Below are 57,671 nucleotides of genomic sequence, written 5' to 3'. Positions count from 1 at the left end.
ATTTAAATACAATATTGTTGTTGACCCCATTATTAATCTAAATGCGCCAATGGGTGGATTTCTTTTCCCAAGCTTCACAGATAACGCAGCAGATGTTAATCATATTCTCTATGCTGCTGGCAAGATCCATGAGCCAGATTACCAATTTATTGAAGAAGTTCTCAACGGCGAGGAAATGATGACTGCTCAAGATGATAAAATTGTGTTTGAGGAAATCATTAAAGATGTGACTGGCGATCAATTGAGCACCTCTACTCTTTCCAATGTTTATGAGGAAATTAACCGAATGATTGTCGAAAATGAAGAAGAAGAGGTTCCAAAATTAGACTCCAAAGACGTGGAACAAGTCTTAAAGATGAGCGGCGTAGAGGACATTAGTCCAGAAAAAGTCGAGTTTGCCTTCAAAAAAATTATTGATGATGATAAATATGAATTAAAAGCAAGTAATATCTTGCCAAAATTCACGTCAAAATCGATTAAGATCAGCACCAAGATTGCTAACATTGCCATCAGCCCTCCTGACTTAAGATACGTGAAGCAAATCGAATTTAGCGGCAAACGCTACTTGATGATTGAAGTCGAAGAAGACACCGTAATCGAAGGATTTACAATGATTCCCGAAGCCTTCGGCGGAAGTCCAGAAGAAGACTAAGATTCAAAGAGGCTTCTTCTTTATAAAGAAGAAGCCTCTTTGAATCTATTTTGAACTTACTGCTCTAGTCGCCACTAACGCCTTTATTGACTAGCTTGTTTACTTTTATGGTTTTCGCGAATAATCCTGTATAAATAAGAATAGTCCCCACCATTACAATGAAGCCGATGTAGACAGACATCATTGTTGGAATTAAGAATGCCCCGATAATAATACTAGCTCTTGCAATTAAATCTGCTCCACTAAATGATAGGTTGGAAAAAGCAGAGTATGATCCACGTTTATCGCTTGGAATCATATTCGCCTGCTCTGCATTTCGAATCGGTGAATAAATTAATTCGCCCATCGTTGCTATCAAATTAAATAAAACGAGCATGTACCACGTATTTGCCGAAGTAACAGTCACATATCCAATTCCATATATAATAAGACCTGTTATTAAAGCATTCTTTTTATTCATCTTATCTGTGAACCGATTAATAATAAAAGTAAAGCAGACTACGAGCAGCATATTTTCTATATTTAATATACTTAGCATTCGTACCCCAACAATTTCAAAGCTCCCAATACGAACTGCTTCAAAAGTTTCAGCAAGGCGAATCCCAATATAACTATTTAATGAAAATTCAGCTGCAAAAATAAAGGTGGAGCCTGTAACCACTTTTACAAAGGCTGTATCTTTAAATGCCACTTTGTAATTGCTGATTAAGTCAACCAAGACATTCTTGTGCTTTTTCTGTAACTGATCTGTGAACTTGTCCTGCAGCCAAACCCCGTAGGCAATTGGAATCAATGTAGATGTGCAAGTCAGCATGATGAATAATTCTTTCTGATGATTCAAATATAAAAGTCCTCCAAGTGCTGCCCCAATAGCCATCGATAAATTAATCAGCCAGTAATCGAGCGCATAAATAGCTTTTCGATTTTCTGGTGTTGTGGAATCAATAATAATCGCATGCATTGCTGGTCGCCCTAGACTGCTTGTGATAATAAATCCAACGTATGCCAAAGCAAACAATACAATTATTTTATTGGTCGGAAATAGACTGATCGTCATGATTAAAAAGAAGAATGCATTCAGCCAGGATGTTATCATTAAAACCTTTTTTCTCGGAAAGCGATCAGAAATATATCCTCCAACTAAATTGATCAAAAATCCGATAACCACAGTAGTGATCAAAATTAAGCCCGCCCAAATTTTGTTTAATTCCTGCGCAAAGAATAAAGCCATAAATGGCATAACTGCTGATGATACCGCCCGATTAAAGAAAGAGGTAATCATCCTAACTTTGATATTTCGCGGTAATTCCTTCCATTTCATGTTGTCTCCCCCTTGTTATTACTGTATATTAAACTAGACGAATAATTCTAAAAATAGACAATTAACAAAACAATGTCCCCTTTTAGGAGGAAAAAGAATGGATAACAAATTACTTACACTTTGGAGATATTATCCTTCTGGCAGTATTCGAATGGAGGAAATTTCTGAAACCTTGCAATTGAGCTCGAAACAAACAACACGTTATTTAAAAAAATGGATGGAGGAAGGCTGGCTATCATTTACACCCGGACGAGGACGCGGAAACATCTCAACTTTGTTATGGAAAAAAGAGGTAGAAACTTCTTACGAGGAAGAAGTTTTAAAGCGATTTGATCTGGAACCAGTAGAACAAACAAGCAAATACTTAATGTATGATTGGTCCACAAACAGTAAAATGAGATTAATGAATAAATTTCACACAAAACTTGGCTTTGTCCAAGAGTCAAATGATAAATTAATCGTACCAAAAAGATATCCTTTCCATTCCGTCCATCCGCTTGAGGCTGGAGATGTCTTCAGTGCGCATTTAGTGGCAAATGTGTTTAATCGGCTTGTCACTCATACAGAAGATGGGAAAGTATTACCTGAAATTGCCCATAGTTGGGATAGCACCCCTTCTAAATTAAGACTCTATCTAAAAAAAGACATTAAATTTCATGACGGTTCTGTTCTGACAGCAAATGATGTGGCCGAATGTCTTGACAAGCTTCGGGCACATGCTTATTACAAAGATTTATGGACACCTGTCGAAAGAATTGAAGTAAAGTCTCCACTTATACTCGATATTCTCCATCCCAATGGATGCAGCTATATCCTTCCTATGCTTAGTATGATGTGTGCAAGCATCTATAGAGAGACGAATGAAAAACTATTGGGCACTGGTTACTTTATCCTGCAACAAAACAGTGATAAGCAGACAACTTTAACTGCTTTTCAAGATCATTTTCGAGAAAGACCATTAATTGATGTAGTAGAATTCATTCAAGTGCCTGAGGATTTTAAAGGAATCTATCATTCTCCTATGGAGGAGAATACCTCTTCCTCCTTCGAAGTAGAAAGCGACTCGGGGTTTGGTATTATCGTAATGAACTCCTGTAGAGATTCTGCTATTAGACAGAAGAAAGTAAGAGATTACCTTCATTGGATTATCGCTAAAAACCGTCATACTATTGGTAACCTAAGTCCAAGACTAATACCGAATGATAAGAGTATAATAGTCGGCCAAAATCAACAGCTGACTATTTCTGAAGTAGAACGGCCAATATTTTCTAAACCAATTGTGATAAGAGGTGCCAGACATACTGCTAATACTACACAATGGCTTGCAGAAATATTCGCAAAAGAAAATATCCCTACAGATATTCAATGGTTTTCCTTTGCTGATATATTAACAAAGCATCCCGAGACATTAAACGTAGATCTTTTCGTACATGGAGAAGTTTTTGAATTCAATCAAGATTTTTCCTTTTACCACTTTTTAATGAATGGGTTTTCCCCACTTTCCCAAATGATAGCAAATAATGAAACACTTACAAACTTAATGGGTAAATATAAGGAAACACCATTTGAACAATGGACAGCTTTAAATCTAGAAATCGAAAAAGAATTGGTTAATCAATCGATTATGATTCCCCTTTATTATCAAAAGCGATATATTCCATTTTCAACCGATATAAGCAATATTAAAATTAGCCATTTTGGCTATGTAGATTTTTCAAAAGTGTGGGTTCGGCCGAAGGAATGAGTGGTATAGGAAAGAGACATTCTCAGGATTTTTTTATGCATCGTTTTATTAACTAAGCAAAAACAGCACATAGAGTTCCAGGAGATAAGGCAATATAAAAAGAGAAACTACTGGACTCTATGGAAAGGAACTAAACAGATGAAGATTCGCTTTGGCTATGTGGCTAATGCACTAGGATTATGGGATGCAAGTCCTTCAAAGGCTTTAACCTTCTCCCGATATTCAGCACTCCCTAAACAGGAAGCTACAGAAAAGCTATTAGCTGTTACAGCTCAAAATTTAAAAAATACGAAAAGAATTCTCTATTATAATGCTGCCAATGAAATTCCATTGTATCGCTTATCCAGTTCGTTAGTCCCCTTAGCAACGCATCCAGATGTACACTGGGATTTCATAGCTCCTTTTCAGGAACAGTGGAGAGAACTTGGCCAATTAGTTAAACAATTTAAGCTGCGGGTTAGTTTTCACCCCAACCAATTTACGCTTTTTACTAGTCCTAGGGAAGAAGTAACCATAAATGCAATAAAAGATATGACCTTCCATTATAAAATGCTAGAAGCTATGGATGCCCTTGATAATAGCCTTATTAATATTCATATTGGTGGAGCCTATGGTGATAAAGAGACTTCTTTACAGAGATTCCAGCAAAATATCCAGCAACTTCCTATGGCAATTAAGAACCAGATGACCCTTGAAAATGATGATAAAACATATAATGTGAGAGAAACACTGATAACCTGTGAGCAGGAAAACATTCCCATGATCCTTGATTATCATCACCATATGGCCAATAAAGAAGATATTGACTTAGCCCTTTATTTGGAGCGAATTTTTAGAACGTGGGAAAATCATAGAATGGTTCCTAAAGTCCATATTTCCTCCCCGAAATCCACTCTGGCCTTCCGTTCTCATGCTGACTTTGTCTCATTTGATTTTGTACAGCCCTTTTTTAAAATGGCTAAAAATCTTAATCAAGATTTCGACGTTATGATAGAAGCAAAACAAAAAAATCTGGCTATGTTTAAGCTTATCGAGGACATTGCCTCTATTAGAGGAGTAAAGAGAGTTTCCGGTGGAACAATAGAATGGTAGGAATGTTTCTCTACATTTGAATACTAACAACGAGGTGTAATGGATGACTATTGTTCGACTTGGATATGTCGCAATGAGCATGATGGTAAAAAATGCATCCCCTTCAAGGACGATGACATTTAAACAGTTTCAAAAAATAGATGACCGGGAAGCAGGCCTTCGTAAGCTGGAACGAATCGCCTTGCAAAATCTCCATAATACGCTTCGGCTCCTAAAACATACTGCTGCTTCCGATATCCATTTTTACCGCCTTACCTCCAGGCTGATTCCATTAGCCAATCACGAAGAGCTTCTTGATTGGGATTATATGAAACCTTTAACAGAGCCTTTAAAGGAAATAGGTGAATTTGCCAGAAAGCATCAGATTAGGATTGATTTTCATCCTGATCACTTCGTTCTCCTTAATTCCAATCAAAAACATATATGGAAGAACTCAATTAAAACTTTAAGATTACACTATTTATTATTAAAGGGAATGGGGATTGATACAACTCATCGCTGTGTTATGCATGTGGGAGGAAATTATAAAGATACCGAAAAATCATTAGAAAAATTTATTGATAATTGGATGCTAGTCCCAAACTCTATTCAAAATATGATAATGCTTGAAAATGATGATACCTCTTTCACATTGGAAGATACTCTTTACTTATGCGAGAAATTAGGGATTCCGCTTGTGTTTGATTATCATCACCATCTCGCCCATCATCATAATCCCAATTGGGAAGATAACTGGAGTCGCATTCTTCAAACATGGAGTACATCTCCATTACCAATTAAAATGCATATTTCGAGTCCCAAAGATGAAAAGCATTTCCGTCATCATGCCGATTATATTGATATAGGTATGTTTTTCAATTTCCTAAACCGTATAAAAGGAAGCATCCCTGTTATCGATTGCATGATAGAAGCTAAAAAGAAGGATGAGGCACTTTTTAAACTAATAGAGGAAGTAACCCACAGAAAGGATGTTGATATAATTGATGGCTCCTCTTTCCGTCTAAAGTAAAGGAAAGAGGAGCCTATTTAGTTCATTAATCGTCTAATGATAACTCTTGTGCAGGTTTGCCATTCCTATTTAAAATTCGAATAACATCAGGCTGGACTTGAAGAAATGCATAATTCGGATCCCTTGGACCTTCGAACCATTGCTGAAACGACTCATCCCAAAACCGCTTTTTCATTTCTTCAGAATTATTAATAGAGCATGTTCCTGATATTTCAACATAAGAATCGCTTTGTCCCTTTTCTTCATAGCCTAACAACACAGAAACATAAGGATTTTTCTCTATCTCTTCCACCTTTTCTGTATCCATTTGAGTAGGCGAGTATAAGGTTAAATCTTCATGGTAAAACGTCATATACCGTGAATGGGGTTTATTATTTTCAACGGATGAAAGTACTCCTGTTCGATGACCTGAAATAATGTTAATAACTTGATTCTTTAAATTTTGATTTGTCATATTCTGTTTTGCTCCTATAATTACGTTATTTTATTATGCGCTATTAATGTTCTAAACGATTCAATTCCTGAATACATTCTTGCACCAAGGTAACTCCTTGGCTCATGGTCGCTCCTCCGCCAAATGCAGCGGTTACGCCTACTGCTTCTAAAATTTCCTGTTCGGAACACCCTTGATCCAAGCAGCCCTTTGTATGATAGATAATACAATACTCATCCTGAGCATGAAGGCTAATTCCTAAAGCAATTAATTGCTTTTGCCTTTGAGTTAATGCACCTTCTTCAAAGCAGGCTTCTGTAAAAGCATTATATCTACTTGCAAACTCAGGCATTTTTTGTGTAAAATCACCTATTCCCTTTTTAAACGACAACAAGGTAGATTCTATTGAATTGCTAGCTTCCATTTCCAAACACTCCTTTTTTTGATTAAGCTGTACATCAAACTTATTATAAGTAAACTTCAAACGAATTAATTATCCCTTATTCATTTCCCATAACTTCCATAAAAAGTGATACATAACTGGTGATTGGGAAGGGAAAAATGGCATTATATTCAATGTAGAAAGTGAGTGAATGGAACTGTATAATGAAAATCATGCCTATCAAGCTGGAGACATCGTCTATGTTTTTTACCGAAACCCGCATACCCAAGATGTAGCGAATATCCAAGCAGCCGCTGTTGTAAAAAATCCAAACAATTCTAATGAACTATCTTTATTTCTATACGAAAATTACTACCCTCTCTCAAACGAAGTTGCTGTATATGCTACAGAAGCAGAAGCTCAAGAAGCCTACTATTATTACTATGGAGATGTTTCAGAAGGGAGATTGGAATGATTAAACCCTTCACTCCAAAGCTTGTCTATTTTGAACCGGAAGCATTAGAGTATCCATTAGGGAAAGAACTGCTGGAGAAATTCAAGAAGATGGATATAGAGATTCGCTATACCACTTCCCATAATCAAGTTAGAAATCTTCCTGGCGACAATGATTTTCAACGTTACCGAGTGGCAAAGTCAACGCTGGTTGTCGGCATTCGCAAAACACTCAAATTTGATACATCTAAGCCCTCTGCCGAATATGCCATACCTTTTGCTACCGGCTGTATGGGACATTGTCATTATTGCTATTTGCAAACTACAATGGGAAGCAAGCCATACATCCGCACCTATGTAAATGTCGAGGAAATTTTAGAAGCTGCCGATAACTATATGAAAGAACGTGCTCCAGAATTTACACGTTTCGAAGCATCCTGTACATCTGATATCGTTGGAATCGATCATTTAACCCATACGCTTAAACGTGCCATTGAACACTTCGGGGAATCAGAGTACGGCAAACTGCGATTTGTCACAAAATTTCATCATGTTGATCACCTACTTGATGCGAAGCACAATGGAAAAACCCGCTTTCGCTTTAGTGTCAATGCAGATTACGTCATCAAAAACTTCGAGCCCGGGACTTCTCCTTTGGAAAAGAGAATAGAGGCTGCTGGAAAAGTCGCAAGAGCCGGATATCCCCTAGGATTTATCGTGGCACCCATTTACCTCCATGAAGGATGGGAAGAAGGCTATCTGCATATGTTTGAACGCCTAGATGCTGAGCTGCCCCCAGAAGCAAAGAAGGATTTAACATTTGAGTTTATCCAGCACCGCTTTACAAAGCCTGCTAAAAGGGTAATCCAAAAAAATTATCCAATGACTAAATTAGAGCTAGATGAAGAAAAACGCAGGTATAAATGGGGGAAATATGGAATAGGAAAATATATTTATCAAAAAGAAGAAGAAGAAGACATAAAGGATCACCTGCATTCTTATATGAAAAAATTTTTCCCTGATGCTAAACTAGAATATTTTACGTAAAAAAAAGAAAAAGGTCTTTTATGTATGAGACCTTTTTCTCCATTGATTATTATTTTTCCGTTAAACTTCTGGTACCGCCTAACAATGGTAGTCTTTGAGTATGCGGTATCTCTACACTTCCAATCGGAAAAGGATTCCGCGATTCTGGACCATGAAAGTCACTACCTCCAGATACAAGAAGATTAAATGCTTCTGCCATTCTCCCCCAATAGTTTTGTTCCTTATCGGAATGTTTGGAATGATATACTTCGATACCATCTAACCCATAATCAATTAACTGTTGAAGCTGAAATTCATGCTTATAGATACCTGGATGAGCTAGAAATGCAAGACCGCCAGCTTTGTGGATTAGTTTAATGGCATCCTCTGCGGAAAAACTGCCTCTTTCTTCAAAAGCAGCCTTTCCTTTTTTTAAAAGCTGTTCATATGCATCCTTACTGTTCTGAAAATAACCTGCTGATACTAGTTCATCTGCAATATGGGTTCGAACAAGTACGCCCTTTCCAACACGAGCAAGGCAATTTTGAAAAGAAATGTCATAGCCAAGATTTCTTAATTTCTCCACTATTCTTTTTCCCCATTGAACTCTATCCTCCACTCTCCAAGAGACATGATCTTTTAATTTAGGATGCTGCGGATCAAATTGATAGCCTAATATATGCAATTCACCTTGAGGACCATCTGTATTAAGTTCAATCCCAGGGATAACCTTTAATGCATCCTTGCTATAAGATAAAGCTTCTTCATACCCAGTTAATACATCATGATCCGTTATCGCAATAATTTCCAACCCTTTTTTGATACTATCCTCTACTATTTCTCGTGGTGTCCAGAAACCATCAGAATAGATGGAATGTATATGCAAATCCATCATGCTTTTCCCTCCTAGTCTACCTGCTCCCTGCCACCACAGCTCTTTCCTCTACTCCACTATATACCCTCAAGGAAACAGCGTCTCCTGGCAGAAATCGGTTTTCAAAAACAGATCCATACACATTAATTGTCTCTTCCCCCACTTGAACGCTATAATGAATTTCATTCCCTTGAAACTGGGCAAACTGGACGATTCCTGTCATCTCGTCTTGCTCTGCCTGGCCAAGCTTCCATTGTTCAGGACGAACAGGGTAAAGATTTTGGGATTTGATCTCCTTTGAAATTCCGATGTCTTTCCAAGAAACATTAGGAAACTCTGCGGGAATAAACCGATCCTCTCCAATCCACTCTCCTTTGATCAGATTGCTCTTTCCAACAAATGTTGCAACAAATACCGACTGGGGATTATTATAGATACTTTCCGGAGTACCAATCTGCTCGATTCTTCCATTATTCATTACAACAATTCTATCAGCCATCGCCAAAGCTTCTCCTTGATCATGGGTAACATAAATAATGGTCGTTCCCAGCTTCCGGTGAATCCTACTAATCTCTCTTCTCATCTCCATACGGAGTTCCGCATCAAGTGCACTTAATGGTTCATCCATCAAAAGAAGAGACGGCTTTGGAACGATAGCACGAGCAAGAGCAACTCGCTGTTTTTGACCTCCAGAAAGTTCAGCCGGATAGCGTGTTTTCAATTGGGTAAGGCCCACCATTCCTAATGCTTCTCCAACTCTAATCTCCTGCTCCTCTTTGCCATTTGTTCTGCCAAACCGATGATGCTTAAGAGGAAAGCGAATATGGTCTTCTACTGTCATATGCGGCCATAACGCAAAGGATTGAAAAACCATACTTATATTCCTTTTCTCAGGTGGAACGAGTTTACTAGAGCTTGCTGCTAACTCATTATCTATCGTAATCGTTCCTTCTGTCGGTTTCATGAACCCTGCCAAAAGCCGTAATAACGTCGTCTTTCCACATCCAGAAGGACCTAGAATAGCGATAAATTCACCATTTAGCAATTCTAAGTTAATATTATTTAAGGCTGTAAAGCTTCCATAGTTCTTTTTTAACCCATCAATACTAATCACTCTTCATCACCTTCTTCTTCCAGATTCTTTCTAATAAAACAAATAGAATGCCCATGATCAATACAGATCCCACAATTAAAGTGGAAAATGCCGTTGAGTAAGTGGTGTATCCAGCTTGCTCAAAACTAAAGATAACAACACCTACCGTTTCAGAACCGCTAGACCATAATAAACTGGACACAGTCAGCTCTGTGAGAGCAGTCAGAAACACAAGAGCAGCGCCGCTTAATATACCAGGCATTAGCAAGGGAAAAAGGATGCTTCTCCATTTTGCTAATGCTTTTGCCCCTGAAATTCTTGCTGCTTCCTCCATAGAAGAATCAATTTGCGAAAAGGCAGTCAGGCTTCCCCGCATCTGTAATACCGTAAAGCGAGTGATATAAGCAATAAGCAAAATCCATATTGTTCCATAAACTCCTGGCTGAAAGCCTGGCACCGGCTGTAGCCACATTAAGATAATCGCTAATGCAAATACCGTTCCTGGCAAAGCATAAGGAATAGTTACAATAATTTCTGAGACCCTCACCAAAACAGATGGCTTTTTAAAACGAAGATAGGCAATAACGGTTCCAATTACCATACAAATCAGCATGGTTACCAAGGCAAGCGTTACGCTATTTCCTATCGCAGCTCCCGTTTTAGCATCCTCAAATAATAGATACGAATAATTTTTTAAGGTAAGATTTTCCCATGAAAGGGATAATCCATATGCCTTGATAAAGGATGTAGAAGCCATAACGACTAATGGTAAAAGTGTCGTGAGCAACAGGAACATCCAGAGCACTATTTCCACTGCATTTCGCCAGCCCCTTGGGAGAAAATACCTTGGCTCTATATCTCGTGCTGCTGTTTCACTTACATTGCTTTTTCTTATAATTGCCCATTGGAGGACTGTCCCAAGTAAAGCAATTACACCAAGAATAACGGAAAGAACAGCAGCTCTTGCAAAGGCAGATGGTCCATATCCAATAATCTGTTCGTAAATATACGTACTCAAAACGCGGATATTTGCTGGTATACCAAGAAAAGCCGGAATGCCAAAATTATCAATATTAGATAAAAAAGCAAGAATACCACCACTCGCAATTCCCGGAAGCGCCATTGGAAAAATTACCTTTCGAAAGACAACTCCCCCAGATGCCCCAGAAGTATTGGCGGCATATTTCAGTTCCCTTGGTATCCTGCGAAATACTTCCACACTCATCAAATAAACAAGGGGATAATGGGAAAGCCCAAGAACAAAAATGATTCCTCCCATACTGTACAAATTAACTGATTGATGGAAAAGAAATTGGATAGGGCCGTTTCCTCCAAAAAACTGTACCCACGCAAGGGTTGAGATATACGATGGTATCAAAAAAGGTAAAAAGATGAATAATTGCAGCCACTTTTTTGTCCTGATATTCAAGTATGCCATGATAAATGCAAGACCTACTCCTAAAATAAGGGAGAGCAATGTGCTTGCGACCGTAATAATAACAGTGTTTTGAATCGTCTTCCACGTTGCCTTTTCTATCATTACTTCCTGATAAAGTTCCAGACTAATTCCTTCTCCAGAGGAAATGCTCAGCCAGACAAGACGCCAAACAGGAAGTAAAAAGATAAAGACAAGCAGCAGAAATCCAGGAATCCCCCACCACTTACGGGAAAAATAAGAAAAGGAGAGCGGAAATAATGCTTCCTTCTTCCTTTCAGAGCTCTGAATAGATGAGTTCATTATGTCCACTCCTTCATAAAAAGTGTTCTATTCACTAATTACTGTTTCAAATTCTTTCTTATCACCATCTCTGGCACGATATAATTCTTGCACATCAGTAGAAAGGACTTTCATTTCATCAATCGTTTTAAGTCCCTCAGGAGCTTCAATTCCTTTGCGAATTGATGTATATCCAAGCTCGGCAGCAAGCTTTTGTCCTTGCTCGGATAGAACGAAATCAACAAAGGCCTTTGCTGCCCCTAAATTCTCGGCGTCTTTCATAATTCCTATTGGTTCAGTGATAACTGGCACCCCTTCTTCAGGATAAATTAGCTCCACTGGAGATCCTTCTGCTTTCGCGCGTGTAACTAGATAATCTACAACCATCCCATAGTCTTTTTCTCCACCAGCAACACCCTTAAGTACATCGCCATTCCCTTTTGTAACCGTTACATCATTTGCAGCAATATTTTTGTAAAAGTCCCATCCTAAGTTATCTTGACGAGTGAACACTCCTAAATTATAGGCAGCAGCACCGGAATATAATGGACTTGGCATAATAATTTTTCCTTTTGCTTCTTTAGAAGTAAGGACATTCCAGCTTGTTGGCATTTCTTTTACTTTTTGCGTGTTTACAACTAATCCAGTTGCCATGACCTTCGTTCCATAGTAAGTATGATCTGGATCCACAAGCTCAGCAGGAATTTCAGCAGCTTCTTTTGATTCATATGCTTTGAGCATATCCTCTTCTTTTAAACTTTCAAATGTTACTGCATCTGCTACCAATAGAACATCTGCTTGAATCTTGCCAGCCATTTTTTCCGCTTTAATTTTTGAAATGACTTCCTCTGTTCCGGAACGGAATGTTTCTACCTTTACATCAGGATATTTAGTTTGAAATCCTTCTACTAATTTAGCAGCATCTGCATCGGGCTGTGAGGTATAAAAATGAAGGGATCCCTCTAGCTTCGATTCTGATGAACCTGTATCTTTAGATGCATTACCGGGCTCACTGTTTTCCTTACTGCCACAGCCTGCTGCAAAAACCATCAATATTCCAAACATTAATACAAGCATCCACTTACGCATAATCTATTTCCTCCTCATCTGTACCAGCAATATTTAAATGAGCAAACCAACGTTCAATTTGTTCTTTTTTTCTTCTATGAAATGTTCTAAACTCAATCGGTGATATGGTCACAAAGCCTGTTCTCAACGAGGTGTAATCACTATCTGCATTAAGGTCCTTCATATTGTGAAGCTGATCCTTCAGCCAGTAGTACACTTGTCCATGTGGATCATTCAGTCCAACATATGAATATCTGGCAACATCCATATCCAGAGGGACAATACGTACTCCCTTATAAACTTCCCTTGAAAGGTATGGTAAGTTCACATTAAGAAAAACTCCTTTTGGAATCTTGTTTTGCAGAAGTACTTCCACAATAGGATAAAGCAGCTTTTTTACTTTCTCATAATTGATATCCATATCAGAAAAGGCATTTAATGATACTGCTACAGCTGGAATTCCATAAAGCAGCCCTTCCACCGCTCCAGCCATGGTGCCTGAATAATAAAGATCACGCCCTAAATTTGGTCCAAGATTTATTCCTGAAACAACAAAGTCTGGCGACTCTTTCATCAGCACTTCTATTCCAAGCTTGACGCAATCTGCCGGAGTTCCATTAACAGCCCAGCACCCTTTTACACCAGGAAAAAGCGGTAGTGGTTTTGCTTTTAAAGGAACTCTTAATGTTATCGAATGACTGACAGCACTTCTTTCCTGATCTGGGCAGGACACATAAACATCTGCAAAATGCTGAAGCACTTCAACTAGAGCCTGAAGACCTGGAGCGAAAATACCATCATCGTTTGTTACGAGCACTTTCATTGCGGTACCCCCTTCATCATTTCCAGGCTTTTTAAATAATGAAGATTATGATTCCACCAGTTTAAACTTTCTGATGCATCAAAGCCCTCTACTACAACAGGAAGATCATTTATCGATATGAATTCATTCAGCATATTTCTATCCAGAATACCCATACCAAGAGGAACATGCAGCTGCGCTCGTGAATTGTCACTAATATGAACTTTGTCCACATTTATTAACTGAGCAAAGGCTTGCTGTGGAGTTCCTTCTGAAATATGAGCAACGTCAAAGGTTGTTTTCAGTTCCGGTAAGAAGCTCGCGATTAATCGATTCATTATTTCCGGAGCTGTCACGAATTCCTTTGTCTTTACCTCCATCAATTCTATGCTTAAGGTTTTCTTGTACCGCTTTGCTGTTTCGATTAATGTAAAAATGGATTCCATCATGAAAGCTTCGTATATTTCCTGTTTTATCTGCGGAAGTGTCAACCTCCCCGGATGAAACGTTATCGAGTCTGCCCCTATCTCATCTGCTAACTTAATAGAATTCCGTATCTGCTTTACAGATCCTTCTCTTATTTCTTTTTCTAAAGAACTAATATTTAAGTCCCAACTCGCCGCATGCATAGTTAGGTTGATAGACTGATCCCGATTCGCTTCACGAATTTTGTTTGGATCTGTACCGTGAAACCACACATGTTCTGCCCAAATTTCTAATCCTGATAACCCGCTCTGCTTAGCAAGCTGGACCACTTGATCTACCGGATAAGCCCAAGCTAGTGTGGACGCAAAATGCATAAAAGTACCTCACTCCTTTTGATTACATTAATTTCTCTATTAATTTAAATTTTAGAAAACAAATATAAAGCTACATTAGGGAGTAGTGTAAAGAAATCATTAAATAAAATTCTGTTTATTTAAGATGAAGGGATTGTTTTTACAGAAAAAAAGCGAGCTTTTGTAAAAGAAGCGTAAATTATTTACATTCGATTAAAATACACAGCAATTTATGTAGGAGAAACTAACATAGGTTTGAAAAGACCTAGGAAGATTTCTAATAGCTAAGTAAAAGCAAAATTATTCTAAAGAAAAAATGCCTCTCCGAATAGGAGTTGCTTCAGCTTGTTTGTTTTTCTCTGTTCCCTTTTTCCTTTCCTCCTCTTCCTTTAGGGCATAGAGGACGCTTTTCTGCTTGCATTAATATTGAAAAATAAATAAGACAGAAATTGTGCTTGTAAATGCGGATTTTGTTCGAGGTTAACGAAACTTATTGATTTCGTTATTCGTATAGGATAGTAAAAATAGCGAATGGTGTTGATAACGATGTTTAAATCTGAATTAGTCAATTTAGTTTTGAAATTTGTTTGTTATGCTCTATTTATGCTTTTTATTCTCTTTAGTGTTGTTGATTATTGGTTAAAAATTGCTTTTGTCGTTCTTATTATCCCTCTATGGGTAATTACGGATGTTATAAAATATAGAAAAAAGAAAGAAAACCATGAATTTTAAAAATAAAAATGCCTGCTACCACTGGCTAATCGAACAATCCGATTCTACCAGGAGTAGAGGCATTTTTTCTAATTTATAATTTCATTAAACATTGGCCCAAATTCCAACACTCTTAATTTTCTTATATTCAGGCTGCCAAACTGCATCAACCACAGCCTTTGTTACATCCGTAATCTCGGCTCTTGCAATTCCTTCCTCTATAGCCGCTTTTGCGACTTCAACTGCCACATAGATAGATACATCATGTAATTTCTCAATCGAAGGAAGTAACGATGCCCCTGGTTGGTTCGTTTCGCACATCTCGGCTACCGCATTGGCGGCTGCGGCAAACATTCCTTTGGAAATAATTTGCGCTTTTGCAACAATTGCTCCAAGCCCTAAACCCGGGAAGACAAATGCATTATTCGACTGCCCGATTTCATAAGAAACACCATTATATTCTACATCAGCAAACGGACTTCCAGTCGCAATTAGTGCTTTTCCGCCCGTCCATTTAATTAAGTTTTCCGGCATTGCCTCAGCAAGATTAGTAGGATTGGACATCGGCATAATGATAGGACGTTCTACATGCTTTGCCATTTCTTTCACGATTTCTTCCGTAAAAGCACCGGCTTGGCCAGAAGTACCAATTAGGATGGTTGGCTTCACCTTTTTAACTACTTCCATTAAAGAAATGATCCCATCCTCATTTCGATTCCATTGCTTGACTTCTTCTGCTCTTCTTACATAAGGCATTTGAAATTTCAAAACATCTGGTGTTTCATCTGTCAGTAATCCTCGATAGTCAATCGCCCAGAAACGCTCATATGCTTCTTCTTTAGTAAGTCCTTCCAGAGCCATTGTATCAACCATTTGGTCTGCATTGCCGATTCCTGCAGCCCCTGGGCCAAAGACAACGATGCGCTGATCTTTCAATGCACCGCCTGTTACTTTTAATGCAGACATAATCGCTGCAAGCGTTACAGCACCTGTTCCTTGAATGTCATCATTAAAAGTAAGAATTTTGTCCCCATATTTATCCAAAATATTGCGGGCGTTCACATTGCCAAGATCCTCCCAATGAAGTAGTACTTCTGGGAAAAACTTTCTTGCGGTATGAATGAATAAATCAATAAATTGATCATAACGTTCTCCACGAACACGGGCAAACTTATTACCAATATAAATAGGGTCATCAATTAAGGACTGATTATTCGTACCAACATCTAGTACAACCGGCAGAACTCGGCTAGGATCAATACCAGCAGCAGCTGTATATACCGCTAGTTTTCCTATTGCAATATTAATACCACCTACTCCTTGATCTCCAATACCAAGGATACTTTCCGAATCAGTGACAACAATTAAATCTATATCATTTTTGGCTTTTCCTAGATTACGAAACGCCTTTTCCACCCCTTCCAAATGATCAATGGAAAGATATAATCCTTCTGGACGATGGTAGCTATGAGAGTAAGACTGGATAGCATCACCGACAGTCGGTGTATAAACAATCGGCAGCATTTCTGCAAGATGTTCCTTTAAAAGTCGGTAATATAGAACGACATTTCGGTTATATAAGTCATTCAGTAAGCCATTTTTGAAAAGGTTGGTGGTCCGCATTAAATATTGCTCATAGACTCTATTTACTTGTTCATCAAGCGTAAGTACTTGGGGCGGTAACAGACCGTCTAGACCAAGGTCTTCCCTTTCCTCTTTTGTAAAAGCTACTCCTTTATTTAAAAAGGGATTAGAGAGAATTTCTTTTCCTTTTAATGTTGTGATAATTACATTATCTGACACAGTCATTGTGGGTGATCCTTCTTTCTATTTAAAATGATGATCAAAAGATCGCTTTCTTTTGTTCCTATGTTATTACTGTTTGTACTTTCTCACTAGTTTATTTAACTTAAATTCATTATTTTGTAACTAAATAATGCAGTACTCCTTTTTACCTGTCATGCTGCACTCGCCATCGATTTTTTAGTCTTCTTTCTTTGCGACCTTTTAAATACATAGCTAACAATAATCGGACAGATAATGGCAGATACAACACATGCTGCTGCAACTTGAGCAGTAGCTGCTGGGGCTATAGAAGATAAGGTCGGATCTGCGGCTGCAACCACAGCTGGTGTAGCGACAGCATTCCCAGCAGTAGAGCCTGTTGCTAAGCCAACAATTGGATTTTCTTTAAATAATTTCAAAAGAAGATAAGCTCCAATTCCTGTAAATGCGGCTATTAATCCTAGTAATAATCCAGGTCCTCCTGCTTCTACAATGGTTCTAAGATCCATTCCTGCTCCTAATGGGAAAGAAAAGAATGGAATTAATAATAATTTACTGCTACCAAGAAACTTTCTCATGTCCGGATCAATATTTCCCAAAATCATTCCAATCAAAATTGGGATTAAGACACCTACAAGTGCCTGGAAAGGAATGGCTGCAAGTCCGGATGCTCCTAGTGCAACTAGCGTGAAAAATGGTCCGTCTTTTAAAGAAAATAATGCATATGCTCCTACATCTGTTTCATCACCATAGGAAGAAGCAAGCGATGCATATAATCCTCCATTCGCATTTAATAGGGCTGCAAGAATTGCCAATGGTGATAACCCTAATATTCCAGCAGGTCCAAAAAACATGGCGACTGCAATCCCTATCCCTGCCCCTACTATAAATTTACCTGTTAGTAAGATGGCACCCTTTTTGATTGCCTTTGGGGCAAGTTTGAAATTAATTTGTGAACCAATCAGAAACATAAATAAAGCAAGAATGGTGGATGATGCTTCCTTGCTGAATAAAGCTGTTGTAAAATGGCCAATTTCTAAAAATTGCGGAAAAAATGTGTTAGTTAATACCCCTAAAAATAACGGTACAACCATCATACCACCTGGAATTTTATCAAGTGTCTTCTTAATTGGAATATGCATTTTAATCCTCCTAACAAAGTTTTTACTCCCTATCGACTTCCTTTGAGCCTTTATCAATACGTTTGAGATTGTTATGCTCAAACTACTTTTGTTTTTTACAAGTTCATCTTACTCCCCTGTTAAACGCTTTCATAGTTTATGAAAGTTTAATAATTCTTTTTGTAAATAAAAAAAGTAAGCAGCCTTCATACTGCTTACAAAAAGTTTTTTATTCTGTGTTCTTTTAATCGATTATATTCATGTTGATAAACAGGTCTTCCAATCGTGCCATAGATTACCTTAACTTCCAGTATTCCTAAATCTTTTAAGAAATTTAAATACTTTCTAGCAGATACTCTTGATATACCTACTAAGTTCGCAGCATCATCGGTTGAAAAGGGTTCCTCTTTTAATTTTTGAACTGCTTCCCATACTTGTTTTAACGTATCCTTTGTTAATCCCTTCGGCAATTCTTCCACTGTCACAGTTTCTTCTCGATGCAAAAGAAGCGCATCCAACTCTTGTTGACTAATGGAAGCTTGCTTATTGGTAATCCTAGTTTGTTCTAGATAAGTTGTCAGCGCTGTGTTAAATCTTTCAAACTCAAATGGCTTTATTAAATAATCGACTACACCATGTCTTAAAGCCTTCTTAATGCGCTCAAGATCAGAAGCAGCTGAAATCACGATAACATCAATAGCAAGATCATTTTTTCGTAGATAAGCTAATAGCTCTAGTCCAATCTTACCAGGCATAAAAATATCTAAAAGGATAAGCTCTATTTTTTCTTTTTTTAATAAAGAAATCGCATCATCTACTGAATTGGCGGTTGCAGTTAAATGAAACCCATTGATTTGAGAAAGGTATCGTTTATTAATTTCTGCTACCATCGGATCATCTTCCACAATCATTACATTAATCATTTTATTCATCCTCTGCTTTATATGGTATATATACGGCAAAAGTGGTGCCCTTTCCAGGCTTGGACGAAATAATAAGTTCCCCCTCTAGCCTTTCAATCGCCATTGCCAATAAATACAATCCAAATCCCCGATTATTTCCTTTAGTAGAGAAGCCTTTATCTAGCACTTTATTTTGAAGGGCATTCGTCATTCCTATTCCAGTATCTTTCACTTCGATGGTTAAAATTTCTTCTGCATAATCCAAGGTAAGATCTACCTTTTTGTTTATGCTGTCTACCATTGCCTCTATTGCATTATCAAAGATATTTCCGATAATCGTAATTAGTTCATTTGTAATCTCCGGGTCTGCTGGTTTTGGAAGGATATTTTCACAAGCAAAGGAAAGGGAAACGCCTGATTCTCTAGCAAAACTTAGCTTACCAATCAAAAACCCAGCAAGTACAGGATCTTGAACCTTCTTCGTAACAAAGCCTACCTCTGTTTCCCGGTGATTAACCGTTTCACTTACATAATTAGCAAGGGTTTCATATTGTTCCGTACGAACTAAACCAAGGATAACATGGAGTTTATTCATAAACTCATGCGCCTGAGCACGGAGCGCATCCGCATAATTGCGCACCCCTGTCAGCTGCTCAGCTAATTGCTGAACCTCTGTTTTATCACGGAATGTGGCAATAGCCCCAACTACTTGATTTTCTACCACTACAGGCACTCTATTTACCAAAATGGTTACCCCATGCAAGTTCTGCTCTTGATCCAAATCCATTTCACCGGATTTTATAATGCGTGTTAACCGAGTTTCTGGTAAATAATCTTCAATATTCCTTCCAATAGCATCCTCCCCAATGCCCGCTTTTTGAAAAAGCTTACTAGCTGCCTTGTTCACAAGCGTGATTTTTCCCTCTTGATCAATGGCTATAATGCCTTCACGCACAGACTGCAGCATCGAGCTTCGTTCTTCCAGAAGCTTGGCAATAGCAAAGGGTTCGAGCCCTAACAGAATTTTTTTGAAATATCTCGCCAGCACCACAGCCCCAATTATGCCAATGAGAATTCCTATTAATGTCCCTATTCCAATCCCCATCCGTCCTTTGTGGACAGCTTCTGTTACACTCTTTAAAGAAATTCCTACTGCCACTGCACCAATTTGCTCTTCCTCAGCGTTTTTTATTGGCGTAAATGCCCGCATCGATTTTCCAAGCGTTCCTTTGGAAATAGAAACATATTCCTTTCCATTAAGTACTGGTCCTTCATCCCCTCCACTGAAATGCTTTCCAACTTTACTAGATTCCGGATGGGATAGACGGTTTCCGTTCATATCCATCACCACAACAAAGTTCACATTCGTTTGTGCTTTAATTTTATTGGCAAACACCTGTACATCTTCTGTATTTTCTCTGCCTTCAAGAACTTCTATTACTTGCGGAGTTATCGCCATCATCCTCGCAACATTCAGTGCCTTCTCTTTCTGTGTTTCTTCCACACTGGAGGTAATACTATTACTGATAATCAAATCCGTAATGCCAAGAGACAATGCAACAACTATACATACAAAAATAATAATGCTAGCTTGTAAACTGAATTTGCCTTTTTTCATATTCTCCTCCAAAGTGTTATAGGGTTAATTGTTTTAGTCATACGTAAATAAAAAACTGCTGCGCTCAAAAAGGGATAGAAGCAGACTCCATTCTCTATCATAAAGGCTATCATTTAATAAAAGAGTTTCTATCTGTTGATATATATGGCCATGAAAACTAAAAAACCTTCCCCTGTTAAGAGAAAGTTTTTTTAATTTATTATATACTTAAATAAGCTATGGGGCCTTTTTGTAATTAAAAAAAGTCCTTCCTTACAACAAAGAAATGCTGTCATAGGTTGGTTTTGTTTTCATAAAAAATGATAAGTGTTCTTTTAAAAATGCCACATAACGGTCAATCTCTTCTACTGTAGAGTATGGCGAAATAGTGAAAAATTTATGCGCATATACAGGGATTTGCTTGTTTGAATTTGCTGCTTTTACTAGGCACTGCTTTTTTGTATTTCCAAAGAAGATCGTATCTCTTTCAGCACCGATTATTTCTGCAAACGCATCATTAAATTGATTAATTTCAATCATTTCCTCAGCAGTTAAAAGACCGTTCCTTTCTTCTATCCATTTTGGCTCTTCTGGATAAAAACGGAAAGTGGTAATCGGTGAAACCTCATTCGTAATGGCAGCATTCGGGATTTCTTTTGTCAGCGTCTCTCTAAATTTACTATTCACACGAATATAGTTAGCTAGCAGCTTTTGATAGCCCTCCACACCAAATGCTAATAACGATGCATAAATTGCTAACGCACTTCCCATTCTCGAACATTCTAATGTATAGCCTGTATGATAGCTGCCGTAACCACGATTGCCAACATAAGGAGTTTCCTCTTCGTCTAAATCAACATACTTAAGACTCTCTCTGTTTTTAACCAAAAATAAACTCGTAATATACGGTGTTTGTCCTAGCTTATGGAAATCAAATACCATACTATCAGCAAGTTTGATTTGTGTAAACTTCTGTTGATAGGATTGCAAAACTTCCTTAACATCTTCTGCCAATTGAAGAGGATTTCTCTCAAAATCATAATTATTAAAAAAGGTATACATTCCTCCCATCGCTGAGTCTGCATGAATATAGAGCGGGCTTAAACAATGTCTGCGTTCTAACTCCTCCGCAAGCTGCTTAATTCCCTTTATGTCATCGATTCCAAAGGTATCTGTTGTACCCATTGTTGCCAGAATATAAAGAGGCACCCCACCTTTTGCAATAACCTGTTCTATTTTCTCCTTTAAATCTTCAAGATTCATAGAATGATCTTGGTTCACCTTGACTCGAACCATATTTTCTACCCCAATTCCGGCAGCTTCTACCGATTTATATAAGCTGTAGTGAGATAGCTCCGAACAGAAGCAATAAAGATTTTTCGGAATGCCTATTAGGTTAGAGGAAGGAGCATAACGAGCAATAGCGAGGCGTAAAGAATTGAAAACAGCCCCTTGTCCTCCCCATGTTGTATAGCCCGCACTTAAATTTTCGTCATATCCGATTAATTTAGAAAGCATACTTGTGATTTCCACCTCAGCTGTAGCTGCGGCTGGACCTTCTACATCCCAAAGGTTATTGCCATTTACAAGCACCATGACTAAATTACCTATGATACTAGCAATATTCGGCAAAGGTGCTGCATTTGCCACATAATTACGATTGACATAGCGATGACCTTCTACCAATTTTAGAAGCTCTTTGATTACTTCATTGATCGACACACCTGCTTGAGGAACATTCGCATTTTGAATCACACGATTATAATAATCCTCTGTGTACTCTGGCATTTCTCCAAGTGTTAATTTGTCAGGATCCTTTAATTCATCTATTTTTGTTAAAATTGTCTTAAAGTAGGACAGCAATTCCTCTCGTTGAAAGTCATTTCCGTCCATGCTAGGAAACAATTCTTGTATTTCCTTCATTATTTGACCTCCTGAATGCTTCTTATTATTTAACAAAGTAATAATCAACCTGATAGGCCTGCTGCGTCTAAGATAACGATAATTATGACAATAGGAACAATGTATTTCAACAGGACGTAAAAAATACATATTCTTACCCTGCCAATCCTACTTTTGCTCTCCATTGCTCTTGTTGTGACATAATTACTCCCTTTCCACTTTTGCAGCATATACTCCCTTCTGCTAGAGACAAAAGTCCAAATAAAAAAGTCCACACGAAAAAGGACATAAAAAAGCAATATATTGCTTATTAGCAAATATCCAGCCTTTTTTGGCAACCCGGCTGCCATGGAAATTGGCCCGCAGCTTTGCGTCCTCATGTTTCAATGAGTTTGCTATTTTCAAAGGAATATAACAAAATACTGTTATTTACGTTAAAAGTGGAATGAAAGTAAAAGCTTCTCACAAGTTTGATTACCGATGAGAAGCTTTTTTTCTAGCTTAAACCGCTACACTAACATCACCTTCAGCATGTGGGTTTTGTGCTGATTCTTGATTCCACGTAGATAATAGTTTATCCACATCATTTTTCAATTCTAAAAGATTTTCGGCTTCTTGTACTAAATTTTGAATTGTTTGTAATTCATCATCGCTGATTTCGATTAATTCCTCAAACATTTCAACCGATTCCCGTGAGATAGAAGCTATCTGTACAATTGTTGCCATGATTTGTTGAGAAGCTGACGATAATTCTTCTGTACTTGCAGAAGAATTTTCATTATTTTCCGCAATAACCTTTGTCGTAGACAAAATCTGTTCAAACATTGTTCCAACCTCTAGAATGTTCGTATTTGTCTCTTTGAATTCTTCTGTGCCCTGCTGCATTGATTTGACAACTATATTCGTTTCTTCTTGAATATTTTTCACAATATTGGATACTTCTGAAGAGGACTGACGGGACTGTTCAGCCAATTTTCGTACTTCGTCTGCTACAACAGCGAATCCCTTACCGTGTTCACCAGCCCGAGCTGCTTCTATTGCTGCGTTCAATGCCAATAGATTAATTTGTTCAGAAATCCCTGTAATTACTTTTACGATTGTACCAATTTCTTTAGACTTTTCACCAAGATTATTTATCGCATGAAAAGTCGTATTGATTGTTTGGTTAAATTGCTTCATTTTCACTAAAGAGTCCTTTAACTTTTCGTCTCCCTCTTGCGTTAATTCTAACGTAGTATTGGACTGTTCAGAAATTTGATTGGATCTTATGGACAAATCTTCAATCGCCTGAGCCATTTCCTCCATTGAAAGGGCGCTTTCCTCTGTAGCGACTAATTGTTTCTGCAAACCTCTGCCAACCTCATCAATTGCAGCTCTTACAATGTCCGCCTTTTCCATCGCGTATTCACCGATCTCCGTTAAACTTTCTCCCTTTTTATGTACGTTTTTGGAAAAAGAAAAGAACTTTCCCCTCACATGCTCTAAAAATTCAATTACTTGATTAAAGGTAGCATGATAAGAACTTGCTCCTTCTACTTTGCTGCTCATATTACCTGCCGCTATTTCTTTCATCCCGTTCATTATTTCTTTATTAATATGAGGATGGTTTTTCAATGTAAAATATCGATAAGCAAAATACACGGTGGTAACCAATAAGATAACAATAATACCTAGCAATATAGCCTCCATAATAAATAACTCTCCTATTTATATATTTGTTTAGACATTTGAAATTTTAAAGTTCTTTCATAATGATATATGTGCCGTCTGCGATTGTTGCAGGAATATCTTTTAATCTACTATTTTCTTGATATCTATGAACAATATAATTTCCTTTAACATCTTTATATTTTTTCATATTGTGATATTTTTCCATTACACGTATAGACTTAGGATTAGTTGCTTCTCCAACAACAGCCTTTAATCCCTGTTCAGATGCTTTCGTTATTAATTTATTTCCTAATTGCTTAATAATTTCGTGACGCTCGTGTTCAGCAGTTACTCCTAACATAAATAAATGAAGTATCTCGCCATCCTGCAGTTCTTTTCCAGTACGCTGCTTATAATCTTCCATAAAGCGTTTATCTACATCTTCAAGAACATGTAGAATAACATTCATATCTAAAAAGGTGCCTTCAAATACATCTTCCCCAATAATCTCTGGCGCATTAGTATCTCCAGCAAGAACACCAACAACCTTTTGATTATTATCTATAGCGACTGCACAATATCCCTGCTCCACAGTAGCATCTATATAATCTTTCGTGAACTGATAGAAATCATCATAGCCTATATTTAATTGACCAACCATTGGCTCTTGAACCCATTTCCCAGCTATATCTACTCCAATAAATGAGCTTGCAAGACAGTCAGCAGCCTTTTCGATTAGATCCGTTTGTTCCTTTGTTATAATTTCATATTTATACGACATTTCTACCTTTTTCACTTCATAACTCCCCTTCAAATCCGATTAAAAACAGCTTTCTATTTACAACCTGGCATTACTTAGAATGAGATGCACGATCAATAAATGTACCTGCAAAATCAATTCTTTCTAGGGCATTTCTAATTTGCACTTGGGCAATTTTAGACGAAGGTTTAATTACAAGAACATCCTTAAAACCTAAGCTAGAGTAAAATTGCATTGTTTGTTCTAACTGAGGTACCACCTTTGATGGAACGGGCGTTTGATGAGTACCATCCACGACAAAAGTATAGTCTTTTTTGGATACTTTACTTATCGTATCCTGTAAATCAACCATATACCCCTCTGCGTCTTCCTCTCTCATCAACCCATGTACCTGTACACGTACTTCTTTTGAGTTTTCATCTATTTCCATTTTATACTTCTTTTTGTCTACAACAATCATCTCGAATCTCCTTTTCTATAAGTTTGTTTAGTTTATATTTTTTATTGTTCTCCCACGAATCCAAAGTAAAAATAAATAGCTATCCTAATACATAAATAGGGATAGCCAAATAATTGCTTAAAGTATACCTGGCAACCCGACTATCATTATCCAAGAGGATTTTAGACTCGTAGCTTTGCGTCCTTACCTTTCGATAAGTTTGCTTTTTTCAATTTCAGGAAAACAATAGTTCTAATAGCATGTATACATATTACTATTCCATTATAAGGAACTTGTCATTTTTTGTCGATACCAGGATTTTCTCTTCACATAAAAGAAACAAAAAATAGGTCTAATTACCTTGTGATTTCCAAACGATAATATTTGAAAATTCTCTCTCCTTGCGTATATAGTTAAAATGTATAAAAAACCCAATAAAGGAGTGAAGTTATGGGATTAAAAAGGAATTGGGCAGGTAATTATCAATATAGCACGACGAACTGGCACGAACCAGAATCAGTGGAGGAAATTCAACAATTAGTTTTAAAATTAAAAAAGCTTCGTGTAATTGGAACTCGCCACTCATTTAATAACATCGCAGATTCAGACGAGAATATCGTCTCTTTGCAAAAACTGAATAAAGTTATTGCTATTAATAGGGAAGAAAAAACAGTAACTGTAGAAGCAGGAATGAAGTATGGAGATCTATGCCAAATGCTTCAGCAGCATGGCTATGCCTTACATAATCTTGCATCCCTACCACACATTTCGATTGCTGGAGCTTGTGCCACAGCAACACATGGTTCAGGTAATCGCAATCAAAATTTAGCTGCTGCAGTTTCCGCTATGGAAGTCGTTACAGCGGACGGTAGTATCATAACTTTTTCAAGAGAAAAGTCAGAAGAGGAATTACATGGTGCAGTCGTTGGATTAGGAGGAATTGGTATTGTTACAAAACTAACCTTAGCTATTCATCCAAGTCATCAAATGCGGCAAGATGTTTATGAAAATCTTCCATTCGCTCAAATAGCTGATCATTTTGATATCATTTCTTCCAGTGCTTATAGTGTCAGTCTGTTTACAGATTGGCAGAACGAAGCATTTAATCAAGTGTGGTTAAAGAGCAAGCTGACAGATGACCAGACTTTTTCACTAGGCGATGACTTTTACGGAGCAAAAGCAGCCAAAGAAAATCTTCATCCAGTACGAGGAGTCGCTGCAACTAATTGCACGGCACAGCTCGGTGTTCCAGGAGATTGGCTTGACCGCATGCCACATTTCCGAATGGACTTCACTCCAAGTAAGGGACAAGAGCTGCAAAGTGAATATATTTTCCCGCGAGAACATGCTTATAACGCTCTTTGTGCCCTTAGTGACATTCGTGAATACATTGCACCCCTTTTATTTATTTCTGAAGTGCGGACAATTGCGAAGGACGAACTTTGGTTAAGTCCATCCTATAAACAGGATTCCGTCGCTATTCATTTTACTTGGCAAGATAAGTGGAAAGAAGTTCAGCAAGTACTCCCGCTAATCGAATCCAAGCTCGAGCCTTTTCAAGCAAAGCCACATTGGGGGAAGCTATTTACTACTGCCCCTTCCAAAATACAATCGCTATATGAAAAAATGCCCGCATTCCAGCATTTACTTATGAAGTATGACCCACAAGGTAAGTTCCGCAATACTTTTATGAATAGGTATATTTTTAACGAACAGAATTGAATTCGCTTACAATAAAATGTCGCTAGGCTGCTTCTAAACTAAAAAGCAATGGATGCTTAATCTATTGCCCCCATTGCTTTTTAGAAAATATAATTTTTTTCACATCCTAAATCTCAATAATAATTGGAAGAATCATCGGCTTTCTCTTTGTTTGATTAAATAAATACTGGCCAACTGATTTTTTAATATTTTGTTTCATTACATTCCATTTATGAATATTCTCTGATTGCAAGTCATTGACAGTCTTTTTGACCAAACGGTTTACTTCCTTCAGTAATTCATCCGAGTTACGGGCATAAACAAATCCCCTCGTAATCGTATCTGGGCCAGAAATAATCTTCCTGTCGCCCTTGCTGATGGTGATAATAACAACAAGCATCCCATCTTCCGATAACTGCTTTCGATCTCTTAACACAATATCGCCAACATCCCCAACACCCATCCCATCTACATATGTGTCTCCTGCTGGGACAAAGCGTGTTTGACGGGCTACTCCATTTTTGATATCGACAACTTCTCCATTTTTAATAATAAAAGTATTCTCTTTTTCCACTCCCACTGATTCTGCTAATATTCGATGATGGTAGAGCATACGAGATTCTCCATGAATGGGAATGAAGTAGGTTGGTTTCATTAAGGTTAACATTAGCTTTAAATCTTCTTGATAACCATGACCTGAAACGTGCATACCGGTTGTACTGCCAGAACCATAAATTACTTTTGCCCCAAGTTGAAATAAATTATCTATGATTTTAGAGACGTCTTTTTCATTTCCAGGGATTGGAGATGCTGCTAGAATCACGGTATCCCCCGGATATATTGTGACATCGCGAAAGTTCCCACTTGCTAAACGTGACAAAGCAGCCATTGGTTCTCCTTGACTACCTGTACAGAGAATGGCAACTTTTTCTACTGGCAGTTGATCTACTTGACTGACATCAATTAACATTCCCTCCGGCATATGAAGATAGCCACGTTCTATAGCAACGTTCACCACATTTACCATACTGCGGCCAAGCAATGCTAATTTACGATTCGTTTTTATAGCAGACTCTACTACTTGTTGTATTCTATTAACATTCGAAGCAAATGTCGAAATGAAAATTTTCCCATCTGCTTTCATAAAGGCTTCATCTAAATGAGAACCAACCATTTGTTCAGAAGGAGTTAACCCCTTTCGTTCTGCATTTGTGCTCTCTGATATTAATGCTAAAACTCCCTGCTGCCCGATTTCCGCCATTTTATGTATATCAGCATATTGGTTATTAGCCGGGGTTAAATCAAATTTAAAGTCACCTGTGTGAACAATATTTCCTTCTGGGGTGTGGAAAACAACTCCAAGACAGTCTGGGATGCTGTGACTTACCTTAAAAAAGGAAACTTGCACTTCTCCAAACTCTAGCTTGGAGCTAGAATCAATAGTTATTAATTTTGTCTCTCCGTTTAGCTTATGCTCATTGATTTTAAGCTCTATTAAACCTAAGGTAAATCTTGTAGCATAAATAGGAATGCTTAATTTCCTTAGAATATAGGGGATTCCACCAATATGGTCTTCATGACCATGGGTAACGATTAAAGCTTTTATTTTATCTTGATTCTCCTCCAAATAGGTTATATCTGGAATTATTAAATCAATACCCAATAAGCTTTCATCAGGAAATTTCCCTCCACAATCAATAACAAAAATTTCATCCTGATATTGAACGACATACATATTTTTTCCGATTTCATTTATTCCGCCTAATGCAAAAAACGACAAAGCATTCTCATCCACTTTCATTATTCTCCTCCTTATCGCACTAAATATTGTTATTATTTCTTTTTTATTTAGCTTTCATGCAAAAAGAAGAGAAACACATCTATTGCTTAAGAAACTTTAAAGAAAAGGCTCCTGCAGAAAAAGAAAAAACCCCAATAAGGGGTCTTAATCCAAAATTCACTATTTTAAGTTTTTTATGCCAGTTTCTAATACTTCCATTTGCCATAACGTTTGTTCGTCTGTTATGGTCTTATCTTCCCCATTTATAATCGCTTTGTATAAATCATCATACACTCTTCCATAATCGCCGTTTACCGATTTCACTGTTTCTTCATGGATTGTCCCTTCATCATCAATGTAGGTTAATACTCCATAGTGTTTTATCGTATCTATCCCGAAATCTTTATTATCCGGCATGTAAAATAATTTTAAATGTTCCTCTTGACGATCTTTTGTTTCTTTCACAAAACATCCCTTTTTTCCATGAACGACAAAGCTTGGTCTTTCTTTCAATCTGAAATAACTAGACTTTACAGAAACTTTCATCTTCCCATAGTACAAATCTAAATCAAAATAATCATTCATTCTTCCTTGTCCTAATAATTGTCTCACATCATAATGAATATGATCAGGTTTGCCAAAATAGCTGATAACCTGATCAAGCGTATGGCAGCCATGTCCATATAAAAATGACTCTGCTGGATTAAAGGTCTGTGCAGATTCTGGTACTTCAGGACGGTAATAATCATAGTGCATCTCCAATTCCAGCAAGTCCCCTAGTTTTCCTTCTTCGATGACCTTTTGCACAGTCAGAAAATCACTGTCAAAACGTCTATTTTGATATGCCTGCACAATTAAATTCTTTTCCTTCGCCAATGCAAATATTTCTTTAGCCTGTTCGGCAGTTTCCATGAAAGGTTTTTCAACTAAACAATGTTTATCATGTTCTAGTGCTAATTTAGTGTATTCAAAATGACTGTCATGTCTTGTACAAATAACAATTAATTGAATGTCTTTATCGTTTAATAATTCATTTAAATCAGATGTATAATTTACTCCTGCAATTCGATCCCAGCTTTCATGCTTTGGATTTCTTTGAAAAATTGTTTTTACCTTGATATTCTCTCTTTGTAATACAAACGGCAGGTGATATCTGTTTGTGCTTTTCCCATTTCCAATATAACCAATAGTAAGCATAGCAGCCTCCTAGTAATTTATTCATTATACTATTTATCCCATTTTTCTTTCTATTTGTCATGTGAAAAGCACCTCCTAAAAAAAACAAAACTAGGAGGTGCTTCTCTCTTTTAGATTATTTACATTAAGTGAATTAAGTGGAAGACAATACCTACCACGAATAAGCCAAGAATCATAACGATTGGAGAAACTTTCTTTCTAAGCAGCCACATACAAAGAAGTGTTAACAATAATCCAGCTAAACCAGGAATTAAGCTATCTAAGTTACTTTGCAATGTAGTTACTTTTACTGGATCCAATGAAAGACCAGCTGCTTGCTGTTCCAAGGCGGTTTTAATCCCCTCTGCTCCAGCAGGCAATTTATCCCAATCAATATAAGCACCTTCATCAAGCTCTACTGACGATACAACAGGGGTAAATTTGACCGATACCCACCGGTTTACTAGTGCACCGAGGATAAACATCCCGAGAATCGATGCCCCTTTTGTAATGTTCTGCAGCAATCCTCCAGATAGGTCATCTGTAATTTTAGACCCAGCTTTGTAACCAACTTCTTGTGTATACCAAGTGAATCCCATGCGGATAAGGTTCCATGCAAAGAAGTAAATAATTGGTCCTAGAATATTACCAGTTAAAGCAAGAGAAGCAGCTAAAGCGCCAAGGATTGGCTTCACTGTAAACCAGAAAACTGGATCTCCAATACCAGCTAATGGTCCCATCATTCCGACTTTAACCCCTTGAATTGCTTTATCATCCACTGGTGCTCCATTGGCACGCTCTTCTTCAAGCGCTAATGTTACACCAAGAATAGGTGAAGCGACATAAGGATGTGTATTAAAGAACTCTAAGTGACGTTTTAGCGCTTCCGCACGATCTTCTTTTGATTTATATAATCTTTTTATTGCAGGAATCATGGCGAATGCCCAACCACCGTTTTGCATACGTTCATAGTTCCAAGAACCTTGAATAAACGTGGAACGCCACCAAACCGAAATACGATCTTTTTTTGATAATTTAAATGCTTTTTCCATTTTCTGTCCCCTCCTTCTTAGTAATTATCGATAATATCGCCTAGTGGATCACCAGTGTTCCCATTTCCGCCATTACCAGAGCCGCCTTTGTTAGAAAGCGCAAGATAGATAAGAGCAAGAGCCACACCGATAGCCCCAAGACCAATAAGTGTAATTTGTGAAACAGTCGCTAATACGAAACCAATCGCAAAGAATGGCCATACTTCTTTTGTAGCCATCATGTTAATAACCATTGCGTAACCAACAGCAACAACCATTCCCCCGCCGATTGCTAAACCGTTTGTCAACCAATCTGGCATAGCTGTAAGTAAGTCACTCACAGGACCTGCCCCAATAGCGATAATTAACGCAGCTGGTATAGCAATACGTAATCCTTGTAAGATGATCGCAAAAATATGCCATAGTTCAACTTTTTTAATGTTTCCTTCTTTCGCCGCCGCATCCATCAAATGCACCAATCCTGTTGCAATTGTACGAACGATGATAGTTAATAATAAACCAGCAACTGCAAGTGGAACTGCAATCGCAATGGCAGAGGATACACCGGCATCCCCTTGACCGCTTAAAACTAAAATAATGGCAGATGCAACTGATGCTAATGCAGCATCCGGTGCTACGGCAGCCCCAATGTTCGCCCAACCTAAAGCGATCATTTGAAGGGTACCACCTAAGATAAGACATGGTACTAATTCTCCTGTAACTAAGCCGATTAACGTACAGGCAATGATTGGTTGGTGAAAGTGGAATTCATCCAGGATTCCTTCAACACCAGCTAAAAACGCTACAATAATGACTAATAATATTTGAATCATATTCAAATCCATGTTTATTAATCCTCCTTTTTCTTTGATATTCGGATTATTTTCGTCTATTTAACTCTTCTTGTGCTTTCTTGATTATTTCATCCATATTACCTTTTGAATCATTCGGAACTTTACGTACATCGAAGCTTAAACCAGCTTCTTTTAACTTCGCAAATGCATCAATATCGTCTTGGTTAAAAGCTAACACCTTATTCGGTTGAACTTTACCAGGTGAGTGTGCCATAGAACCTACGTTGATTGTCTTCAATGGAACACCACCCTCAACTGCTCTAAGAGCATCCTGTGGATTTTCAAATAGTAGTAAAGCGCGTTGACCACCAAAGTGTTGATCATCTTTTGCAAGTTCGATCATTTTTTTTACTGGAACAACATGTGCTTTTACTCCTGGAGGAGCAGCTTGTTGGATTAATTTCTTACGAAGTTCATCCTTCGCTACTTCATCAGAGACAACAATAATACGGGTAGGCTGTGTCGTTTTTGTCCAAGCCGTTGCTACTTGCCCATGAAGTAAACGAGAATCAATACGTGCTAACACATATTCAAATTTTCCAGGAGCACCTGCACTTACTGGCTGAGCAGTCGTATTAGCAGCTGTTTCTGCTGGTTCTAAAGCTTCAGGTCTTACTTTAACTCCTTCTTTAGCTGTTCCTAAAATATGTGCGGCAATTTCATGTGCAGTGTTCATTGTAAAGCGTGATGCATAAGCTTCAATCAACATTGGTAAGTTCATACCAGCAACAATTGCCCATTTTTCATTATGTTCTTCAAACAAGCTATTGGCTTGGTTGAAAGGAGTTCCACCCCAAAGATCAACTAAGAATAGTACTTCGTCTTGGTTATCGAAAGAGGCGATTGCTTCTTGCATTTTTGCCTTTACATCTGCAGGTCCTTCGCTTGGCATCAATGTAACAGCTTTTACATTTTCTTGCTCTCCGAAGATCATTGCTCCAGATTGCAAGATACCACTGGCAAATTCACCGTGACTAGCAATGATAATTCCTACCATCTTTTTACCTCCCATTATTATTTTCACAGCTATCAAGCTGCATTTTTTCAACTCATCTAAAGCGATTACATATAAGCGATTACAGTGTTTGATAAAAATAAAAAAGGCATGAGTAAAAAGTCGATTTAAATGAATTTATAGGTATAGAATGCCCCTATTCTCTTCATTCAATCATACTTTTTTACTCATGCCTGATCGAATCAGTAACACGTAAAATAATGACGATAGTTATTCAATTTATTCTGTAAACGCTTTAAACGGAGTAATTAATATCCTTCTGCTTCACTTTAGTAAGCTTGCAAAAAAATTATAGCACACTGGATTTTCTCTTTCAATAGGGAAATTTATTTTTTTGATTCCGCTATCATTTTCTTAAAACCTCTCTCAAAAACAATGCTGAGATTCCTAATTGCAATATATTTTTTTCCTCTATCCTTTCTACTGCGGATCTGTTATTTTTTCGACTTACCCGTTAATCCGCGTTTAATAACATCAAAGAAACTCAACGATTGAACCATACGCTTCGGATCAACATACTCACGAATTGCTCGTAAAACTTTTTTCGGGTCTTTAGAAGAAAATGTATACGTCCCATTTCGCTTCGTTTGGATAGAATAACGCGGGATCCATTTCCCCTTGAACATGATGGAAGCAATTACATAATCTACCTCTTCCCAAGGAATCTGGATAAACTTGCGAGCATCACGGCTATTAAAGAATTCAAAGCCCTTGTCCCCAATCATAATCTTCCCATATTCTGAGATTCCTGTGTGTGAAGTTGCATTCATAACTAAATCGACTTTTGTATTAATTGATTGGACCATTTGTTTACTCCATTTCTATCTTTTAATACTAATAATTATACGTGTTTTTTTGCTTTAAGCAAATACTCTGGGAGAGTTCACATTAACTTAAGAATTTAGATTATGCTATTAAGAAGCTATTGTATTCAGCGATATCTTTAGAATTACTAGCAAATAGTTTTGATGATGTTGATCAAATATTGGAAGTGGAATGCTCCACTTTAAATATTGGTTGGGAATGCTCCAATCTATATGTTCACGGATAATTATTATTTCCGAACGTATTTAAAAAAAGTTTGAAATCATGCGTGCCGATTTTACAACATCGACACGCATGGAGAGTATTTTTAGGGCTGTCTATTTGACCATAATAGGACTAAAATTGGTTTCGCTTTTTTCTTTTGATCAGGAAATGAGGAATTAATATCAGCTACGATATGCATAAAATACAAATCATAACCAAATCGCTATCTTGTTTATTTTTCAGCCTTCCTCAATGGGTGATGATCCATTAGATGGTGCTCCTAAATGTCTCTACAATATGCTCTACTGTAAATCCATATTCCTCCATTAATCTATTTGCTGGAGCGGATGCACCAAAATGATCAATGGTAATCATTCTTCCATTATGTCCAATATATTCTCTCCAACCTAAACTAGAGCCTAATTCGATTGCCACACGTGCAGTTATATGACTAGGAATCACCCTTTCCTTATAATCTGCTGGTTGTTGTTCAAAAAGATCCCAGCTTGGCATACTTATAACAGAAACATATATGCCTTCCTTTTCTAACACTTCTTGTGCATCAAGAGCAAGGGTTACTTCTGAACCCGTAGCAAGTAACAGACCAACTACTTTTCCTTTTGCTTGTGATACAACATAAGCGCCTCTTTTTACCCCTTCATACACTTGTTCTTGATCAGCCTTAAGAGTTGGAAGATCTTGGCGAGTTAACACTAAAGCAGTCGGATGGTCTTGACTTTCAAGTGCTAAGCGCCATGCTGCCGCCGTCTCCTTCGCCTCTGCTGGCCTAATGACTGAAATACCAGGCATTGCCCTTAATGCCGCAAGATGCTCGATTGGCTGGTGTGTCGGCCCATCTTCCCCGACTGCAATACTGTCATGTGTAAATACATAAGTAACTGGTAACTTCATCAGTGCGGCTAAGCGAATCGCTGGGCGTAAGTAATCAGAGAAAACAAAAAAGGTTGCTCCAAATACTTTCACTCCACCGTGAAGAGCCATCCCGTTTAATGCGGCACCCATTGCAAATTCACGAACACCAAACCAAATATTGCGTGCTTCATAACCATCTAACGCAAAGTTCTTTTCCGATGAAATCAAAGTTTTATTAGATCCTGCAAGATCAGCTGAACCACCGATCATTTGTGGAATGGCATTTGCTGCTGCATTTAATACTCTTCCTGAAGATTCCCTCGTTGCTATTTTTAATCCTGATTCAAATATAGGCAGATCCTTTCGCCAGTTTATAGGAAGTTCGCCTTTTACAGCACTCTCAAATTGCGCTGCAAGTTCAGGATAGGTTGCTTTGTACTCCTCAAATTGTTCATTCCACTCTTGCTCTATGGCTTTTCCTTTTTCTCTGATACTCGCAAAATGCTTTTCTACTTCTTCTGGTACAAAAAATGGTTCTTTTGCTTCCCACTGATAAGCCGCTCTCGTTAATTCAATTTCTTCTTTCCCAAGAGGTGCACCATGACTCGCCGAGGAACCAGACTTATTAGGTGAACCAAAACCAATTGTTGTTTTAACCTCAATTAAAGTAGGTCGTTCTAAATCTGTCTTTGCTTCTTTCACTGCCTTTTGGATAGCTTCAATATCATTACCATCTTCTACGCGCAGGACTTGCCATCCATATGCTTTAAATCGATCTGCTACACTTTCAGAAAAAGATAGATTGAGATTCCCGTCTAGTGAAATATCGTTAGAATCATATAGCACAACTAAACGACCTAGCTTTAAGTGCCCTGCTAGGGAAGCTGCTTCCGCAGATACCCCTTCCATTAAATCCCCATCGCCACAAAGACTATAAGTAAAATGATTTATTATATGGAAATTCTCCTTATTATACCTTTCAGCTAGATGACTTTCTGCCATTGCCATACCAACCGCCATCACGATACCTTGACCAAGCGGGCCTGTTGTCGCTTCTACTCCTTCTGTATGTCCATATTCAGGATGTCCAGGTGTTTTGCTTCCCCATTGACGGAAATTCTTTAAATCCTCAATCGTCAGCCCATATCCGAATAGATGAAGCATACTGTATAGCAGGGCTGAACCGTGACCAGCCGACAGGATAAAACGATCACGATTCAGCCATTTAGGATTAGCAGGATTTATATTCATTTCTTTTGCCCATAACGTATAAGCCATTGGAGCAGCCCCCATTGCAATTCCTGGGTGACCAGAGTTCGCTTGTTCAATTGCGTCAATGGATAATAATCTAATAGTGTTAATAGCTAATTGGTCAATCAATTGGTTTGTAGTCAATTTAATAAAGCTCCTTTATTTTTTAAATTGTTTGTTTTTCTGAATATCTATTATTTATTTAAAAGGATTTTACAATGAATAAAGAGGCGGGTTTCCTTCCCCCACCCCTTTAAAAAATTAGGATTCTACTTCTTTCCCAGTCATGTCCTTGTAATCTTGACACATAATTTCCCATGACTTTTCAATATCTTCATTTACTCCAAATAAGCCACTGCGGCCGACGATATAAATGTCAGGACCAGCTTCATCAATTCTCTTAAATGTTTTTCGACTAGAGGAACCATCCATTTCAATAACATATTGATATCCCTTTTTGTCTCGTAATTCTCTTAATGCTACAATTTTATCTAATGTGCTTTCGATAAAACGCTGCCCGGCAAACCCTGGATCCACTGTCATAATGGTTATTTTATCTACTAATTCAATATATGGAAAAATTGTTTCAATAGGCGTTTCTGGATTCAGTACTACTCCAGCTTTTAACCCAGCATCATGTATTTGATCAAATAAACGAAAAGCTAAACCATCAAGTACTTCCGCATGCATGCAAATCCATTCACACTTTAAATCAACCAATTGTTGAACCCAGAAACTTGGATTTGTAACCATAAGATGGGCAGACATAGGTAAATCACTTATCTTCCGTACTTCCTCGATAAACCAAGGGGATAAAGTAATATTCGGCACATAATGCCCATCCATAATATCAATATGATAAGAATCTACATGCTGATTTAAAAATGTGATTTGTTCTTTAAATTTATCTAAATCCATAGTCATTAAGGATGGTGAAAATCCTACTTTTTTCATCATTTGCTCAACCTCCACAAACCTGCTATTTTCTTTAAATTAATGCTCTTTTTTTAAACCAAACTTATTAACTAATAAAACTTAGCTTTACTGGTATATCAGTTAATGGTCCGTGCATTTAGTTAAAGAATTTGTATATCATCTAAATCAATATCTTCCTCTTCCACTTCTACTTGTTCGTCTTCTTTTACGTTTTTCTTAATTAAGGCAAGCGCTAATCCTGTAACGACTACATTCACTAGAATAGCTGCAACACCCGCCCAAGGATTGGACATAGTTGGTAACATAAATACGCCGCCAAATGGTACTGTTGCATCTGCTCCTAACACCATTGTTACTGCTCCGCCAGCTGCTCCGCCAATGGCTACAGCTGTTACAGTACGAACGATATCATTCATAACAATTGGGATTACCCCTTCAACGATATTAACAACACCCATTGGCACCGCTGACTTTAATGTCTCTACTTCTGATCGAGTATAAATATTTTTCTTAAAGACTTTTGCAATAAAGTAAGCTAATCCAAATCCAATTGGAGTTGCTGTATTTACTAATTGTAAAGCTGTGATCGGCCCATTAATTCCTTCTGCCTGCATGGTTAATACGAAGGCAAACACAGTCTTGTTAATTGGACCGCCAAAGTCAATTCCGCTCAATAGACCAACAATTCCGCCGAATACTAATAAAGAGGAGGTTCCTAAACTGTTTAATGCATCTGTTAATAAGGATGTAAAGGCAGCAATCGGGATACCGATAATGTATACCATGATTAATCCACCAATAATGGATGTGAAGAATGGAACAATTAGGGTTGGCATTAACCCTTTAGCCCAGCTAGGAACTTTAAAATGTTTTATAATTGCTATAGCAAGATAACCTGATAAAAATCCTCCCAAAATACCACCAATAAATCCAGCACCAATCGCGTTAGCAGTTAAACCAATAATGAATCCTGGAGCTATTCCTGGTTTACCAGCAATGGAATAAGAAATCCCTGTTGCAATAACGGCAGGTAATAACCCTAAACCTGCTCCACCCATTGTTGCTAATGCATCCCATATGTTAAATTCCCCTTGTACTAAGGTACCTTGACTAGTCCCGCCAAAAGCCATACCAATTGCGATTAAGAAACCTGCTCCACAAACAATTGGAATCAAAAATGAAATTGCTGTTAATAAATGGCCTTTTAAATTTAATTTTTTTACTCCACTCATTATTAACCCTCCTTTTAATTAAAGACCTCTCTCCATAAATTTCTTAGCTACATAAAGCTTCTTTCACATCTTCCGCATTTTTGGATTGCAGCATCTTCTTAATGACTTCATCATTTCCTAGTTTTCTAGCAAATAATGATAATAATTTCAGATGACTTTGTGCTCCGTCATCGTTTCCAACAGCAAACAGAATGATTCCTTTTACACCCTTTCCATCGAGGCTCTCCCAAGCAATTTCCTCTTGCGTTATACCAATGGCTACCCCTATTTTTTCAACAGAATCGCTTTTACCATGAGGAATAGCAATATAATTGCCTATCCCAGTCTGTCCGATTGCTTCTCTCGCATAAATATCCTTTGTGAACTCTTCGATATCTTTAATGTACTTGTTTTCAAGTAACACCTCAGCTAATTCCTGAATAGCTTCTTCTTTACTTTTAGCGCTCATGTTGGTTTTGATTGTATTTATATCTACAATGTTGTTTACTTCCATCATTCTCTCTCCTTTTACGATTATTTCTTTTGACTTACAACCTCTGCTGCTTTTTCAATTAGTTTATTTGGTGATTTAACAGCTATCTCTGTGGTGACTTGGATAATTCGCTTTCCGTCAAACCGTTCTCTTCCTGCGATTTTGACATCTGTAGCCAAAATTACGATGTCTGCTTCAGCTATTTGCTGTTGCGATAATTCATTCTCTATTCCAATCGTTCCTTGTGTTTCAATATGAATTTCATGACCTGCCTTCTTTCCAGCATTCTCTAATTTTTCCTGTGCGATATACGTATGGGCAATCCCAACTGTGCAAGCTGCAACTCCAACTATTTTCATGATTATTCCTCCTAATATCCTATAATTTCTTCGCTGAATTCTTCTTCTTCATGACTTTTCAATAAGCGGTTTAGATACTCTTCATCTGCAAAAGATCGGATAAATGAAGAGATGCGTTTCTTTATATTAACGCTTTCATTTTTCTTTAATAAAATAATAATCACTAGACAGATGTCTTTTGACTGATCCCATGTTATGATTGGATTTACTAAACGGATAAATAGAATTTGACTTTTCTTGAGTTGATCACTTTCAATATGTGGCAGCATTACATGCTCTGCGATTAACGTACTGCCTATTTTATCTCTCTCATTTAATTGATGGATCACTTCCTCTTTTGATATAGGATTATCTTGTGAAACAATCTTAGAAATAAAAGAGTAGACTTCTTCTTTTGTTTTTAACTCACAATTAAAATAAACTTGATAGATTGAATTAATATCCATGGTAAATTTCCTCTATTTTCCCCTGAAGTCTCTTCTGATCATCCATTGTAAACATTGCACTAACTAATAAATAAGGAATAGCTACTTCTTCCTTCATATGAACTGTACTTAAAATCAATTCAGCATCTGAGTACTTCTCTTTTAATATCTGTGTATTTCGTGATGCCACTACATCCACTATTTCTAACTCGGGGAATTTCTTGGAAACCTTTGCTCTTAGAAGTTCTGAAGTTCCAATCCCCGTTGTACACATGATTAATGTTTTGATTGGATGCTGATATTGTCTCGTTTCCAGCGCCTTTGCAAAATAGAGGGTGATAAAACCATTTTCATCATCATTTATCGCTGGTAAGTTGAATTTTTCACTAATCGATCCAGAAACCTTCCTTACCCCCATAAATACTTCTTCATACGTCAACTTAATCTGACTTAACAAATTATTTTTAACCCGAATCTTGTGCTCCAATCGATTCAGCATTGGTTTAATATGATTGGCTAAATCGACAAATATAGACTGACACTGGCTGTCTATATCCATTCCTAAGCTGGTGCTCATTCCTTCAATATAGGCCTTCGTTACTCTAATCACTTCTGATGAAAAAGTAGCAGTAATAGCATGCGATCCCTGCATTCTTGATGACACTAGATATTGATAAAGAAAATACACTTCCATATCTGGCAAAGGACTGTTCAAATATTTCTCGATATTCTGCACAATCATCTTAGCAAGCGGATACAAAATATCTCGCTGCATGTTTTCCATTTCTTTAGAAGAAATCTCATCAGTAAATAACCTGATAGGAACTTTCCTTGATCGGCTCAAAAGTATATATAAATGAGAAAAAATATTCACATTATATGGATAAGGAATCGTTATGTTTAAATCCTCTTCCATCTTTCTCAATTGCTCCAATATAAATAAGACATCGTATTGATTAAAATTCAATTTCGGATTCCGCTTTAAATCATCAATATCAATAATATGAAAGATCTCAATAATATCTTTAATTGCCTTCCTAATATTCACTTCATCCCCAAGAATGGCTAAAGTTCTATTTTTTCGCTCTAAAACTAAATTGTATTTTTTTAGCTCTTCACTCATTATTTGTTCATCATTAAAAGCAACAGAGTCTCCTACATAATAGTCACTAAATAAATGATAAACATTTATAGGTTTCGGCGAAGACAATAATAGTTGTTCCATTATTCGTTTACGTCTCTCTTGAGGAGAAAACTGCATTTTCTTGTCTTTATAATTGCTTTTTTGTGCATGAATAAATTTTTCGTAATCTAGTTTATATCCTCTCCCTCTTTCAGATATGATTAAAGGGCCATCCTCGTACTCGTCATTAATTTTATTTACTAAACGATAGACTGTTTTTTGAGAAACATTTAGTACTTCAAGGAGTTCCTTCGAAGTAACATATCCTTGAGTCTTTGAAAGAAACAGTAACAGATCTTGTTCATAATTACTTTTAGAACTCATCTCCTTGCCTCCTTGCTATTATATTAACCTATACAATAACATACGCTTCGCTGGAAAATGACCGTTGCAACGGTCATTTTTTCATAGAATCTTTAGGTGATTTCTTTCCATCGTCAGACTGACAAAGCATTATGCATAAATGGTTTATGGTGGACAAAGCCCATCTACACCTGTAGTGTGTTTATTCATGTTATAAAAAGAAACAGAGACGCCTAATAAGTTCAGCGAACTTATTAGGCGTCTTTTTTTTAAACATTGATACCGTCATATCCTTTCTACAGGAAGATTCCTTTTTAGTAGCTTATATTTCTTAAGATCACCAAAAATACAAAAATAAAATAAACCCTGCCATTTGGCAAGATTTTATTTATACTAATTCTTTTAAATTATGATTGTAAATCCTGCGAATTTTTTCTATTTGGTTGATATAGGGTTTTCATCTTCTTCCATGTCCGCACAACTTTGATTAATAGCAAATTCTGTTCCTTTCATTATATAATACCATTCCTAAAATTGGTCCTCCAGATGCACCTATTCCAGTCCATATTACATACGCTGTTCCCATTGGATTTCCATTACATAGGCAAGTAAAATAAAACGTAAGCCAAACCCTGAGCTAAATAAACCAACTATAGTCTAGAAGTTCTCGTCAACATACTTCTTTATTGATCATCTCTTACTCTCCTTTCTGCGGATAAGTTTTGTACTGTTCATTTAAGTTGATTTTTGTATAAAATTTACTTTCTATTAAAATAATTACAACTTATAATGTATTTAAAACTATACTAAGGAGAAAGAAATGAATTATGAAAACATCTACCCCATGCCCTAACTGTAATAAATCTCTTACAATCGAACATTTTGAAGATTTTCCATCACCATTTAATATGAAATGCCCGCATTGTAAGGCCAAGTTAAAAGAAACGAAGATGACACCAATATTAATTTTAGTAGCAATAATCATAATTCCTCTCTTTATTTTACTTGGTGTCACTGTCAAAAACTTTTTAACTAACTTCTTTCCTGTTGTGGAAAAAATCCCCACAGCAATAATTTTCCTAGCATTTTGCTATCCCGTTTATGCTTTATATGAAGCTTTCAATGCTGTTATTATCTTTAAAGGGAATCTCCAATTAAAAAAGCGTCAGTAATAATAGAAGCGTGAATTCTCTCACGCTTTTTGATTAAATTAGAGCTTTTCTTTTCCGATCGCACAGCTATTATCTACTTTCTTTACGTTTAACTATTAGCTTTCGTCCATCACATATTTCCGTATCTAATTCTTGTTAATTTCATGAAAACGATGTCTTCATTTTCTATATCAAACAAAAACACCATACTCCCACGACATCGTCTAAAACCTTAGCCAACTATACTCCTCCTTGCTTCACTTTAGTTATCTGTTTTCACTTCATGTCGAATCTTTTAGTTTTTTGTGGAATTCTATTCCTTTAATAATTCCAGTATTTGATATACCATAAATATACTTATTACGTTTGAAAGGCGGTGAATTCATGAAAAAAAATCTCTTGAAAATTACAATGGTTTTTGGATTAATTTTCTCTGTGTCATCACCAGTATTTGGTTCAGATGTGAAACCAATGATTTCTGACTGTGGTGGTTCAGAACATCCAGTTCCGTGCTGGGCTTATTAAATTTTGTACAGTAATACATTGGAACCTTTATTGATTTACTTTTATGAAACAATTATGCCTTTCCTTCTCTCCCTCCCGAAGGATTAAAAATGATGATATTCCTTGATACAGCCAAAAGCTCGAATATCCAAATGACTATGTAATTTTCTTAATTCTTGCCTATACCTAGATTGCGGGCTGAAGGATTATAAGCCTTTAAGTGGAAAGGTATTGACTTTGGAGAACATACCATTAACGCCAGCTATCCACAAACGATTAACCCCTCATTCATTAAGACATACACACTTTTCTTTTAGCAGAAGCAGGAAATGAATTACTTCAAATCATGGACCGGTAGGAACATACACATTACTAATGACAGAAAAAAAGAAGCCTCTCAAAAGCTTGGTGAACTGATGAGAAGCCTATAAAGTGATGGAGTTTTTCCATCACTTTTTATTCCTTATAAATGTTCTATTCTTTAATGAAATACTATTTTAGCATGTCAAAAATCCAGTTACACAACTGTTGAGATGTTAAAAGCTCTATAAATATAGTGGTCAAGGTGCTACCAATTCAACCTTAATTCTATCCGGATCTTCAAAATAAACCGCGTAATGTTTTTCCCCTCCTGCATAGGGATGTTTGTCGGTATAAAGGATCTTAACACCCTTTCGTTCTAACTTTCTTGTCATATCGTCTATTTGTTGACGAGAACTTGCGTGGAATGCCAAATGGTTTAGTCCTACCCGACATCTATGGTAAGGTATGTCCATAAACCGTTCTTCTGCTTGTACGAAAACAATATATGTCTCTCCAATTTTCCAGCTATGTCCACTTTCCCACGACTGAAAAGACTCATATCCTAATTCCTCTAAAAACCACCCCCAAAAAGCGATTGAACTTTTCAAATTTGAAACATATATTTCAATATGGTGAATAAGACCTTTTGACAATGGATGCCCTCCTTTTCTAAATCTATATCGATTATTTTATCAGATAATTTTAGAGCTACAATTATTTAAAAACAACGTTCTTTGAGAATATCCTTAGAAAAATATTTTATTTGTTTTTTGTTGGTTAAAATTGGGCAAAGCTAATATTCCTTTTTAAAATACTCTCTGCAACTCTTCTCATCTCCGACCATCCATTCTTACATGCCTTTTAGTTAGGAATGAATTATCCATTGTTTTTTAACTGGAAGCTTCATATTACAAATACATGCTGGCTTTTTTATAATAAATTACGTTATCTACATACTTTTATAAGACAGAAGGAATAATGTTGGAATAATGAATATAAATAGGAAGTTAGCCATAAGGAAGTTTAAAATATGAAATCTCAGATAGGTGTAATAAGAAAGGCTAAAGGATTAATGCAGAAATATGTTGCTCAACAGGTAAGAAGTTCTCATCAGCAATTGAACGATTTTGAAAATAATAGGGATTACCCTTGAATATAAAAGGCTTATAAGATCACTAAAATACTTAATCATATTGTAAATAACTTGTATATTTTGGAAGACTAAAAACCCTCTGCTAGTGTTGCTGATCCAACCAAGATCCTCCATTTTTCCAAATTTCTCCTACAAACAATAAACAGTCATCTTTTACGATGACTGTTTTGCTATACATATAATATCCAATTACTTATTACCTTCTATATATTCTAATATCTGTTCTCTAAATAGTTTAAATACTGGATTTGTACTTTCCTCATATATTCTTACTATTTTATTTATGAATTGTTTATCGTTTGTTAACTCATAGGTTATTAAATACCATGCAGATCTCCCTGCTGCATTTGAAATAATTTCATTTTCACTTTTTATTAAAACTAATAAATTCTGAAGTTGTTCATTAAGAACTTTTCCATCTTCACCATATAATTTTTCATAAGCACTGATACCATTTAAAACATCCGTAGTATCACTACTTTTTATTAGTTCTCTGGCTTCTTCTAAGGTGAAAACAATAGCACCATCTACTTCTTCCTCCTCTTCCTCGTATATGTACAAATTATCTAACATTTCATCAAATGAATCGAATAAGCGGATAAATTCATTTTCCTCTGAAAATATGTAAATTACACTTGGATTAGAAGAAGACTCATTATAATCTAATGCTAGCCACTCATGACCCTCTCCACTAAGTATTATTATATTTTCTCGTTCAATTTGCCATTCTTCCACAAAGTATTTCGTTTGAAATATTCCCTCACCCTGCTTAATTCCAAATAAATACTCTATTATAATATAATTATCATCTTCCTCATGATTCTGTTTGAATGGTAGCGCATTATATTGTAATGTTCCACCATTTTTAATTTTTAATAAATCAATATATGATTTAGGTAATTTTACATTAAAATGTTTTTCTGCAAGTATAATATCATCTTGAACTAAGTCATCTAACGTATAATCATTAGCCCCACCCTTCCAAATATTCATATTTTTTCTCCCTCTTTTTTAAAAATTGTCCGTTCATACTTTCTTTCCTCCCTCCCTTCCTTACTACTTACTAATAGGAGTTTTCTTTATTATAGATAGATATTCCTTTCTGTAGCTTCGAAATAAAGATTGATTAAAATATATTTGCTTTTTATTTTATCAAAGAATACAAAAAATCCATTTTGAAGAAAGATTATTCAAAATGGATTATCTATTAATAACTCTTTGACTTTTTTATAAGAATTTTTCGCTCCCTATTGAACTATTTAATTATCACTTCTGCTAGATTTTGTTAAGGCGTCTTTTCCATACATACGTTAAGGTAATAAAGATGTAGATGAAAAGTGTTATGATCGTTACGATGATGGATGTCGTGAGAATGATTCCAATCAGGATCATAATTAAAGCGATAATCGCAGCCCAAGTCGTATATGGGAACCATTTAACTGAATAGGCGCTCGTTTTTCCAGGCTGTTGTTTACGTGATTTCAAATGGGCGAAGGCAATGATCAACCAGATGAATAATACGGTATATCCCAGTGATCCCATCAGAAAATCGAAGGTCTTGCTTCCAGCAAATAAGGAAATCAGTACACCGCCAAATAAAGTAGAAGTACAAATTAATATTGCAAAAACAGGAACTTTCTTCTTGGATAAACTTGAAAAGATTTTCGGAATGCGGCCGTCCACGGCTTGCGTATATAGAACGCGGGATGAACCATACAATCCAGAATTCATCGATGAAATAATCGCTATTAGAACAACGGCGTTCATAATATGGTCAGCACCTGGAATCCCTATCATTTGAAAGACCATCACAAACGGACTTTCAGGCACCCCGTTTACTTCGTTCCAAGGAATTAAACTAACAATGATAAAAAATGGAATGATATAGAAAGAAATGATTCTGACCAATGTACTCCGAACGGCTTTTGGAACTACTTTTTCGGGATTTTTCGTTTCTGCCAATGTGACCCCGATAATTTCTGTCCCGCCATATGAATAAATTACCACCAGCATCGCCGTGATTAAACCAGTTGATCCATTCGGAAAGAAACCGCCATGATCAGTCAAGTTAGAGAAACCAACTGCTGTATGATCACCAAAAGTAACGAGCAGCAACAATAATCCAGCCATGATGAACACAATGATGACGGTTATTTTAATTAAAGCAAGCCAGTACTCCGTTTCAGCAAAAACCTTTACTGATAGCAAGTTGATTGCTGTAACTAACACCGAAACAGCTAATGCCAGTATCCAGATTGGATATTCAGGCAGCCAATATTGAATGAAAATAGCCGCAACGATTGATTCGGCCGTGATGTTCAATACCCACATTTTCCAATAGATCCAATCAAGGAAATAGGCAGGATACTTTCCTAAAATAGATTGGACAAGATCCCTGAATGTTCTTGCACCGCTATTGCGGACCGCCATTTCAGCTAAACCTTGCATGATGAATAATAGAATGATGCCCCCTATCAAGTAGGCAATTATTGTGGATGGACCTGCCATATCAATTGCTGAACTGCTTCCTTTAAATAAACCTGCCCCAATGGCTCCACCTAATGCCATCATCGTAATATGCCTTGAAGTCATTGTCCTTTGTAAATTCCGTTTATCCGTTTCCATATCCTAACCTCCAAAAAAATCATAAAAGGCATATCGTCCCTTCTTCATTTGATTATGAAGAAAGAGACGATATGCCTTAAGCTTACCGCGGTACCACTCTTATTGGCCCTTTTCGAACCCTACTTTAAAAAACCTTGTAACGAAGGTCAATCGTTAAAACCAGGAATAGATGAACTCTAATCTTTCGCTTTACCACTCCCAGGCAAGTTCAAAGTATCATTGGACTGCGTTGCACCAACCCGCAGCTCTCTTAACCGAATAATGAGCTTTTACTACTCCTGATCTTTGCGTTGTGAAAATTATATCTGAATATTTTTTATAATATCCAATACTATACGGACAAGACGTGAATTTGTCAACATTTTTTTCAAGATAATAAATTAAAAGAAACAAATCATAAGAAAATGTGGTGACACAGTTATATAAATAAATCAGGAAAATACTATCTAAAATAAAATCTGATGCTTAATCCCCGGGAAACTTGCAAGCGGCAACAAGTAAAGCTCCCCGGTTAGTGACTAAGTCAATTCTTCACAATCTTTCTTTTGGAAAGAGAAAGATGACCTTCACCTTGAAAATGATGAGTTAAAAATATTCCTTGATGTAGCTAAAAATTCGGAACATCCAGATGACTATGTAATTTTCTTAACTCTTGCTTGGACTGGATTGCGAGCTGGGGATATGGCCCTTAAATGGAAAGATATTGACTTTGAAGAACATACCATTAACGTTAATAAAACGTATTATAATACAAAGAACTTTCAACTAATTCCTCCAAAAAAAGGATCAATTCGAAAAATAGAAGTAGAAGAAGTTAATAATACACTAAAAAAACATCAACTTCCCCAAAAGGAAATAAAACTACAATTAGGGAAAGACTATTATGATAAAGATTTCGTTTTTGGAAGACTAAATGCGCCTTATTTTGGTTATCCACATTTTATTAAGACAATTGAAAACCGAATGGAGAGCTTACTAAAGAAAACGCCAGATATCCACAAAAAAACCATTAAGCCCTCATTCATTAAAGCAGACACACACTTCTCTTTTAGCAGACAGGAGTTGAATTACTTCATATCATGGATCGATTGGGACATAAAGAAGATGAAACAACAACACAAGTTTATCTTCACATTACTAAAGACAGAAAAAAGAAGCTTCCCAAAAGTTCACAGAACTAATGAGAAGCCTCCGTTATAAACCTCTATGTTAGCAAATCACTCTCACCTTACCAACAGATCCTTATCTATCAAGGGGCAGATTACATCATGCCGCCCATTCCGCCCATGCCACCCATGTCAGGCATTGCAGCACCTTGACCAGCTGGTTCTGGCTTGTCAGCAACTACAGCTTCTGTTGTTAAGAACATAGCAGCAACTGAACCTGCGTTTTGTAAGGCAGAACGAGTAACTTTAGTTGGATCAACGATACCAGCTTCGATCATGTTTACCCATTCGCCGTTAGCAGCGTTGAATCCTGTTCCCACTGGTTCGTTTTTCAATTTCTCAACGATTACGGATCCTTCTAGACCTGCGTTGAATGCGATTTGACGAACTGGTTCTTCGATCGCGCGTAGAACGATGTTGATACCAGTTGCTTCGTCGCCTTCTGCTTGGATAGCAGCTACTTTATTGTATACGTTTAGAAGTGCTGTACCACCACCTGCTACGATACCTTCTTCCACAGCAGCGCGAGTAGAGTTTAGAGCATCTTCGATACGTAGTTTGCGTTCTTTTAATTCTGTTTCTGTTGCAGCTCCAACTTTCACTACTGCTACACCGCCAGAAAGTTTTGCAAGACGTTCTTGTAATTTTTCACGGTCAAATTCAGAAGTAGTTTCTTCTAATTGAACACGGATTTGGTTTACACGTGCTTGGATATCTTCTGTTGAACCAGCACCTTCTACAATTGTAGTAGTCTCTTTTGTGATTACTACTTTTGCAGCGCGTCCTAAAGATTCAATAGATGTTGTCTTAAGCTCTAAGCCAAGATCTTCTGTGATTACTTGACCACCTGTTAAAACAGCGATATCTTCTAGCATTGCTTTACGACGATCACCGAATCCAGGAGCTTTAACAGCTACTGCAGTGAAAGTACCGCGAAGTTTGTTTAATACTAATGTAGCATTTGCTTCGCCTTCAACGTCTTCTGCAACGATTAATAATGGTTTACCTTGTTGAACAACTTGCTCTAACACTGGTAAAATTTCTTGAATGTTTGTAATCTTTTTATCTGTAATTAAGATATATGGATTTTCAAGAACAGCTTCCATTTTATCTGAGTCAGTTACCATGTAAGGTGATACATATCCACGGTCGAACTGCATACCTTCTACTACGTCTAGCTCAGTAGTGAAACCTTTTGATTCTTCGATTGTGATAACACCGTCGTTACCAACGCGTTCCATTGCTTCAGCAATTAATTGTCCTACTTCTTCATCTGCAGAAGAAATAGCAGCAACTTGTGCAATAGAAGCTTTGCCTTCGATTGGTTTAGAGATAGCTTTTAATTCCTCAATCGCAGTTGAGATTGCTCTGTCCATCCCTTTACGGATACCCATTGGGTTAGCTCCAGCAGTAACGTTTTTAAGTCCTTCGCGGATCATTGCTTGTGCTAGAACTGTTGCTGTTGTTGTACCGTCTCCAGCAACATCATTTGTTTTGCTTGCTACTTCTGCAACTAGTTTTGCACCCATGTTTTCGAATGCATCTTCTAATTCGATTTCTTTTGCAATTGTTACACCATCATTTGTAATAAGTGGTGAACCATATTTTTTTTCAAGAACCACGTTGCGTCCTTTTGGTCCAAGCGTTACTTTAACAGCGTCTGCTAGAGCGTCTACCCCACGCAGCATTGCACGGCGAGCTTCTTCACTAAATTTAATATCTTTAGCCATTTTGAAAAACCTCCTCAAGTATTGTTATCTCATGTATTTTTATAATTCAGTAATCTCTTATGTTAAAATAAAGTTAGCCAATAATAGCTAAAATGTCGCTTTCGCGAAGGATTAAATATTCTTTCCCTTCGTACTTCACTTCAGTACCAGAGTATTTTGAGAAGATAATGCGGTCATCAACAGATACTTCAAGCGCAGCACGTTCTCCGTTGTCTAGTACACGACCAGTTCCTACAGCTACTACTTTACCTTCTTGAGGCTTTTCTTTAGCAGAGTCTGGTAATACGATACCACTTGCAGTTTTTTCTTCTGTTTCAACAAGCTCAATAATAATGCGATCTCCTAATGGCTTTAACAAGTGAAACAACCTCCTCAAATTATATACAAATTTTTTATTATTAGCACTCAATCACAATGAGTGCTAACACAATTATTATATTAATTAATCTTTTCTCAGAATGCAAGAGACAAGACTTATTTTTTCGTAAATTTTTTTCTAGTTTCTTTTGCCCTTACAAAGTATATACCTTTACGCCTTAAATATTCATTCTTTCTATTATTTTAGTTGCTACTATTTGAAACAAGACACTCCTTATTAGTAGAATAGAAAGTATGATTGTCTGTTATCTTCAATATAATATGAACAGATCAGCTTAGATATAATTCCTATGTCACAAACTTTTAAACCATATTTATTTAAAGGAGCTTTTATTTTGAAAAAAGAATATTGGATTATCATAATAGCTTACATTGCCATGCAGCTCTCTACTTTTGTTGGAGTTCCTGTTATTCTTTTTATCGCTGGTTTGCTTGGGTATAACCCAGCATCTAAAGCGATTCAATTCCAATCTAACGTTATTTGGTTGATATTTAGTTTTGTCGTTACCCTTATAATCTGTCTTTTTCTGTTAAGAAAAGAAATGAGAAATCCAATGCGTTCCGATATGATGAATATTCCTTCTTCTATCGGCTGGGCAATCGGGGGCATTTTTCTATCTTTATTTGCACAAACCTTCGCAGGCATAATCGAACGACTATTAGGCATAGAAGCTGGATCGGAAAACACAGAGCAAATCATGCAGCTTATTAATGCTGCACCTCTTGTCATTATCGTAGTAAGTATGATTGGACCCATTCTCGAGGAAATTGTGTTTCGTAAAATTATTTTCGGTTCCCTATATAAGCGGTTAGGATTTTTTATCTCTGCACTAATTAGCTCCCTTATCTTTGCGGTTGCTCATAGAGATTTCTCCCATATTCTACTATATGCAAGCATGGGATTTACATTTGCTTTCCTATATGTGAGGACCAAAAGGATTCTTGTGCCAATCTTCGCCCATGTCGCAATGAATTCATTCGTAGTTATCATGCAATTAAACTATGATAGAATTATCGAATGGCAGGAAAAGTACTCAGGCGTCACACACTTTATTGGAGGATTTTTATAAAATGAGAAGATCACCGCTATTTTCAGGAGTTCTATATATTATATTCGGAGCTTTCTTTATATACTTTGCAGTACATGATTTACAACGAAACCAAGAATGGGGATTTTATACATATTTACTAGTCATCCTCGCGACCTTTGATATCGGTTCAGGAATTAAGCTAATCAATTTTCACTTTTTCCTGAAAAAAAAACAACGCGACACTAAAAAACCAAAACAATAATCAAGTCCGTTGGCTTCTGTTGGAAATCAACGAGCAAAAATTTCTCAAAAAAATGCGTGTATAAGAATGTAGTTCCCTCTACACTCTTATACACGCATTTCCTTTTTATTCTTCCGTTTCCTCAGCCTCTACTTCTACTTCCGCATCCGGAGTAGGATAATGTTTTAAGAAATAAACAAGAGATTGCAGCTCTACTGCTAAGTCAATATGATGAACTCGTACATTTGATGGCACATTTAGACGAGCAGGAGTAAAGTTCAATATCCCTTTAATATTACTTTCCACTAAACGATCAGTAATTATCTGAGCAGCACTTGCAGGAACCGTTAATATCGCCACTTCTACTCCATTTTCTTGCAGAACTTTCTCTAGATCATCCATATGATGAATCGGCACATCGTTCACTAAAGTGCCAATCTTTTCTTCTATCACATCGAATCCCACTTCTATTTTTGTGTTATTATTTTTTAAGAAGTTATATTTTAAAAAGGCAACCCCCAGATTACCAACACCAATTAAAGCAACCTTTGTTAGTTCATCTTGATCTAATGTTTTACGGAAAAATGACAATAAATAGTTTACATTATAACCATATCCTTTTTTTCCAAGAGCACCAAAATATGAAAAATCCCGTCTTATCGTAGCAGAATCAACCTTGACTGCTTCACTTAATTCAGCGGAAGAAACTCTCTGCTTTCCCGATGAATGCAAGTTTTTTAAAAAACGATAATATAATGGTAACCGCTTCGCTGTTGCCTGCGGTATTTTCATTACTTCATTATGCATACTTATCCCCTACCTATATTTAAAAATTAGCAGTTATTTCTACTGCTCTCTTTTGTAATTGCCGCTTTTTCCACCCGATTTCTCGACTAAATAGGTGTGCCCAATTACCATCCCTTTATCCATGCTTTTACACATATCATAAATAGTTAACGCTGTGACAGAAGCAGCAGTTAAGGCTTCCATTTCCACACCCGTACTCCCAACTGTCTTTACCGTTGCTGAAATAATTAGGTGGAAAAATCCTGCCTCTTCTTCCCATCGAAACAATATATCGACACCCTTCAACATAATTGGGTGACACATAGGGATAATATCAGCCGTTTTCTTAGCAGCCATAATTCCTGCCACTTGCCCAACAGCTAAGACATCCCCTTTTTTGATTTCTAGATTTGTGATTTTCTGATAGATTTCTTCCCTTACTTTAATGCTAGATTGAGCAACAGCTATGCGAACGGTTTCACTTTTTTCTGAGATATCAACCATTTTTGCACGGCCCTCATGATTAAAATGTGTAAACTCCCCCATAATAACACCTCTAAGCAAAATGATACACTATTTTAAAGAGAATGTGTATTTATTATCACTTTTTTCCCATTTCACCTTTATTGCAGTATAACGTATTTTTAGGTTACACTTATGGTACATAATCCCCTGAGGTGAAGAAATGATACTATTACAAGTAAATCAGCTAACCAAGCACTTTGGAGCTGAACTTATCTTATCAAATATAAAATTAGAAGTACAAGCAAGAGATAGAATCGCTCTCGTGGGAAGAAATGGTGCTGGGAAGTCTACCTTATTAAAAATAATTGCTGGACAACTGTCTCATGACTCTGGTGAAATCATAAAACCGAAAAATGTCGAAATAGGCTATCTCGCCCAAAATACAGGGCTGGAATCAAGTCTTTCCATTTGGGATGAGATGTTAACTGTATTCCACGAACTTCAAATAAAAGAGAAGCATTTAAGAAAACTGGAACAACAGATGTCAGATCCTGGCACTATCGAGAACCCAGATGCTTTTGAGAAAATTTTAAAAGAATATGACAATCTGCAATACGATTTTAAGGAAAGTGGCGGCTATCAATACGAAGCAGATATACGTTCCGTTTTACACGGACTTAACTTTAATACATTCGATTACAGTACTAAAATTTCCTCTTTAAGTGGTGGCCAGAAAACAAGACTGGCATTAGCTAAACTGCTTCTTACGACACCAGATATTTTAATTCTAGATGAGCCGACTAACCATTTAGATATTGAAACACTTTCCTGGTTAGAGCAATACTTGCAAGGCTATAAAGGAGCCGTATTAATCGTTTCCCATGACCGTTACTTCCTTGACAAAGTAGTAACACAAGTCTATGAAATATCTAGACATCATATTCAAAAGTTTCTCGGTAACTATAGCGGTTATCTTGAGCAAAAAGCAGAAAATTATGAGCGTGAAATGAAACTTTATGAAAAGCAGCAAGATGAAATTGCCAAACTAGAAACATTTATTCAAAAAAACTTAGCACGTGCATCTACTACCAAAAGAGCACAAAGCCGTAGAAAGACATTGGATAAAATGGAACGGATGGATCGTCCAGACGGAAATGAAAAATCAGCTTCTTTTGGGTTTGAAATTACAAAACAAACAGGAAATGATGTTTTAAAAATGGATGATCTTTCTATTGGTTATAAAGATAATACTGTATCCAAACACATATCCTTCCAAATAAAACGAGGAGATAGTGTGGCATTAGTCGGACCAAACGGTGTTGGTAAATCTACTTTATTAAAGACAATTATTGAAAAGCTGCCAAAGCATGCTGGCTCCATTTCACTTGGATCAAATGTAATGATCGGCTACTATGATCAAGAACAAGCGGAATTGACATCAAACAAACGCGTATTAAATGAATTATGGGATGATTTTCCACTAACTCCTGAAAAAGATATCCGAACGGTACTTGGTAACTTCTTATTCTCAGGTGATGATGTTTTAAAAACAGTTAACTCATTAAGCGGCGGGGAAAAAGCGCGTTTAGCATTGTCCAAATTAATGATGGAAAAACCCAATGTATTAATATTGGACGAGCCAACTAACCATTTAGATTTAGATAGTAAAGAAGTACTTGAAAATGCTCTAATTGATTATCCGGGCACCATTTTATTTGTTTCACATGATCGTTATTTTATAAATAGAATCGCAACAAAAGTGATTGAATTAAGTGCAGAGGGATCTACAGAATTCTTAGGTGACTACGATTATTATGTGGAAAAGAAGTTAGAACAAGCAGAGATTAAAGCATTGGAAGCAACGGCTTCTATTCAGGTTGAACGTGACAATGGTACAGAAGACAAAACATCTTACCAGATGGATAAGGAAGCCAAAAAGCTAGAAAGACAAAGAATCAGAAGAATTGAAGAAATTGAAACAACGATCGAAGAACTAGAACTAAAAGTATCGGAACAGGAAAATCTCCTATGTGAACCTGAAATTTTTCAGGACCATGCCAAGGTTTTAGAACTAAATAACAGCCTTGAACAGTTAAAAGGTCAAATTGATCGTTTGATGGATGAATGGACCGAATTGTCAGATAAGTAAAAAGTACTGGGTATGCCAATACCCAGTACTTTTTTTCCACATTATTATCCACATATTAAAGAGTTATTATATAAGCTTTCCACATATTTACCCACATTATCCACAAAACAATAATAAGTTATACACGTTATCCACATTTTATGTATATAACATCATATTTATTCACAATTACTCTTTTCTATGCATATAAGTAAAAAGGCTTATTCCTTTTCATTGTGGATAGTTATATCTAATCCTGGATTTCCGTTTAAATCCAATTGTGCCCGCTGTCCTTTTTCGAAGAAAATGGTACCGGCTGCTGCAATCATTGCTGCATTATCTGTGCATAAAGATAATGGAGGAATGGTTAACTTTACAGATTCTAACTGTTCAAATTTCTCTGCAAGTACTGTTCTTAAACCCTTGTTAGCAGCAACACCGCCCGCTAATACAACTTGTTTTACCTTGTATTCCTTTGCTGCTTCCATAGTCTTTGAAACTAATACATCCACTACACTTTCCTGAAAACTAGCAGCCAAGTCCTCTGGTCTAATAACTTCTCCACGTTGTTCAGCGTTATGCACAGTGTTGATAACTGCAGATTTTAATCCACTGAAACTAAAATCATACGTGCCTTCTATCCATGCCCGTGGCAGCTTTACGGCTTTTGGGTCTCCCTCGCTTGCTAATCGATCGATATGAGGACCACCTGGATAAGGAAGCTGGAGCGTTCTTGCGACTTTATCATATGCTTCGCCAGCCGCATCATCCCTTGTTTCTCCAATAACCTCAAAGTGACCATGCTCTTTCATTAATACTAATTCGGTATGACCACCAGAAACCACAAGCGCTAATAAAGGGAATTCTAAGTTATCCACAAGTCGATTAGCATAAATATGCCCAGCAATATGATGTACACCAACTAAGGGGATATCATGTGCAAAACTTATTGCTTTAGCTGCATTTACACCTATTAAAAGAGCACCGACTAAACCAGGACCTTCCGTTACAGCAATAGCATCTATGTCCTCATAGCTTATCTGTGCTTTCGAGAGGGCCTCTTCAATCACAAGCGTAATCTGCTCCACATGATGTCTTGAAGCAATTTCTGGAACTACTCCGCCAAATCGTTTATGACTTTCTATTTGAGAAGAAACAATATTAGAAAGGATTTCTGTTCCGTTTTTTACAATAGAAACAGCCGTCTCATCACAGCTTGTTTCCATGCCCATTATTATTACATTATTATTCTTCATAATTTCACCCACATTACTAAAGCATCTTCTAGATTATCTGTATAATACTTCTTTCTAATTGCTCCATTTTGAAATCCAAGTTTTCTATATAAATTTTGTGCTACTTTATTTGTTACACGAACTTCTAGTGTCATATTAGTTGCACCAAGCTTCCTTGCTTCATCCATAATCTTTGTGAGCAGCATTTCACCAAGTTTTTTCCCTCTAAAATCAGGCAGAATAGCGATATTTGTAATATGTGCTTCATCTACAACAATCCATACACCACAATATCCAACAAGCTCGTCTTCATATTGGATGACAATATATTTTGCAAACCGATTTTGGGTCAGCTCATTATAAAAAGCCTCTTTGCTCCATGGAGTACTAAAAGAAATCGTTTCAATTTTAAAAACATCATCGATATCCGCGACTGTCATATTGCGAAATTCAAATGTTGACATTATCCCCTGTCTTCCTTTTTCTCTATTTTATTTGCCTTCAGCCAATTTGCCTCTGCTTCTGCTAAGCGAATATAATTAGGGGTAAACGTATGTATCGCTTCTCCCTCTCTAGCTTCCCCTAACATTGCAAGAATCGACGGTCTAGGATTAAAGTCCACAGCATCTGTTAACTGAGCAAACTCTCCTAATCCTTCTGTTAAGATATCTTGGTGTATAGGTAAGTCATTTCCTACAAACAATATTCGCTGTTTTAATGGGACAAGTTCCTCTATCCAATCAGTTGAAAGGATTAACTGATCATTTTTTACGATCTCGATATCATTTCTGCTAAATTGATAAAGCCCTGTGTAAATCTGTCCTCTTCTCGCATCAAATAAGGGAGAAACATATCCATCAAAGTATCTTCCCACAGATGCAGCAAGCACTTCTAAACTAGAAACACCTACGAGTGGGATGTTTAACGTCCAAGCCAGCGTTTTCGCAATGGTAACACCAATACGCACACCTGTATAAGATCCTGGACCTTTTGCTACCACAATTTTAGAAAGATCCTTTGGTTTTATATCACAGTCCTTCATTAACTGTTCAATTGCTGGCATTGCTCTAATCGAATGATTCTTTTTTAGGTTTGTAATATACTCCCCGATTACCTTCCCATTCTCATATAAGGCAACCCCTAATACAAAATTTGATGTATCTATTGCTAATATCTTCATGAAAATAACTCCTTACATAATTGCATATAACGGGAGCCCTTAGGTGATAAGACAATTTTTCTTCCCGATGTATTATCATAGTATAAGTTAATCTGCAGATAATCCACTGGTAACTGCTCCTCAATCAAATGAGCCCATTCCACTACTGTAACGCCTTCACCCTCGAAATACTCATCAAATCCTAAATCCTCATCGCTATCCTTTAAGCGATAAACATCCATATGATACAATGGTAATTTCCCTTGATACTCTTTAATTATTGTAAAGGTAGGACTATTAACTGTTTTAGTTATCCCTAACCCTTTCGCTATTCCTTTTGTAAAAGTTGTTTTGCCAGCACCTAAATCACCTTCTAAAGTGATTACATCTCCTGCTTGTAAAAGCCATGCAATCCGCTCAGCAAAATCAATCGTTCCTTCCGCAGTATCTGCCTTCCATTCAAAGTTATTCATAAATTACTCCTAATACAAATTTAATAATGGTATTATCTTTTATTATACTCAATTACCCACTGAGTCTAAAGGTAGTCTTTTGTTTTTTGTGGAAAACCTTCTGATCTTGCGATTTTATTTTTATTTAGTTATCCACAGTCTCTCCATTTAAAGAATTCCTAGACGAACAAAAAAATCCTTAGGTTTCATTCCTAAGGATTTTTCATTGTTT

General features: G+C 36.9%; 56 protein-coding genes, 1 pseudogene, 2 riboswitches and 1 other annotated feature (1 of these 60 running past the window's edge). Of the genes and pseudogenes, 15 read left to right on the top strand and 42 right to left on the bottom strand.

The window, feature by feature from the left end:
* On the top strand, positions 1-652 hold the 3' portion of the coding sequence (locus NSQ92_RS26530) for a DUF4317 domain-containing protein (protein ID WP_047943369.1). Its footprint begins 533 nt before the window's first position; only the last 652 of its 1,185 coding nucleotides appear in the window; the start codon falls outside the window, past its left edge; its stop codon occupies positions 650-652.
* A gap of 64 nt (positions 653-716) precedes the next feature.
* Here NSQ92_RS26530 and NSQ92_RS26525 read toward each other — a convergent pair whose 3' ends face one another.
* On the bottom strand, positions 717-1,973 hold the full coding sequence (locus tag NSQ92_RS26525; protein WP_341153413.1) for an MDR family MFS transporter: 1,257 nt from the start codon (positions 1,971-1,973) through the stop codon (positions 717-719).
* Between the two features lie 97 nt (positions 1,974-2,070).
* On the opposite strand from NSQ92_RS26525, the gene NSQ92_RS26520 reads away from it, so the two are divergent.
* The 3 genes from NSQ92_RS26520 to uvsE (NSQ92_RS26510) all read left to right on the top strand — a co-directional run bounded on the left by NSQ92_RS26520 (position 2,071) and on the right by uvsE (NSQ92_RS26510) (position 5,818).
* On the top strand, positions 2,071-3,717 hold the full coding sequence (locus NSQ92_RS26520) for an ABC transporter substrate-binding protein (protein WP_144581449.1): 1,647 nt from the start codon (positions 2,071-2,073) through the stop codon (positions 3,715-3,717).
* Between the two features lie 138 nt (positions 3,718-3,855).
* Positions 3,856-4,809, top strand: coding sequence for a UV DNA damage repair endonuclease UvsE (uvsE, locus tag NSQ92_RS26515; RefSeq protein ID WP_144581450.1), 954 nt, complete (start codon positions 3,856-3,858; stop codon positions 4,807-4,809).
* Positions 4,810-4,852: 43 nt separating this feature from the next.
* Positions 4,853-5,818 (top strand): UV DNA damage repair endonuclease UvsE, encoded by a 966-nt coding sequence (gene uvsE / locus NSQ92_RS26510; RefSeq protein ID WP_341153412.1) that lies wholly within the window; start codon positions 4,853-4,855, stop codon positions 5,816-5,818.
* Between the two features lie 25 nt (positions 5,819-5,843).
* Here the strand turns inward: uvsE (NSQ92_RS26510) and NSQ92_RS26505 are convergent, their stop codons facing one another.
* Positions 5,844-6,272, bottom strand: a complete 429-nt coding sequence (locus NSQ92_RS26505; protein WP_171509263.1) for a pyridoxamine 5'-phosphate oxidase family protein — start codon at positions 6,270-6,272, stop codon at positions 5,844-5,846.
* 43 nt (positions 6,273-6,315) lie between these two features.
* Entirely contained in the window at positions 6,316-6,681 is a 366-nt protein-coding gene (locus tag NSQ92_RS26500) for a carboxymuconolactone decarboxylase family protein (RefSeq protein WP_061801109.1), read from the bottom strand.
* Positions 6,682-6,844: 163 nt separating this feature from the next.
* On the opposite strand from NSQ92_RS26500, the gene NSQ92_RS26495 reads away from it, so the two are divergent.
* Together NSQ92_RS26495 and splB are read left to right on the top strand one after the other, a co-directional pair.
* A complete protein-coding gene (locus NSQ92_RS26495; RefSeq protein WP_047943362.1) occupies positions 6,845-7,108 on the top strand; it encodes a transcriptional regulator SplA domain-containing protein in 264 nt (87 codons plus the stop codon).
* Positions 7,105-8,133 carry a spore photoproduct lyase gene (gene splB, locus NSQ92_RS26490; RefSeq protein ID WP_047943361.1) on the top strand — a complete coding sequence of 343 codons (1,029 nt, stop codon included), beginning with the start codon at positions 7,105-7,107 and terminating at the stop codon, positions 8,131-8,133. The genes NSQ92_RS26495 and splB overlap by 4 nt, the downstream gene beginning before the upstream one ends.
* 49 nt (positions 8,134-8,182) lie before the next feature.
* Here splB and NSQ92_RS26485 read toward each other — a convergent pair whose 3' ends face one another.
* From NSQ92_RS26485 to NSQ92_RS26460, 6 genes are read right to left on the bottom strand one after another with little or no spacing between them, the layout of a single operon-like run.
* Positions 8,183-9,007 carry a PHP domain-containing protein gene (locus NSQ92_RS26485; RefSeq protein ID WP_047943360.1) on the bottom strand — a complete coding sequence of 275 codons (825 nt, stop codon included), beginning with the start codon at positions 9,005-9,007 and terminating at the stop codon, positions 8,183-8,185.
* Positions 9,008-9,023: 16 nt separating this feature from the next.
* Positions 9,024-10,100, bottom strand: a complete 1,077-nt coding sequence (locus tag NSQ92_RS26480) for an ABC transporter ATP-binding protein (protein WP_047943359.1) — start codon at positions 10,098-10,100, stop codon at positions 9,024-9,026.
* The gene (locus NSQ92_RS26475) at positions 10,093-11,817 is read right to left on the bottom strand and encodes an ABC transporter permease (RefSeq protein WP_047943358.1); all 1,725 of its coding nucleotides are present in this window, start codon (positions 11,815-11,817) and stop codon (positions 10,093-10,095) included. The genes NSQ92_RS26480 and NSQ92_RS26475 overlap by 8 nt, the downstream gene beginning before the upstream one ends.
* Before the next feature lie 27 nt (positions 11,818-11,844).
* Positions 11,845-12,885 carry an ABC transporter substrate-binding protein gene (locus tag NSQ92_RS26470; protein WP_341153411.1) on the bottom strand — a complete coding sequence of 347 codons (1,041 nt, stop codon included), beginning with the start codon at positions 12,883-12,885 and terminating at the stop codon, positions 11,845-11,847.
* On the bottom strand, positions 12,878-13,687 hold the full coding sequence (surE, locus tag NSQ92_RS26465; protein ID WP_047943357.1) for a 5'/3'-nucleotidase SurE: 810 nt from the start codon (positions 13,685-13,687) through the stop codon (positions 12,878-12,880). The genes NSQ92_RS26470 and surE overlap by 8 nt, the downstream gene beginning before the upstream one ends.
* A complete protein-coding gene (locus NSQ92_RS26460; RefSeq protein ID WP_061801098.1) occupies positions 13,684-14,466 on the bottom strand; it encodes a sugar phosphate isomerase/epimerase family protein in 783 nt (260 codons plus the stop codon). Before NSQ92_RS26460 ends, surE begins: the two co-directional genes overlap by 4 nt.
* A gap of 525 nt (positions 14,467-14,991) precedes the next feature.
* Between NSQ92_RS26460 and NSQ92_RS26455 the strand changes: the two genes are divergently transcribed.
* Positions 14,992-15,177, top strand: coding sequence for a hypothetical protein (locus tag NSQ92_RS26455; RefSeq protein WP_061801099.1), 186 nt, complete (start codon positions 14,992-14,994; stop codon positions 15,175-15,177).
* 84 nt (positions 15,178-15,261) lie between these two features.
* Here the strand turns inward: NSQ92_RS26455 and NSQ92_RS26450 are convergent, their stop codons facing one another.
* From NSQ92_RS26450 to NSQ92_RS26415, 8 genes are all read right to left on the bottom strand, one after another.
* A complete protein-coding gene (locus NSQ92_RS26450) occupies positions 15,262-16,965 on the bottom strand; it encodes an NAD-dependent malic enzyme (protein WP_341153410.1) in 1,704 nt (567 codons plus the stop codon).
* Between the two features lie 149 nt (positions 16,966-17,114).
* Positions 17,115-18,083 carry a 2-keto-3-deoxygluconate permease gene (locus tag NSQ92_RS26445; RefSeq protein ID WP_047943353.1) on the bottom strand — a complete coding sequence of 323 codons (969 nt, stop codon included), beginning with the start codon at positions 18,081-18,083 and terminating at the stop codon, positions 17,115-17,117.
* Positions 18,084-18,277: 194 nt separating this feature from the next.
* Positions 18,278-18,985 carry a response regulator gene (locus tag NSQ92_RS26440; protein WP_047943352.1) on the bottom strand — a complete coding sequence of 236 codons (708 nt, stop codon included), beginning with the start codon at positions 18,983-18,985 and terminating at the stop codon, positions 18,278-18,280.
* A gap of 1 nt (position 18,986) precedes the next feature.
* Positions 18,987-20,582: a DcuS/MalK family sensor histidine kinase gene (gene dcuS, locus NSQ92_RS26435; protein ID WP_047943351.1), complete on the bottom strand. Its 1,596-nt coding sequence runs from the start codon at positions 20,580-20,582 to the stop codon at positions 18,987-18,989.
* Between the two features lie 252 nt (positions 20,583-20,834).
* Positions 20,835-22,484 carry a pyridoxal phosphate-dependent decarboxylase family protein gene (locus NSQ92_RS26430; protein WP_047943350.1) on the bottom strand — a complete coding sequence of 550 codons (1,650 nt, stop codon included), beginning with the start codon at positions 22,482-22,484 and terminating at the stop codon, positions 20,835-20,837.
* A 309-nt stretch (positions 22,485-22,793) separates the two neighbouring features.
* Positions 22,794-22,870, bottom strand: a riboswitch (cyclic di-GMP riboswitch).
* Between the two features lie 94 nt (positions 22,871-22,964).
* Positions 22,965-24,152: a methyl-accepting chemotaxis protein gene (locus tag NSQ92_RS26425; protein ID WP_047943349.1), complete on the bottom strand. Its 1,188-nt coding sequence runs from the start codon at positions 24,150-24,152 to the stop codon at positions 22,965-22,967.
* Positions 24,153-24,198: 46 nt separating this feature from the next.
* On the bottom strand, positions 24,199-24,909 hold the full coding sequence (locus tag NSQ92_RS26420; RefSeq protein WP_235844557.1) for a hypothetical protein: 711 nt from the start codon (positions 24,907-24,909) through the stop codon (positions 24,199-24,201).
* A gap of 55 nt (positions 24,910-24,964) precedes the next feature.
* On the bottom strand, positions 24,965-25,333 hold the full coding sequence (locus NSQ92_RS26415) for a hypothetical protein (RefSeq protein ID WP_047943348.1): 369 nt from the start codon (positions 25,331-25,333) through the stop codon (positions 24,965-24,967).
* Between the two features lie 127 nt (positions 25,334-25,460).
* Positions 25,461-25,547: riboswitch (cyclic di-GMP riboswitch) on the bottom strand.
* 215 nt (positions 25,548-25,762) lie between these two features.
* Here NSQ92_RS26415 and NSQ92_RS26410 point away from each other — a divergent pair.
* Positions 25,763-27,034, top strand: a complete 1,272-nt coding sequence (locus NSQ92_RS26410) for an FAD-binding protein (RefSeq protein WP_341153409.1) — start codon at positions 25,763-25,765, stop codon at positions 27,032-27,034.
* 106 nt (positions 27,035-27,140) lie between these two features.
* Here the strand turns inward: NSQ92_RS26410 and NSQ92_RS26405 are convergent, their stop codons facing one another.
* The 14 genes and pseudogenes from NSQ92_RS26405 to NSQ92_RS26340 all read right to left on the bottom strand — a co-directional run.
* On the bottom strand, positions 27,141-28,814 hold the full coding sequence (locus tag NSQ92_RS26405) for a ribonuclease J (RefSeq protein WP_047943346.1): 1,674 nt from the start codon (positions 28,812-28,814) through the stop codon (positions 27,141-27,143).
* Between the two features lie 159 nt (positions 28,815-28,973).
* Complete coding sequence (locus NSQ92_RS26400) at positions 28,974-29,990, bottom strand: oxidoreductase (protein ID WP_341133206.1); 1,017 nt, start codon at positions 29,988-29,990, stop codon at positions 28,974-28,976.
* 119 nt (positions 29,991-30,109) lie between these two features.
* On the bottom strand, positions 30,110-31,021 hold the full coding sequence (locus tag NSQ92_RS26395; RefSeq protein WP_341153408.1) for a PTS system mannose/fructose/sorbose family transporter subunit IID: 912 nt from the start codon (positions 31,019-31,021) through the stop codon (positions 30,110-30,112).
* 17 nt (positions 31,022-31,038) lie between these two features.
* Positions 31,039-31,845 carry a PTS mannose/fructose/sorbose transporter subunit IIC gene (locus NSQ92_RS26390; protein WP_047943343.1) on the bottom strand — a complete coding sequence of 269 codons (807 nt, stop codon included), beginning with the start codon at positions 31,843-31,845 and terminating at the stop codon, positions 31,039-31,041.
* A 34-nt stretch (positions 31,846-31,879) separates the two neighbouring features.
* A complete protein-coding gene (locus NSQ92_RS26385; RefSeq protein ID WP_047943342.1) occupies positions 31,880-32,851 on the bottom strand; it encodes a mannose/fructose/sorbose PTS transporter subunit IIA in 972 nt (323 codons plus the stop codon).
* A gap of 452 nt (positions 32,852-33,303) precedes the next feature.
* On the bottom strand, positions 33,304-33,675 hold the full coding sequence (locus NSQ92_RS26380) for a DUF956 family protein (protein ID WP_047943341.1): 372 nt from the start codon (positions 33,673-33,675) through the stop codon (positions 33,304-33,306).
* Between the two features lie 490 nt (positions 33,676-34,165).
* The gene (gene tkt / locus NSQ92_RS26375) at positions 34,166-36,166 is read right to left on the bottom strand and encodes a transketolase (protein WP_321198345.1); all 2,001 of its coding nucleotides are present in this window, start codon (positions 36,164-36,166) and stop codon (positions 34,166-34,168) included.
* 117 nt (positions 36,167-36,283) lie between these two features.
* Positions 36,284-36,976, bottom strand: coding sequence for a D-allulose 6-phosphate 3-epimerase (gene alsE, locus NSQ92_RS26370; protein ID WP_144546470.1), 693 nt, complete (start codon positions 36,974-36,976; stop codon positions 36,284-36,286).
* Between the two features lie 122 nt (positions 36,977-37,098).
* Positions 37,099-38,190 carry a PTS fructose transporter subunit IIC gene (locus tag NSQ92_RS26365; protein ID WP_047943339.1) on the bottom strand — a complete coding sequence of 364 codons (1,092 nt, stop codon included), beginning with the start codon at positions 38,188-38,190 and terminating at the stop codon, positions 37,099-37,101.
* A gap of 43 nt (positions 38,191-38,233) precedes the next feature.
* Positions 38,234-38,686 carry a PTS sugar transporter subunit IIA gene (locus NSQ92_RS26360; RefSeq protein ID WP_235850147.1) on the bottom strand — a complete coding sequence of 151 codons (453 nt, stop codon included), beginning with the start codon at positions 38,684-38,686 and terminating at the stop codon, positions 38,234-38,236.
* 17 nt (positions 38,687-38,703) lie between these two features.
* A complete protein-coding gene (locus NSQ92_RS26355) occupies positions 38,704-39,021 on the bottom strand; it encodes a PTS fructose transporter subunit IIB (RefSeq protein WP_047943337.1) in 318 nt (105 codons plus the stop codon).
* Between the two features lie 11 nt (positions 39,022-39,032).
* Positions 39,033-39,467, bottom strand: coding sequence for a PTS sugar transporter subunit IIA (locus NSQ92_RS26350; protein WP_047943336.1), 435 nt, complete (start codon positions 39,465-39,467; stop codon positions 39,033-39,035).
* Positions 39,457-40,953 carry a PRD domain-containing protein gene (locus NSQ92_RS26345; RefSeq protein WP_144546399.1) on the bottom strand — a complete coding sequence of 499 codons (1,497 nt, stop codon included), beginning with the start codon at positions 40,951-40,953 and terminating at the stop codon, positions 39,457-39,459. Before NSQ92_RS26345 ends, NSQ92_RS26350 begins: the two co-directional genes overlap by 11 nt.
* 487 nt (positions 40,954-41,440) lie before the next feature.
* Positions 41,441-41,577 (bottom strand): annotated as a pseudogene (locus tag NSQ92_RS26340) (SMR family transporter); the annotation flags it as partial.
* Positions 41,578-41,759: 182 nt separating this feature from the next.
* On the opposite strand from NSQ92_RS26340, the gene NSQ92_RS26335 reads away from it, so the two are divergent.
* Together NSQ92_RS26335 and NSQ92_RS26330 are read left to right on the top strand one after the other, a co-directional pair.
* Positions 41,760-42,104: a hypothetical protein gene (locus tag NSQ92_RS26335; protein WP_061801106.1), complete on the top strand. Its 345-nt coding sequence runs from the start codon at positions 41,760-41,762 to the stop codon at positions 42,102-42,104.
* Between the two features lie 363 nt (positions 42,105-42,467).
* A complete protein-coding gene (locus NSQ92_RS26330; protein WP_156485486.1) occupies positions 42,468-42,608 on the top strand; it encodes a hypothetical protein in 141 nt (46 codons plus the stop codon).
* A 539-nt stretch (positions 42,609-43,147) separates the two neighbouring features.
* Here the strand turns inward: NSQ92_RS26330 and NSQ92_RS26325 are convergent.
* On the bottom strand, positions 43,148-43,543 hold the full coding sequence (locus NSQ92_RS26325) for a VOC family protein (RefSeq protein WP_047943333.1): 396 nt from the start codon (positions 43,541-43,543) through the stop codon (positions 43,148-43,150).
* 377 nt (positions 43,544-43,920) lie between these two features.
* On the opposite strand from NSQ92_RS26325, the gene NSQ92_RS26320 reads away from it, so the two are divergent.
* Positions 43,921-44,043, top strand: a complete 123-nt coding sequence (locus tag NSQ92_RS26320) for a helix-turn-helix transcriptional regulator (protein ID WP_141231720.1) — start codon at positions 43,921-43,923, stop codon at positions 44,041-44,043.
* A 189-nt stretch (positions 44,044-44,232) separates the two neighbouring features.
* Here the strand turns inward: NSQ92_RS26320 and NSQ92_RS26315 are convergent, their stop codons facing one another.
* The gene (locus NSQ92_RS26315; protein WP_095259363.1) at positions 44,233-45,036 is read right to left on the bottom strand and encodes an SMI1/KNR4 family protein; all 804 of its coding nucleotides are present in this window, start codon (positions 45,034-45,036) and stop codon (positions 44,233-44,235) included.
* Positions 45,037-45,318: 282 nt separating this feature from the next.
* Positions 45,319-46,668: an amino acid permease gene (locus NSQ92_RS26310; RefSeq protein WP_095259364.1), complete on the bottom strand. Its 1,350-nt coding sequence runs from the start codon at positions 46,666-46,668 to the stop codon at positions 45,319-45,321.
* Between the two features lie 59 nt (positions 46,669-46,727).
* Positions 46,728-46,963: a binding site (T-box leader), on the bottom strand.
* Positions 46,964-47,349: 386 nt separating this feature from the next.
* Here NSQ92_RS26310 and NSQ92_RS26305 point away from each other — a divergent pair.
* Positions 47,350-47,868, top strand: coding sequence for a hypothetical protein (locus NSQ92_RS26305; protein WP_341153407.1), 519 nt, complete (start codon positions 47,350-47,352; stop codon positions 47,866-47,868).
* 61 nt (positions 47,869-47,929) lie between these two features.
* Here the strand turns inward: NSQ92_RS26305 and groL are convergent, their stop codons facing one another.
* Entirely contained in the window at positions 47,930-49,564 is a 1,635-nt protein-coding gene (gene groL / locus NSQ92_RS26300; protein ID WP_047943331.1) for a chaperonin GroEL, read from the bottom strand.
* A gap of 73 nt (positions 49,565-49,637) precedes the next feature.
* Positions 49,638-49,922, bottom strand: coding sequence for a co-chaperone GroES (gene groES / locus NSQ92_RS26295; RefSeq protein ID WP_047943330.1), 285 nt, complete (start codon positions 49,920-49,922; stop codon positions 49,638-49,640).
* Positions 49,923-50,277: 355 nt separating this feature from the next.
* Between groES and NSQ92_RS26290 the strand changes: the two genes are divergently transcribed.
* Complete coding sequence (locus NSQ92_RS26290; RefSeq protein ID WP_341153406.1) at positions 50,278-51,012, top strand: CPBP family intramembrane glutamic endopeptidase; 735 nt, start codon at positions 50,278-50,280, stop codon at positions 51,010-51,012.
* A gap of 1 nt (position 51,013) precedes the next feature.
* A complete protein-coding gene (locus tag NSQ92_RS26285) occupies positions 51,014-51,235 on the top strand; it encodes a YdiK family protein (protein ID WP_341153405.1) in 222 nt (73 codons plus the stop codon).
* Positions 51,236-51,340: 105 nt separating this feature from the next.
* On the opposite strand, the gene NSQ92_RS26280 is transcribed toward NSQ92_RS26285, so the two are convergent.
* Together NSQ92_RS26280 and moaC are read right to left on the bottom strand one after the other, a co-directional pair.
* Positions 51,341-52,021 (bottom strand): redox-sensing transcriptional repressor Rex, encoded by a 681-nt coding sequence (locus NSQ92_RS26280; protein ID WP_047943327.1) that lies wholly within the window; start codon positions 52,019-52,021, stop codon positions 51,341-51,343.
* Between the two features lie 39 nt (positions 52,022-52,060).
* On the bottom strand, positions 52,061-52,546 hold the full coding sequence (gene moaC / locus NSQ92_RS26275) for a cyclic pyranopterin monophosphate synthase MoaC (RefSeq protein ID WP_341153404.1): 486 nt from the start codon (positions 52,544-52,546) through the stop codon (positions 52,061-52,063).
* Between the two features lie 139 nt (positions 52,547-52,685).
* Here moaC and NSQ92_RS26270 point away from each other — a divergent pair, with 139 nt between their 5' ends.
* On the top strand, positions 52,686-54,614 hold the full coding sequence (locus NSQ92_RS26270; RefSeq protein ID WP_341153403.1) for an ABC-F family ATP-binding cassette domain-containing protein: 1,929 nt from the start codon (positions 52,686-52,688) through the stop codon (positions 54,612-54,614).
* A 200-nt stretch (positions 54,615-54,814) separates the two neighbouring features.
* On the opposite strand, the gene tsaD is transcribed toward NSQ92_RS26270, so the two are convergent.
* The 4 genes from tsaD to tsaE are packed head-to-tail and all read right to left on the bottom strand — an operon-like array spanning position 54,815 to position 57,460.
* A complete protein-coding gene (tsaD, locus tag NSQ92_RS26265) occupies positions 54,815-55,849 on the bottom strand; it encodes a tRNA (adenosine(37)-N6)-threonylcarbamoyltransferase complex transferase subunit TsaD (protein WP_061801108.1) in 1,035 nt (344 codons plus the stop codon).
* The gene (rimI, locus tag NSQ92_RS26260; protein WP_341153402.1) at positions 55,846-56,292 is read right to left on the bottom strand and encodes a ribosomal protein S18-alanine N-acetyltransferase; all 447 of its coding nucleotides are present in this window, start codon (positions 56,290-56,292) and stop codon (positions 55,846-55,848) included. Before rimI ends, tsaD begins: the two co-directional genes overlap by 4 nt.
* Positions 56,292-57,008, bottom strand: coding sequence for a tRNA (adenosine(37)-N6)-threonylcarbamoyltransferase complex dimerization subunit type 1 TsaB (tsaB, locus tag NSQ92_RS26255; RefSeq protein WP_047943322.1), 717 nt, complete (start codon positions 57,006-57,008; stop codon positions 56,292-56,294). The genes rimI and tsaB overlap by 1 nt, the downstream gene beginning before the upstream one ends.
* Positions 57,005-57,460, bottom strand: a complete 456-nt coding sequence (gene tsaE / locus NSQ92_RS26250) for a tRNA (adenosine(37)-N6)-threonylcarbamoyltransferase complex ATPase subunit type 1 TsaE (RefSeq protein WP_047943321.1) — start codon at positions 57,458-57,460, stop codon at positions 57,005-57,007. The genes tsaB and tsaE overlap by 4 nt, the downstream gene beginning before the upstream one ends.
* Positions 57,461-57,671 lie beyond the last annotated feature (211 nt).

Source organism: Niallia sp. FSL M8-0099, from assembly GCF_038006945.1.
Classification (GTDB): Bacteria; Bacillota; Bacilli; order Bacillales; family Cytobacillaceae; genus Niallia; species Niallia circulans.
Note: the sequence above shows the minus strand (reverse complement) of the source record. Positions and strands in the feature narration are given on the sequence as shown.

Bases quoted from the DNA above. Each gene is read 5' to 3' on its own strand.
- NSQ92_RS26440 (WP_047943352.1), bottom strand. From the start codon at position 18,985: ATGATTAATGTAATGATTGTGGAAGATGATCCGATGGTAGCAGAAATT.
- NSQ92_RS26505 (WP_171509263.1), bottom strand. From the start codon at position 6,272: ATGACAAATCAAAATTTAAAGAATCAAGTTATTAACATTATTTCAGGT.
- NSQ92_RS26345 (WP_144546399.1), bottom strand. From the start codon at position 40,953: ATGAGTTCTAAAAGTAATTATGAACAAGATCTGTTACTGTTTCTTTCA.
- tsaE (WP_047943321.1), bottom strand. From the start codon at position 57,460: ATGAATAACTTTGAATGGAAGGCAGATACTGCGGAAGGAACGATTGAT.
- NSQ92_RS26405 (WP_047943346.1), bottom strand. From the start codon at position 28,814: ATGAAAGTGGATGAGAATGCTTTGTCGTTTTTTGCATTAGGCGGAATA.
- NSQ92_RS26270 (WP_341153403.1), top strand. From the start codon at position 52,686: ATGATACTATTACAAGTAAATCAGCTAACCAAGCACTTTGGAGCTGAA.
- NSQ92_RS26520 (WP_144581449.1), top strand. From the start codon at position 2,071: ATGGATAACAAATTACTTACACTTTGGAGATATTATCCTTCTGGCAGT.
- groL (WP_047943331.1), bottom strand. From the start codon at position 49,564: ATGGCTAAAGATATTAAATTTAGTGAAGAAGCTCGCCGTGCAATGCTG.
- NSQ92_RS26525 (WP_341153413.1), bottom strand. From the start codon at position 1,973: ATGAAATGGAAGGAATTACCGCGAAATATCAAAGTTAGGATGATTACC.
- NSQ92_RS26390 (WP_047943343.1), bottom strand. From the start codon at position 31,845: ATGGATTTGAATATGATTCAAATATTATTAGTCATTATTGTAGCGTTT.
- NSQ92_RS26450 (WP_341153410.1), bottom strand. From the start codon at position 16,965: ATGACTGTGTCAGATAATGTAATTATCACAACATTAAAAGGAAAAGAA.
- splB (WP_047943361.1), top strand. From the start codon at position 7,105: ATGATTAAACCCTTCACTCCAAAGCTTGTCTATTTTGAACCGGAAGCA.
- NSQ92_RS26485 (WP_047943360.1), bottom strand. From the start codon at position 9,007: ATGATGGATTTGCATATACATTCCATCTATTCTGATGGTTTCTGGACA.
- NSQ92_RS26470 (WP_341153411.1), bottom strand. From the start codon at position 12,885: ATGCGTAAGTGGATGCTTGTATTAATGTTTGGAATATTGATGGTTTTT.
- NSQ92_RS26455 (WP_061801099.1), top strand. From the start codon at position 14,992: ATGTTTAAATCTGAATTAGTCAATTTAGTTTTGAAATTTGTTTGTTAT.
- tsaD (WP_061801108.1), bottom strand. From the start codon at position 55,849: ATGAAGAATAATAATGTAATAATAATGGGCATGGAAACAAGCTGTGAT.
- NSQ92_RS26400 (WP_341133206.1), bottom strand. From the start codon at position 29,990: ATGCTTACTATTGGTTATATTGGAAATGGGAAAAGCACAAACAGATAT.
- NSQ92_RS26385 (WP_047943342.1), bottom strand. From the start codon at position 32,851: ATGGTAGGAATTATCATTGCTAGTCACGGTGAATTTGCCAGTGGTATC.
- NSQ92_RS26310 (WP_095259364.1), bottom strand. From the start codon at position 46,668: ATGGAAACGGATAAACGGAATTTACAAAGGACAATGACTTCAAGGCAT.
- dcuS (WP_047943351.1), bottom strand. From the start codon at position 20,582: ATGAAAAAAGGCAAATTCAGTTTACAAGCTAGCATTATTATTTTTGTA.
- surE (WP_047943357.1), bottom strand. From the start codon at position 13,687: ATGAAAGTGCTCGTAACAAACGATGATGGTATTTTCGCTCCAGGTCTT.
- NSQ92_RS26315 (WP_095259363.1), bottom strand. From the start codon at position 45,036: ATGAATATTTGGAAGGGTGGGGCTAATGATTATACGTTAGATGACTTA.
- uvsE (WP_144581450.1), top strand. From the start codon at position 3,856: ATGAAGATTCGCTTTGGCTATGTGGCTAATGCACTAGGATTATGGGAT.
- alsE (WP_144546470.1), bottom strand. From the start codon at position 36,976: ATGAAAAAAGTAGGATTTTCACCATCCTTAATGACTATGGATTTAGAT.
- NSQ92_RS26445 (WP_047943353.1), bottom strand. From the start codon at position 18,083: ATGCATATTCCAATTAAGAAGACACTTGATAAAATTCCAGGTGGTATG.
- NSQ92_RS26425 (WP_047943349.1), bottom strand. From the start codon at position 24,152: ATGGAGGCTATATTGCTAGGTATTATTGTTATCTTATTGGTTACCACC.
- rimI (WP_341153402.1), bottom strand. From the start codon at position 56,292: ATGTCAACATTTGAATTTCGCAATATGACAGTCGCGGATATCGATGAT.
- NSQ92_RS26350 (WP_047943336.1), bottom strand. From the start codon at position 39,467: ATGGATATTAATTCAATCTATCAAGTTTATTTTAATTGTGAGTTAAAA.
- NSQ92_RS26395 (WP_341153408.1), bottom strand. From the start codon at position 31,021: ATGGAAAAAGCATTTAAATTATCAAAAAAAGATCGTATTTCGGTTTGG.
- tsaB (WP_047943322.1), bottom strand. From the start codon at position 57,008: ATGAAGATATTAGCAATAGATACATCAAATTTTGTATTAGGGGTTGCC.
- NSQ92_RS26380 (WP_047943341.1), bottom strand. From the start codon at position 33,675: ATGGTCCAATCAATTAATACAAAAGTCGATTTAGTTATGAATGCAACT.
- NSQ92_RS26415 (WP_047943348.1), bottom strand. From the start codon at position 25,333: ATGATTGTTGTAGACAAAAAGAAGTATAAAATGGAAATAGATGAAAAC.
- NSQ92_RS26365 (WP_047943339.1), bottom strand. From the start codon at position 38,190: ATGAGTGGAGTAAAAAAATTAAATTTAAAAGGCCATTTATTAACAGCA.
- NSQ92_RS26355 (WP_047943337.1), bottom strand. From the start codon at position 39,021: ATGAAAATAGTTGGAGTTGCAGCTTGCACAGTTGGGATTGCCCATACG.
- NSQ92_RS26320 (WP_141231720.1), top strand. From the start codon at position 43,921: ATGAAATCTCAGATAGGTGTAATAAGAAAGGCTAAAGGATTAATGCAG.
- NSQ92_RS26475 (WP_047943358.1), bottom strand. From the start codon at position 11,817: ATGAACTCATCTATTCAGAGCTCTGAAAGGAAGAAGGAAGCATTATTT.
- NSQ92_RS26305 (WP_341153407.1), top strand. From the start codon at position 47,350: ATGGCCCTTAAATGGAAAGATATTGACTTTGAAGAACATACCATTAAC.
- NSQ92_RS26335 (WP_061801106.1), top strand. From the start codon at position 41,760: ATGAAAACATCTACCCCATGCCCTAACTGTAATAAATCTCTTACAATC.
- NSQ92_RS26360 (WP_235850147.1), bottom strand. From the start codon at position 38,686: ATGATGGAAGTAAACAACATTGTAGATATAAATACAATCAAAACCAAC.
- uvsE (WP_341153412.1), top strand. From the start codon at position 4,853: ATGACTATTGTTCGACTTGGATATGTCGCAATGAGCATGATGGTAAAA.
- NSQ92_RS26495 (WP_047943362.1), top strand. From the start codon at position 6,845: ATGGAACTGTATAATGAAAATCATGCCTATCAAGCTGGAGACATCGTC.
- NSQ92_RS26285 (WP_341153405.1), top strand. From the start codon at position 51,014: ATGAGAAGATCACCGCTATTTTCAGGAGTTCTATATATTATATTCGGA.
- NSQ92_RS26280 (WP_047943327.1), bottom strand. From the start codon at position 52,021: ATGCATAATGAAGTAATGAAAATACCGCAGGCAACAGCGAAGCGGTTA.
- NSQ92_RS26330 (WP_156485486.1), top strand. From the start codon at position 42,468: ATGAAAAAAAATCTCTTGAAAATTACAATGGTTTTTGGATTAATTTTC.
- NSQ92_RS26430 (WP_047943350.1), bottom strand. From the start codon at position 22,484: ATGAAGGAAATACAAGAATTGTTTCCTAGCATGGACGGAAATGACTTT.
- NSQ92_RS26460 (WP_061801098.1), bottom strand. From the start codon at position 14,466: ATGCATTTTGCGTCCACACTAGCTTGGGCTTATCCGGTAGATCAAGTG.
- moaC (WP_341153404.1), bottom strand. From the start codon at position 52,546: ATGGGGGAGTTTACACATTTTAATCATGAGGGCCGTGCAAAAATGGTT.
- NSQ92_RS26410 (WP_341153409.1), top strand. From the start codon at position 25,763: ATGGGATTAAAAAGGAATTGGGCAGGTAATTATCAATATAGCACGACG.